Raw genomic sequence first — 41077 nt, 5'->3', positions numbered from 1 at the left:
CCCGCCGCCCCGCTGTCCGGGCGGCCCGCCGCCCCGCTGTCCGGGCGGCCCGCCGCCGTGCCGGGCCCGTTGCGGACGTCGATCTCCAGCAGGCCGGCGGAGGCGACGACGCGGGCCTCGACCGCGGCACCGGGCGCGTGCTGCGCGGCGTTGGCCAGGGACTGCTGGACGATCCGGAAGGTCGTCAGCCCGAGCGCGTCGGAGACCGGTGCGCCGGAGAACTCCCAGGTCAGCTCGGCACCCGCCGACCGGGCGTCGGCGAACAGCCGCTCGACGTCGGCGAGTCCCGGCTGCGGGGCCCGCTCCGGCCCGGTGTCGTCCACGCCGGTCCGCAGGACACCGAGCAGCGACTGCAGCTCCCCCAGCGCCTCCCGCGCGGCGGCCGCGACCTCCGCGAGCTCGGTCGTCGCGGCGGGCGGGAGATCGGGCAGCCGGTAGGGAGCGGTCTCGCAGCGGACGGCGATCATGGACATGTGGTGGGCGACGACGTCGTGCATCTCGCGGGCGATCCGGGCCCGCTCGGCCAGCGCGCCCCGCTCGGCCTGCGCCTGACCGCGCCGGACCTGCTCGGCCTCCAGCGCCCGCCGGGCGTCCCACCGGGCGCCCAGCGCGGCCCCCAGTCCCAGGGCCACGACGACCGTCAGCAGGCTCAGCGGCAGCGCGGACGCGGCGACCGGCCACGGCGTGAGCAGGCACAACACCGCCATGACCAGCGCCGACACGATCCCGGCGCCGAGCGTGGCCAGCCCCGGCGCGGCCCACGCGGCCAACAGCAGCACGGGCACCCAGAGCAGCCAGGCCCACCACTCCAGCGGCGGTGACCCGCCCGGCGCCGGCGCCGGCAGGACGAACGGGAGCACCAGCACCCACAGCGTGCCGAGCCGCCAGGCGTCGAGCGGGCGGGCCGTGACCAGGGCGAACGCGGCCACCCCGGGCAGCATGACCAGGAAGGCCGGCGTGGGCGAGACGCCGCGGTCGGGCGCGAACTCCGAGCCCGCCGCGGCCACCGCGATCCCCAGCCCCAGGACGAGCATCACCCAGGGCAGCGCCCGGCGCCGCCGATCGGCCCCGACCCACCGCCCCCTCCCCGAGCCGGCCCAGAGCGCGGAGGCCAGCGCGCGGCCGAGATGAGCACCACTGCTGTTCCGAGGGCCCGGAGCAGCAGTGGTGCTGATCGCCAGCCCGGCGTCCCGCGCCGCCGCAGCAGGCACCGCGGGGTCCGGAGTGCTCGGTCCGGAGCCTGCGCTCTGGCCGGCCGGGGCCTCACCGGTGCGCGTTTCGCCCGCCCCCGACTCCGACCCCGCGCCGAGATGAACGTGGGGCACGTTCTCCGTCGCCGGAAGGTGCCTGAGGTTCATCTCGGGCCGGTCGGGTGCGGCGGGAGCGTCCTGAGCGGAGCCCTGTGCGTCGTCGGAGGCAGAGTCGGAGGCAGAGTCGGAAGCGCCGCCGGGCTCGCCGCGGGACGCGCCGGCGGGGGCGTCATCGTCGTTCCTGCTGGTCACGGAGCCGAGCGTAGTGAGCGACGGGCGCCCGGTCGTCGTACTGCGGAGCTGTCCGGACCCCCTACCCCGGTACTGCCTCCCGGCCCCGGCGATACCCCGGGAGCAGGCCGGAAACGGCTCCGCAGCGTGACGATTCGTTGGCCCGGTCCGAGCAGCGTTCCGAGGCGTGAGAACACCTCGGCGGATCGCCCTCCTGATCGCATCCGCGCTGCTCAGCAGCCTGACCGTGCTGTCGGCGCCCGCGCCCGACGCGCCTGTGCCGCCCGTCGGGCTGGATCGCTCGTGCGCCGCCGATCTCGCCGACTCGCTGACCCGCAGTGACGTCGTGGTCCTGGGGTGCGAGCCCGGCGTGCGGGGACGGGCGGTGGTCGCGCTCGGCGATCCCGCGACCGCCGCCCACGTCGTCGTCCTCGTGCCCGGGGCCGGCATCGACCTCCACACGCTGAACGACCCGGACCACCCGCTGAAGCGGCCCTTCGGCTGGGCCGAGGACGTGCGCGACGCGAGCCCGGACACCGCGGTCGTCCTCTGGGTCGGCTACCCGACCCCCACCGGCGTCGACGTCGATGCCGCGACCGGCAGGCTCGCCCGCTCCGGGGTCCCCGCCCTGGTCCGCGAGGTGACGGACCTGCACGTGGCCAATCCCGCGGCGACGATGACGGTGGTCGGCCACAGCTACGGCACGGTGCTCGTCGGGCTCGCCGCGCCGGCCCTGCCCGCCGACGACCTGGTGTTCCTCGCCAGCCCCGGCGTCCGGGTCGACGACGTCGCCGGGCTGCGCACGAGCGCCCGGGTGTGGGCGGCGCGCGCGGCGGACGACTGGATCCGGTTCATGCCGCACCTGCGGATCGGGGACCTCGGCCACGGCGGCGACCCCGTCTCACCGGGGTTCGGCGCCCACCTGCTCCCGACGGACGGGGCGCACGGCCACGACGGCTATCTCGTCCCCGGCTCCGCGACCCTCGCCGCGCTGGCGGGCGTGATCACCGCGGGCGGCTCGACGACCCCGCGCGCCGCCTGACACCGGGGCCGCACCACAGCCCGACCCGCGCACAGCCCGACCCGCGCACAACCACAGCCCGACTCGCGTGGAGCGACAGCCCGGCTCGCGGGTCAGACGTTCTGGGAGGCCATCGCGTTCGCCACGGCGGAGTCCGCGAGGCGGATCCCGGTGAGCCGCGGGTCGGTGGCGAACCGCTCCCGCACCGCGCTCGTGTACTCCCACCACACCTCCTCGACCCGCCCCACCGGGCCGTCGCGCAGCGTCTCGTAGAGGCGGCGGCGGGCGCCCTGGAGGTCCAGGTCGGCGTCGGTCCACCAGCCCGGCGCCCGCCCCCCGTACGCGGCGAGCTGGAACTGCGCCGAGATCCGGAGCAGGAAGACCTCCAGCGTGGCGAGCAGCGGATTGCCCGAGGCGGCGGAGAGCGAGCCGAGGAAGTCGATCCCGGCGAGCGCGTACTCGTGGTCCGTGGTCGCGGCGTCGAGCGCGTCGAGGGCCTGCCGGATCCGCGCGAGGTCCGCCACGTCCCGGTTCCCGGCCGCCAACCGGACGGACTCGCGGCCGAGGACCACCCGGACGTCGAACACGTCCAGGATCTCCATCTGCTTGAGCTGCAGCAGCAGGCCGAGGTTGTTGGCGACGAGCGTGTGGACGTCGCTGGCGACGAACACCCCGCTGCCGTGCCGGCTGGTGACCAGGCCGAGCACCTCGAGGCCGCGCACGGCCTCGCGCGCGGTGGGCTGGCTGACCCGGTACTGCGCGGCGAAGTCGCGCTCGTTGGGCAGGCGGGCGCCCGGGGCGAGCTCGCCGGACGCCACCTTCTCCTTCACCGACCGGATGATCAGGTCGGACGCCTTCTCCCGGGCGACGCGGACCACCTCCGTGACCTCGGACGGACGCCCGACCGGCAGCGGGGGGCCGACCGGAAATTACCAGGGCGCCTGCTCACCGGACGGCCTGCGGGTTCCCGGCCTCCGCGGGGCTGCCGTGCCTCAGCTCTCCAGGGAGCGGCGGCGCTCTCGTTCGCGCAGGGCCTTCAGCCGGGCGTCGTGGTCGCGCATCCGCTGCGGATAGCCGACGAGCTGCACGTCGTACACCGGCATCCGCAGCGAGCGCGCCAGCCTGCGCGCGGCGTCCGGGCTCGCGATCCGCCGCCGGGTCCACTCCCCGTCCTGGGCGACCAACAGGAGGGTGGTCTCCGTCACGGTCGTCCGCGGCTCCACGAAGCCCTCGACCCCCTGCCGGGCCGTCGCCCACTCGCGGAGGTACTCGGCGTCGCCGGAGCGGACCTTGGCGTTCCCCCCGCGCTTCCTGCCGAACAAGCCCATCGCCGTCTCCTCGCCCCGGTCTCCTGCCCGCCCCAACGATCGACGTGTCCGATTTTCTCCCGGCGGGTCCGGTTCCACTGGAGGCAACCCGGTGTCCGCACAGTGTCACCTCCACCCGCGCGGATCCGGACCAGATGACAAGATGGGGCCGCCCGGGGCAGCCCGACCCCGTGCGCATCCGCGTGACGAGGAGACCGGACGTGCCCGAGCAGACTGCCGACCTGGTGATCCTCGGTGGCGGCTCCGGTGGATACGCCTGTGCGCTACGTGCCGCCGAGCTGGGCATGTCCGTGGTGCTCGTCGAGAAGGACAAGCTCGGCGGGACCTGCCTGCACCGCGGCTGCATCCCCACGAAGGCCCTGCTGCACGCCGGTGAGGTCGCCGACGCCGCCCGCGACGGGTCGAAGGTCGGGGTGCTGTCCCAGCTCATCGGCATCGACATGCCCGGCGTGAACTCCTACAAGGACGGCGTGGTCGGCCGCCTCTACAAGGGACTCCAGGGGCTCGTCGCCTCCCGCGGGATCGAGCTCGTGGCCGGCGCGGGGACCTTCGTCGGACCGCGCTCGGTCGAGGTGGACGGCACGACCTACACCGGCCGCAACGTCGTGCTGGCCACCGGCTCCTACTCCCGCACCCTGCCCGGCCTGGAGATCGGCGGCCGGGTCATCACCTCCGACCAGGCCCTGACCCTCGACACCGTGCCGCAGAAGGTCGTGGTGCTCGGCGGCGGCGTGATCGGCGTCGAGTTCGCGTCGGTGTGGCGCTCCTTCGGCGCCGAGGTCACCGTCGTCGAGGCCCTGCCCCGGCTCGTCCCCAACGAGGACGAGTTCGCGTCCAAGCTCGTCGAGCGCGCCTTCCGCCGCCGCAAGATCACCGCGAAGACCGGCGTGAGGTTCACCGGCGTCAAGCAGCACGACTCGCACGTCACCGTCTCCCTGGAGTCCGGTGAGGAGCTCGAGGCGGACCTGCTGCTCGTCGCCGTCGGCCGCGGCCCCAACACCACCGGGCACGGCTACGAGGAGGCCGGGCTCGCGATGGAACGCGGCTTCGTCACCGTCGACTCCCGGCTGCGCACCAACCTCGACGGCGTCTACGCCGTGGGCGACATCGTGCCCGGCCTGCAGCTGGCCCACCGCGGCTTCCAGCAGGGCATCTTCGTGGCCGAGGACATCGCCGGGCTCGCCCCGCGCGAGATCGACGAGGCCGGCATCCCGCGCGTCACCTACTGCGAGCCCGAGGTCGCCTCCGTCGGGCTCACCGAGGCGCAGGCACGCGAGAAGCACGGCGAGGTCGAGACCCTCACCTACGACCTCGGCGGCAACGGCAAGTCCCAGATCCTGCAGACCTCCGGCGCGATCAAGCTCGTCCGCGCCAAGGACGGTCCGGTGGTCGGGATCCACATGGTCGGCGCGCGCGTCGGCGAGCTCATCGGCGAGGCCCAGCTCGTCTACAACTGGGAAGCGGAGCCCGGCGACGTGGCCCCGTACGTCCACGCCCACCCCACCCAGAACGAGGCGTTCGGCGAAGCCTTCCTCGCCCTGGCCGGCAAACCCCTGCACACCCACGGCTGACGGTCCGACCAGACCGCGACCACGCACGTCGAAAGAGGATCCGAGCAGACATGGCCTTCTCCGTCCAGATGCCGGCCCTCGGTGAGAGCGTCACCGAAGGCACCGTCACCCGCTGGCTGAAGAACGAGGGTGACGCCGTCGAGGTCGACGAGCCGCTGCTCGAGGTCTCCACCGACAAGGTCGACACCGAGATCCCCTCCCCCGTCGCGGGCGTGCTGCAGCGGATCGTCGCCGGTGAGGACGAGACCGTGGAGGTCGGCGGCGAGCTGGCCGTGATCGGCGACGCGGGATCGGACGAGGGCTCCGCGGAGCCCGCCGCGGAGGCCACCCCGGAGCCCGAGCCGGAGCCCGAGGCGCCGACGCAGGAGGCGCCGAAGGAGGAGGCCCCCGCGGAGGCGCCGAAGGCGTCGACCGGGAAGCCCTCCGGCGGCGGCACCCCCGTGACCATGCCCGAGCTGGGCGAGAGCGTCACCGAGGGCACCGTGACCCGCTGGCTCAAGCAGGTCGGCGACACCGTCGAGGTCGACGAGCCGCTGCTCGAGGTCTCCACGGACAAGGTCGACACCGAGATCCCCTCGCCGATCGCCGGCACCGTCCTCGAGCTGTCGGTCGCCGAGGACGACACCGTCGAGGTCGGCGGCACCCTCGCCCTCATCGGCGACGGCTCCGCGGCCCCGCAGGAGAGCGCGCCCGAGCCGCCGAAGCAGGAGGCACCGGCACCGGAGGCCCCGAAGAAGGAGGCCCCCGCACCGGAGGCGCCGAAGGCGCAGGCCCCCCGGGAGCAGCCGACGCAGGCCGCCCCCGCCCAGGAGGCGCCGGCCGCTCCGTCCGAGAAGGCGGAGTCCTCGGAGAACGGTTCCTCGGCCCCCTACGTCACGCCGCTGGTGCGCAAGCTGGCGTCGGAGCACGGCGTGGACCTCGACTCGCTGCAGGGCTCGGGCGTCGGTGGCCGGATCCGCAAGCAGGACGTGCTGGCCGCCGCCGAGTCGGCGAAGGAGCCGGCCGCCGCCCCGGCCGCGTCCGCACCGTCCGCGCCGTCCGCCGCCCCCGCCGCCGCGGCCAAGGAGCCGGCGAAGGTCCCGGCCCGCTCCGCCGACGGCCCGCAGCCGGGCACCACGGTGAAGCTGCCGCGCCTGCGCCAGATCATCGCCCAGCGCATGACGGAGTCGCTGCAGATCTCGGCGCAGCTGACCACCGTGCAGGAGGTCGACGTCACCCGGATCGCGAACCTGCGGGCCCGGGCCAAGGACGCGTTCCTCGCGCGGGAGGGCGTCAGGCTCACCTACCTGCCGTTCTTCGCGAAGGCCACGGTCGAGGCGCTCAAGGCCTTCCCGGCCGTCAACTCCTCGATCTCCGAGGACGGCAAGCAGGTCGAGTACCACGGCGCCGTGCACCTCGCGATCGCCGTCGACACCCCCCGCGGCCTCCTCGTCCCGGTGATCAAGAACGCCGAGGACCTGTCGCTGGCCGGGCTCGCCCGCAAGATCGCGGACGTCGCCGACCGCACCCGCAACAACAAGATCGGCCCGGACGAGCTGTCCGGCGGCACCTTCACGATCACCAACATCGGCAGCGCCGGCGCGCTGTTCGACACCCCGATCATCAACCAGCCGCAGGTCGCGATCCTGGGCACCGGGGCGATCGTCAAGGAGCCGAAGGTCGTCGCCGGGCCGGACGGGGAGGACGTCATCGCCGTCCGCTCGGTCTGCTACCTGCCGCTGACCTACGACCACCGGATCGTCGACGGCGCCGACGCGGGCCGCTTCGTCTCCGCGGTCAAGGCGCGCCTCGAGGAAGGTGCCTTCGAGGCCGAGCTCGGCCTGTAGGAACGCGCTCCCGGCCACACCCTCCGGCGCCGCCGCCCACCTCGGGCGGCGGCGCCGCGGCGTCCGCACCCCCGGAGTGGCCCACGTGCCGGCCACTGGCACCTCGACCGCTCACGTTCTGCTGCTGCCGGCGGCGCCGCGCGAAGACTGTTGCTGCCGGCGGCGCAGCGCGAATGCTGCCGGCGGCGCAGCGCGAAGATCGACGGTGGTGTGCACTCACGCGGCTCGGCGGTGCGTCCGCGCACCCGAACGGCGATCGTGCGGCGGCGGCCCACGTGGTGATCGGCGTTGGCGTGCCCTCGCGCACGTCGAACGTGCTTCAGCGCACGGAGGCGGCGATCGCCGCTCCGCCGACGCGTCGACTCCCGAGCGTCATGGAGTGGTGCGCGGGGTGTCGGGCGATCACCGCTCCGCGGCGCGTGAGCTCCCCGAACGTCACCCGGTGGTGCGTGGGGAGCCCGAGTGCCGGCTGCCACCGTGCCCGGAGTCGCGGGCGGCGGGCGGGTTCGGGAGGATCACCGTCGTGCGCGTCGTCGTCGCCGGTTCGTCCGGCCTGATCGGAACCGCCCTGGTCGCCCGTCTGCGGGAGGCCGGGCACGAGGTGCTGCGGCTCGTCCGCCGCAGCCCGTCGGCCCCCGACGAGCGCGGCTGGGACCCGCCGTCCGGCCGGATCGACGGGGGCGCGCTCGACGGTGCGGACGCCGTCGTCAACCTCGGTGGGGCCGGGCTCGCGGACCGGCCGTGGAGCGGCGCGCGACGCCAGGCGATCCGCGACAGCCGGGTCGTGCCCACGGACGTGCTGGCCGGCGCGGTCGCGCGGGCCGGGGTCCCGGTGCTGGTCAGCGGCTCGGCGGTCGGCTACTACGGCGACGGCGGGGACCGCGAGCTCGACGAGTCCGCGCCCTCGGGCGAGGGCTTCCTGGCGGACGTGTGCCGGGACTGGGAGGCCGCCGCGGCCCCGGCGATCGACGCCGGCGCGCGGGTCGTGCTGGCCCGCACCGGGCTCGTGATGTCCCCCTCGGGCGGGCTGCTGGCGCCGATGAAGCTGGCGTGGAAGGCGTTCCTCGGGGCGCGCCTGGGCACCGGGCAGCAGTACATGTCGTGGGTCTCGCTCGACGACGAGGTCGGCGCGCTCACCTTCGCGGTGGAGCACGACGCGCTCCGCGGCCCCGTCAACATCACCGGCCCCGCACCCGTCACCAACAGGGTGCTGACCGCGCAGCTGGGCACCGCGCTCGGCAGGCCCGCCGTCCTGGCGATCCCGGCGCCGGTGATCTCGACGGTGCTGGGCGACATGGGCCGGGAGATGCTGCTCTTCGGGCAGCGGGCCGTGCCGAGGGCGTTGCTCGACGCGGGGTACACGTTCCGTCACCCCACGCTTGCGGACGCGCTGTCCGCGGCCACTCACTGACCGAAGTCATCAGATCTGACGACACGCCTGAACGGGCGTAACAGCCTCGTCCGAACAGCCGACGGTAAGGCAGGGAACGGGCCTGGTTGTCGGGGGCCGGCTCCCGCCACCACCCCACCGGGACCCTGCTGATCGGGCTGGTCCCCGTTCCTCATCGAGGTCGTCACATGCGTCTGCTCCGTCCGCTCGCCGCCCTGACCGCCGCCGCGGTCACCGGCGGTGCGCTGCTCCTCTCCGTCGGGACCGCCACCGCGGCCCCCGGCGACACGGTCGTCACCAACGACTCGCTCACGACCTGCGCGAGCCCCGCCACCCTGGAGCTGTGCGCCACCACCCTCGGTTCGGGGGACAAGCCCACCAACGGGAGCGCCTCGGTCGTCGACAGCGCGACCGCGCAGTCCGGCGCGAGCTTCCTGCGGATGTCGACGCCCACGGCCACCGACAAGGTGTTCGTGCGCGAGGCCTTCGCGGACATGACGCTCGGCAAGCTCCAGTCCCTCGGGCCGATCAGCTACCAGACGCTGGTCGAGCAGCCGTCCGGCACCGCGGCCCCGTCGCTGAACATCGAGGTCAAGTCCAAGAAGTACCCGTTCACGTCGGTGGTCTTCGAGCCGACCTACGCCGGCGCCGTGACGACCGGGACCTGGCAGAGCTGGACCCCCTCGACGCAGGGCGGCTGGTGGGCCAGCAAGGATCCGGCCACCCCGAGCGGGCAGACCAACCAGTTCGGCTTCCCGAACTACACGGGGACGTTCGCCCAGGTCGTCGACGCCCTCGGTGCCGACGCGCAGGTCTACTACGTGGGCGTCAACCAGGGTACGGGCCCGGCCGGCCTGGTCGCCGGTGTCGACCGGCTGACGTTCGGCGGCAAGACCTACGAGTTCGAGAACCCGGTCACGGCCACCACCCTCGCCGCGACCGCCGGCACCAACCAGACCGTCGACGTCCAGAAGCCGTTCGCGCCGCTGAAGGCCACGCTGACCGGGCTCAAGAACCTGCCGGTCCCCGGCGCGGACGTCACCTTCACCGTCACCTCCGGTAGCGCCGCGTTCGCCGGCAAGCCCTCGGCCACCGTGAAGACCGACGCCCAGGGCGTCGCCACCGCACCCACCCTGACCAGCGGGAACATCCCCGGTCCGGTCACCGTGACGGCCACCAGCGGTGCGCTGGGCACCACCTTCACCGAGAAGGTCGTGGCCTCCGGGCCGGTCCGCGCCGACGTCGTCACCACCCTGACGGTCCCGGCGACCGCCGCGCCCGGCACCACCTTCACCGCCACGCTGACGCTCACCAACAACGGTCCGTTCACCTCGACCGGGATCAGCACCGCGCTCACGTTCCAGGGCACCGGCCTGACCGTCCTGTCGGCGCCGGGCGGGATCAAGAGCACCACCAGCGTCGTCTACGTCGGCACGAAGCTCGACGCCGGCAGGTCCGTGAGCTTCCCGGTCACCGTCCAGGTCGCGAAGACCGCCAAGGGCACCGTCCCGGTGCAGGCGGCGAGCGCCGCGCAGGTGCAGGACCCGAACATGCTCAACAACATCGCGCGCACCTCGATCACCCTGAAGTGACCTCGGCCCGGCAGTGACCTCGGCCCGGCAGTGATCCCGGTCCCGGACGGGGGTCGTCACCACGGTGACGGCCCCCGTCCGGGCGTAGCCTGATCACGTGGCCAGCCAGGGAATCTCGTGCCGTCGTTCCGCCGATCCGGTCCGGGTGGAGCTGCTCGGCACCGTCGAGTACGTCGAGGCGTGGGAGCGGCAGCGGGCGACCGCCGAGGCGCGCCGCACGGACGCCGGGCCGGACGTCCTGATGCTGCTGGAGCACCCCTTCGTCTACACCGCCGGCAAGCGCACCCGGCCCGCCGACCGGCCCACGGACGGCAGCCCGGTGATCGACGTCGACCGCGGCGGGGCGATCACCTGGCACGGCCCCGGGCAGCTCATCGGCTACCCGATCGTCGGGCTGTCCGCGCCGCTCGACGTCGTGGACTACGTGCGCCGGCTCGAGGAAGCCCTGATCACGGTGTGCGCGGACCTCGGGCTGCCGACCGTCGGCCGGGTGGAGGGACGGACCGGGGTCTGGCTCCCGGCGGACGACCGGCCCGAGCGCAAGCTGGCCCAGATCGGCGTGCGCGTGCAGGGCGGGGTCACGCTGCACGGGCTCTCGCTCAACTGCGACCTCGATCTCGAGGCGTTCGACCGGATCGTCCCCTGCGGGATCTCCGACGCGGCCGTGACCACCCTGTCGGCCGAGCTCGGCCGCGAGGTGACGATCGACGAGGTGATCCCCGCCGTCCGTGACGCCGTGCTGGCCGCGCTCGACGGCACGCTGCCCGTGCGGGAGCACCGGGTCCGCCGCCCGGAGGCCGCCGGGCTGGACCTGCGGCTGCACCCGGCGATCCGCTAGAAGACCTCGCTGGCCACCAGCTCGATCTGGTCGAGGTCGCCGAGGTCGAGGAGCTGCAGGTAGACGCGGGTGATCCCGGTGCGTTCGGCCCAGGTGCCGAGGGTGTCGCGGACCTGCTCGGGGGTGCCGGCGAGGCCCTCGGCGCGCAGCTGGTCGAGATCGCGGCCGATCGCGTGGGCGCGCCGGGCCACCTCGGCGTCCGTGCGACCGACGGCGATCGTCGCGGCGACCGAGCGGACGATCTCCTCCGGGTCCCGGCCGGCTTCCCGGCAGGCCTCGTCGACCCGCCCGAACCGGGCGCGGGCGTCCTCGATCGGGGCGAAGGGGACGTTGAACTCGTCCGCGAACCGCGCGGCCAGGGCCGGGGTCCGCTTCGGGCCGCGGCCACCGACGATCACGGGTGGCGCCGGGTGCTGGACGGGCTTGGGCAGGGCCGGCGAGTCCGTGACGGTGTAGTGCTCCCCGGCGAAGGAGAAGCGGTCGCCGGGGGCGGTGCGCCACAGCCCGGTGATGATCTCCAGCTGCTCCTCGAGGCGGTCGAACCGCTCCCCCAGCGGCGGGAACGGGATCCCGTACGCCCGGTGCTCGGCCTCGTACCAGCCCGTGCCCAGTCCGAGCTCCACGCGCCCGCCGGACATCCGGTCCACCTGCGCGACGGCGACGGCGAGCGGGCCCGGCAGCCGGAAGGTCGCCGAGGTCACGAGCGTGCCGAGGCGGATCCGGGAGGTCTCGCGGGCGAGCCCGGCGAGGGTGATCCAGGCGTCCGAGGGGCCGGGCTCGCCCGACGCGTCGCCCATGACGAGGACGTGGTCGGAGCGGAAGAAGCCGTCGTAGCCGGCGTCCTCGCTCGTGCGGGCGACGCGCAGGAGATCGTCGTGGTCGGCGCCCTGCTGCGGTTCGGTGAAGATCCGGTAGTCCACGGGGCCGGAGCGTATCCCGGGGGCCGACGCCGGGCTCGGTGATCCACGGGCCGCGCTCTACCCTGCCCGTGATGACGCGATGGACCGCTTCGGACATGGGTGCGCTCGGCGGGCGGACCGTCCTGGTCACGGGCGCGACCTCGGGGTTGGGCCACGAGTCGGCCCGGCTGCTGGTCGGTGCCGGGGCCCGCGTGCTGGGCACGGGCCGGGATCCCTCCCGGGTTCCGCCGGGTGTCGAGCCCGTCGCGCTGGACCTCGCCGACCTGGACTCCGTGCGCGCGGTCGCGGCCGAGGTCCGCGAGCGCACCGGGGACCGGCTCGACGTGCTGATGAACAACGCCGGGGTGATGGGGGTGCCCCCGGCCGTCACGATCGACGGGTTCGAGCGGCAGATCGCCACCAACCACCTCGGGCACGCGGCGCTGACCTGGCTGCTCCTGCCGGCGCTGCGGAACGGGCCGGCGTCGCGGATCGTCGTCGTCTCCAGCCTGGCGCACCGGGGCGGCGGGCTGGACGTCGACGACCTGCACTTCCAGCGCCGCGCCTACCGGCCCGGCACGGCCTACTCGCAGTCCAAGCTGGCGAACCTGCTCTTCGCCGCGGAGCTCGACCGGCGCCTGCGCGGGGAGTCCACGATCGCCGTCGCCGCGCACCCGGGGATGACGGACACGGATCTGCTCGGGGCCTCGCTGCGGGCCCGCGGCGCCGGCTGGCTCGCGCGCCCGGTGAACCTGCTCACCACGCAGCGGATCGGGATCGGGGTGCTCCCCCAGCTCTTCGCGGCTGTCGGCCCGGTGGAGGGCGGCGCGTACGTCGGGCCGCGTTTCGAGGTCCGCGGCCACCCGGCTCCCGCCCGTCGCAGCGCCGCCGCGCGGGACCTCTCGCTGGCCGCGCGGCTGTGGGACGTGACGATCGCGGAGACGGGGATCAGGCCAGATCTGTAACCCGCGGGGTCGACCACGGGCAGCGAGACGGAGCCTGCGGAGTCGACCATCGGCACTCGGGAGGGAGCCTCCGGAGTCGACCATGGGCTCTCGCCCGGGGCGTACCCTGGTGGGCGTGACGATTGCTCCCGACGGCCGGAAGCTCCTGCGCCTGGAAGTCCGCAACGCGGAGACCCCGATCGAGCGCAAACCCGCGTGGATCCGCACCACGGCGAGGACCGGCCCCCAGTACACCGAGCTCAAGGGCCTGGTCCGCACCGGTGGCCTGCACACCGTGTGCGAGGAGGCCGGCTGCCCGAACATCTACGAGTGCTGGGAGGACCGCGAGGCCACCTTCCTCATCGGTGGCGAGCAGTGCACCCGGCGCTGCGACTTCTGCCAGATCGACACCGGCAAGCCCGCGGACCTGGACCGGGACGAGCCGCGTCGGGTCGCCGAGTCGGTGCAGCAGATGGGGCTGCGGTACTCCACCGTCACCGGCGTGGCCCGCGACGACCTGCCCGACGGTGGGGCGTGGCTCTACGCCGAGACCGTGCGGCAGATCCACGCGATGAACCCCGGCACCGGCGTCGAGCTGCTGATCCCGGACTTCAACTCGATCGACGCGCAGCTGGACGAGGTCTTCGCGACCCGGCCCGAGGTGCTGGCGCACAACCTGGAGACGGTGCCGCGGATCTTCAAGCGGATCCGCCCGGCCTTCCGCTACGAGCGCTCGCTCGAGGTCATCACCAAGGCCCGCGCCGCCGGGCTCGTCACCAAGTCGAACCTGATCCTGGGCATGGGTGAGACCCCGGACGAGGTCACCGCCGCGCTGCGGGACCTGCACGCGGCGGGCTGCGAGATCATCACGATCACCCAGTACCTGCGGCCGTCGAAGCGCCACCATCCGGTGGAGCGGTGGGTCAGGCCCGAGGAGTTCGTCGCCCACTCCGAGGCCGCCGAGGAGATGGGCTTCGCGGGCGTGATGGCGGGGCCGCTGGTGCGCTCCTCGTACCGGGCGGGACGGCTCTACGCCCAGACCGTCGCCCACCGCGGTGAGGAGCTCTCGCCGAACCTCGCCCACCTCGCGTCCGAGGGTGCCGCCGCCCAGGAGGCGCGCAGCCTGCTCGCCCGCAGCTGACCCGCACGGACGGCTCTCCCGGGCGGATCCGCCGCGCGGGGGGACCGTTCCTGCATCCGGTGCGGCGCGAGCGCGCTGCCAGCCCGTATCCTGTCGGGCATGGCCGGCAAGCCCGACAAGGAAACGCAGAAGCGCCTGAAGGCGGAGAAGCGCGCGGAATCGAAACAGCGCCGCTCGCAGATCTGGCAGGCGTTCCAGATGCAGCGGAAGCAGGACAAGCTCCTGCTCCCGATCATGATCGGCTGCCTCGTGCTCGGCGCCGCGGCCGGGTTCGGGATCGGCCTGATCTTCGGCTGGCAGTGGGTCGGCCTGGTGTTCGGCCTCGCGATCGGTGTGCTGGCCGCGATCAGCATCTTCGGCCGCCGCGTGCAGTCGTCCGTCTACTCGCAGGCGGACGGGCAGCCGGGCGCCGCGGGCTGGGCGCTGGACCAGATGCGCGGGCAGTGGCGGGTGACGCAGGGCGTCGCGGGCACCACGCACCTCGACGCGGTGCACCGGGTCGTGGGCCGTCCGGGCATCGTCTTCGTCGCCGAGGGCGCCCCGCACCGGGTGAAGTCGCTGCTCGCGCAGGAGAAGAAGCGCACCGCGCGGATCGCCGGCAAGGTCCCGATCTACGACGTCATCGTGGGCAACGAGGAGGGCCAGATCCCCCTCAAGCAGCTGCAGCGCTACATGATGAAGCTGCCCCGCAACATCAGCGCGAACGAGATGGACTCCCTCGAGACGCGCCTCGCCGCCCTCGGCAGCCGCGCCGCCGCCCTCCCGAAGGGCCCGATGCCCGCGGGAGCCAAGATGCGGAGCGTCCAGCGCACGGTCCGCCGCCGCTGACCCTTCCCCTCGGTGATCGCCGTTGTCGTGCTCTCCCGCAGCCTTGGCGTGCATGGGAGCACGGCACCGCCGATCACCGCGCGACGCGCTGCTGCGCGATCGTCGTCCGAGTGCCCTGGTGCACCGTCGGCGTGACTGCGGGCACGCAGTCGCTGATCACGGCAGGACCTGCCGGTGATCACCGTTCGGGAGCGCTGACGCAGCGTCGATCTGCGTGAGTGCACGGAAACGGTGACCTTCGCCGGAGTGTCGGGCCGCCGCAGTGTCGGGCCGCCGCAGTGTCAGGCGCGGGTGCGGACCACGATCGTCTGGGAGGCCCGATCGTGCCAGCCCCGGCCGTCGTCGTCCCGGATGACCGGGGGGACGACCAGGCCCAGCAGGACCGTGCGCAGGATCGCGCGGATCCCCACCGCCGCGGCCATGTCCACGCGGGCGACCCGGATGCCGACGGCGACCATGCCCGGTGTCATGCCGAACAGGGCCGTGGGCACCAGCGTGATGACGAACCACGCGAGCCACACCCACCAGCCGATGGAGGTCGAGCCGAGCGCGTCGAGGCCCAGGACTGCCAGGGTGATGACGTACCCGAGCAGCCAGTCGACCAGGACGCCGACGAACCGCCGTCCGAACCCGGCGGTGGAGCCGACCCCTGCCGCGGGCAGGCCGAATCGGGCACCCGGGTGATCACCCTGCTCCGAACGGACCCCACCGGACGACGAGCCGGACCTGACGGGTGATCCGTCACTCTCGGGGTCGAGGAACCGCGCCATGGCCCTTAGCCTAGTTGTCCCATGTGAGACTGGCCGCTGCACGGGCCCGTTAACGTCTGTGAAACCCACGAGTGATGAACGGGCAACACGGCCGCCCTAGCGTCGCGCCCACCTCCAGGAGTCGAGCGAAGGAGCCACAGAGCGTGTTCAGCAACGCCGAAGAGGTACTCAAGTACATCTCGGACGAGAAGGTCGAGTACGTCGACATCAGGTTCTGCGACCTGCCCGGCGTGATGCAGCACCTCACCGTCCCCGCCTCCACCGCAGGTGACCTGCTGGAGAACGGCGCCGCGTTCGACGGCTCGTCCGTCCGCGGTTTCCAGGCGATCAACGAGTCCGACATGGCGCTGCTGCCGGACACCACGACGGCGCGCGTCGACCCGTTCCGCAAGCACAAGACGCTCAACATGAACTTCTTCGTGCACGACCCGATCACGGGCGAGCCGTACTCCCGCGACCCGCGCAACATCGCGCGCAAGGCGGAGCAGTACCTGGCCGCGTCGGGCATCGCGGACACCGCGTACATGGCCCCCGAGGCCGAGTTCTACGTGTTCGACTCGATCCGCTTCGGCTCGAGCCCGCATGAGACGTTCCACCACATCGACTCCTCCGAGGGCTGGTGGAACACCGGCCGTGAGGAGGAGGGCGGCAACCTCGGCTACAAGGTCAACTACAAGGGCGGGTACTTCCCCGTCCCGCCGGTGGACCACTACGCCGACCTGCGCGCCGACATCGTCACGGCGATGCAGGAGTCCGGCTTCACCGTGGAGCGCGAGCACCACGAGGTCGGCACCGCCGGCCAGGCCGAGATCAACTACAAGTTCGACACCCTGCTCTCGGGTGCGGACGACCTGATGCTGTTCAAGTACATCGTCAAGAACGTGGCCTGGCAGCAGGGCAAGACCGCCACCTTCATGCCGAAGCCGCTCTTCGGCGACAACGGCTCGGGCATGCACGTGCACCAGTCGCTGTGGAAGGACGGCCAGCCCCTCTTCCACGACGAGTCCGGCTATGGCGGCCTCTCCGACATCGCGCGGTACTACATCGGCGGCCTGCTGCACCACGCGCCGTCGCTGCTGGCGTTCACCAACCCGACGGTGAACTCCTACCACCGCCTGGTCCCGGGCTTCGAGGCTCCGGTCAACCTGGTGTACTCGGCCCGCAACCGCTCGGCCTGCATCCGGATCCCGCTGTCCGGCGACTCGCCCAAGGCCAAGCGCATCGAGTTCCGCTGCCCCGACTCGTCGGGCAACCCGTACCTCGCCTTCTCGGCGATGCTGATGGCGGGCCTCGACGGCATCAAGAACAAGATCGAGCCGCCGGCCCCGATCGACAAGGACCTCTACGAGCTCCCGCCGGAGGAGGCCAAGGACATCGCCCAGGTCCCCGGCTCGCTCGGCGCCGTCATCGACAAGCTCGAGGAGGACCACGACTACCTCCTCGAGGGCGGCGTGTTCACCCCGGACCTGATCGAGACCTGGATCGCCTTCAAGCGGGAGAACGAGATCGACCCGCTGCGCCTGCGTCCGCACCCGTACGAGTTCGCCCTGTACTACGACGTCTGACCGCGCCAGAGCGACCTGACCTGCGTCGACGCGGTCGGGTCGCGGCGGTCGGACGAGACGTGGTGACGGCCCGTCCTCCCCTTCGGTGGGGAGGGCGGGCCGTCCCGTGTCAGGCGGGTCGGCGCAGCAGCAGGTCGAGGAAGAACGGCGAGCTCACCCAGTCGTGGTCGGAGGGATCGGCGGCCCGGATCTCCTCGGCGAGGGCGTCGATGCGGTCGACGGGGCCGCCGGCCGCCGCGACGCGCGCCCGGGCGGCGGCCACCGTGCCGGCGTGCAGCGCCAGCCCGGTCTCGGGCGACACCACCCCGAAGGACCCGCCCTGGTGGACGATCTCGAGTCCCGCCGCCACCGCCGAACGTGGCAGGTCCGCCGCGGCGTCGTGGGCGGCGCCGGCGGACTCCATCACGTCGTGCAGGAGCGCCCAGTAGGCGCCGAGCGCGGCCAGCGGCGGATGAGCGGCCGGGGGCACGGCCCGCACCGGCTCCTGCAGCACGAGCATCCCGCCCGGGCGGAGCAGGGCCCCGATCCGGCGCAGGGTCGCGACGGGGTCCGGCTGGTGCATCAGGAACAACCGGCTGAAGGCGACGTCGAAGGGGCCGCCGAGCCGGTCGGCGTCGAGCCGGTGGAGGTCCCCGTCGACGACCTCGACGGTGTCCAGGCCCAGCTCGGCGGTGACCTGCCGGGCCCGCGCGACGGTCGCCGGGGCGATGTCCACGCCCACGACACGCCCGGTGGGGCCCACCAGCTCGGCGAGGACGGCGAGCCCGCCGATCGGGCCGCAGCCGCAGTCCAGGGCACGCCAGCCCTCCGCCACCCCGGCGCGGCGGAACCCGTCGCGGGCCATGTCGGCCGAGACCTCGGCGATCCCGAGCAGCCGACGCAGGTCCGCGTCATCGCCGTCGAGGATGTAGCGGTGGACCCGTTCTGCGACGTCGGCCATGGCGGACCTCCTCCGGAAGCGGTGCTGCGGGGAGGAGCGACCGGGGCGCCGCGGTGATACCGGCGGGCGCCGGTCGGCGCTCAGTCCGTGGGCGCCGGCTCGCCGAGGGTGGCCGGCCGCGTCCGGGTCAGCGCCACGCCGACGAGGATCAGCGCCCCACCCACCAGCTGGATCGTGGCGGGCACCTCGCCCAGCAGCAGCCAGCTCAGGACCGCCGAGGCGACGACCTCCAACAGTGCCACGAGGGAGCCCCGGGCCGCGCCGATGCGCCGGATGGCGAGCACCCCGGTGAGGTACGCGACGACCGTGGAGACGACCACGAGCAGCGCCGCGGTGGCGACCCAGCCCACGTCCACGCCGCCCAGCACGACCCGCTCGGGCGTCGTGAGCACCACCGGCAGCAGCCCGACGAGCCCCAGCAGCGCGACGACGACGGTCCCGACCGCCATCCCCACCCCGGCCAGGACCAGCGGCGGGGTCGTCGCACCCGCGCGGTCGGCCAGCAGGAAGTAGCTGGCCTGACACACCGCGGCGGCCAGCCCCCACACCAGCCCGGCAGGCGCGATCGCGGTCCCGGACCACACCTGCACGACCAGCAGCAGCCCGACGATCGCGACCGCTCCCCCGGCCAGGGTCCGCCCGCCCGGCGGCTGCCGGCGCACCGCCCACACCCAGGCGATGACCAGCACCGGGCCGAGGTACTCGATCAGCAGGGCGATGCTCACGGGCATGTACCGGACGGCGTTGAAGAACGAGACCTGCACCATCGCGATCGCCAGCACCCCGTAGAGCAGCAGCGCCGGCCCGTCCGCCCGCAGCGCCGCGACGACGCCGGGCCGGGTGATCGCGAGCAGCACCAGCACGATCACCGCCGATCCCCCGATGCGGACGAGCGCGGCGCCGGTCGAGGACCAGCCCGCGTCGATCAGGGCCTTGGCGAAGGGTCCCGAGGTGCCGAACGACACCGCGGAGACCACCGCGAACACCAGCCCGAGGGAGGTGGCGCGGCGGACGGGATCGGGAGAGCTCACGGTCGAACGGGGACGGCCCGGCCGGGGCCGATCTCACCCAGCCGGACCGGGCCCGGCAGGAGCGCCGCGCGGGACGGGACGGCGGCGGACCGGCCGAGCGCGGCCCGGCCCGGGCTCACTGCTCCGCGCCGGTGACCGCGGTCAGGCCCGCAGCCTCGATGCCCGCGACGGCGGCGGCCTCGTCGTTGAGCGAGGCGTCGCCCGTCACGCCGACCGCCCCCAGCAGGGCCCCGGCGCCGTCCTTCACGAACACGCCGCCGGGCACGGAGAGGATCTTGCCGCCGGCCAGGTTCGCGACGGAGGTGAAGAACTCCGGGGAGTCCGCCGCGCGGGCGGCGATGGCGCGGTTGGTCATGCCCAGGGCCAGCACACCGCTGGCCTTGGCGACCGCCAGATCGGGCCGCAGGAAGCCCGAGCCGTCCTGGCGGGCGAGCGCGACGACCGCCCCGCCCGGGTCGAGCACGGCCACGGTCAGCGGGTTGAAGCCCTGCTCCGTGCCGTGCGCGAGGGCGGCGTCGACGATCGTGCGGGCCTGTTCGAGAGAGATGCTCACGAGTCGAACCCTGACACACCGGCGCCGCCCCTCGCTCCCCCGGTATCGGGCAGGGGAACGGTCGGACATCGACCGTTCCCCAGCCCGATCGCGCCGGTCCGTCAGCTGCGGTGGGGTTCGGGGACTCCCCCGAGCGTGACGTCGTGGCGGGTCGAGTCCGCGGTACCCGGGACCCAGCCCGCCAGCGGCTCACGACCGTCGCCGTGCACCACCAGCAGGTACTCGGCGGCGGCGGGCAGGCCGAGGGCGTAGCGGCCCTGCGCGTCGGCCACGGTCGCACCCAGCTGGGCGCCCTGCTGGTCGAACACCACGACGGTGGCCGCGGCGAGCGGCGACCCGTCCGGGTGCGCGACGATCCCGTGCAGCCCCGGCCCCTGGGGCACCGCAGGGGGAACCGCCGGTGCCCCACCGTCCGCCGGTTCCGCCGCCCCGACGCTGTTCGAGGCCCTGGACGCGGGGAGGCTCTCCGGCCCCGGCTCGCCCGCGAGGGCGGTGTCCGGCTCGCCCGCGACGGCGGTGTCCGACCCGCCCACGAGGGTGTCCGACTCGCCCGCGAGGGCGGCGCTCGGCTCGCCCGCAAGGGCGGGAGCCGGCTCACCCCGGCGCCCCCGCAGCCGCTCCCGCGCCCGCTCCACCAGCGAGTAGAGCACCGGGACCAGGACCAGGGTGAGCAGCGTGGAGCTGATGAGCCCGCCGATCACCACGATCGCGAGGGGCTGCGAGATGAACACCCCGCCCCCGGTGAGCCCCAGCGACATCGGGAGCAGCGCGAAGATCGTCGCCACGGCCGTCATCACGATCGGCCGCAGCCGCCGCGAGGCGCCCTCCAGCACCGCGTCGCGGATGCTGTGCCCGGCCCGCCGGTACTGGTTGACGAGGTCGATCAGCACGATCGCGTTGGTCACCACGATGCCCACGAGCATGAGCATCCCGATGAGCGCCGGCACGCCCAGCGGCGTGCCCGTGGACACGAGCAGCCCGATCGCGCCGGTGGCGGCGAAGGGCACCGAGACCAGCAGGATGAGGGGCTGCACGAGGCTGCGGAAGGTCACCACCATGACCAGGTAGACGACGGCGACGGCGGCCAGCAGGGCGAGGAAGAGCTGGGTGAACGCGTCCGACTGCTGCGTGCTCACCCCGCCGATCTCCGCCGTCGCGCCGGCCGGGAGCCGGAGGCCGTCGATCGTGGTCTGCAGGGTGGTCGAGGCGGCGCCGACGTCGTCGCCCGTCGGGCGCGCGGTGATCGACGCCGAGCGGGTGCCGTCCGTGTGCGAGATCGTCGGCGCCGAGCTCGTCTCGGTGACCGTCGCGAGCTCCGAGAGCGGCACGGGGCCGCGCAGGGTCGTGATCGGCAGCGAGCGCAGCGACGGCACGTCCGCCGGCGGGTCCCCGGCGCGCAGCACCACGGACTCGTCGACGCCGTCGATCGTCAGGGTCCCGATGGGCGTCCCGCGCAGCGCGGCGGCGACCGACTGGCCCACCTGCGCCTCGGTCAGCCCGGCCGCGGCGGCCTTCTGCCGGTCGACCTGGACGTCGACGCTCGGCTGGGCGGCGGCGAGGTCGTTGCGGACGTCCGTGACCCCGGCGATCCCCGCGACCGCCTTCTGCACCTGGTCGGCGGCCTGCGCGAGCGCCTGCGGGTCCGCGGCGTGCACGTCGACCTGCAGGTCGCTGCCGCCGAGCCCGCCCTGGCCCCCGGCGACCGTCAGCTCGCCGGCGTCGGTCAGGGCGGCCAGGCGGGTGCGCAGGTCGTCCTGGACGGCGGTGGCGTCGCTGCCGTCGGCGAGGGTGATCGAGAAGCGGGTCGGCGTGGTGCCGGCCGAACCCGGGCGGAACGTGCCCGCCGACGAACCGACGGTCACCTGGTAGCTCTGCACGCCCGCGGTGCCGCGCACGACGTCCTCGACCCGGCGCGCCGCCGCGTCCGCCCGGGGCAGCCCGGTGCCCGGCGGCATCTGCTGGGTGACGGAGACGGTGTTGCCGCCCGCGTCGCCCAGGAAGTTGGTGGTCAGGCGCGGGACCAGCGCGAACGTGCCGGCCAGGATGAGCAGGGCGACCAGGATCGTGACGACGGGCCGCCGGACGGCGCCGCGCACCACGGGCACGTAGGCGCGCTGCATGCGGGTGACCGGCTCGTCCTCCGCCGGGGCGACCGCCGGTGCCCCGGGAGCGGCCGCGCCGGCCACCTCGCGAGAGCCGGCCGCCGCGCGCTTCTTCCCCCGCAGCACCGCCGAGGCCAGCACCGGCACCAGCGTCAGCGACACGACGAGCGACGCCAGCAGCGCGGCGGTCACGGTCACGGCGAAGGGCCGGAACAGCTCCCCCACCTGCCCGCCGACCAGCCCGATCGGCGCGAACACGGCCACGGTGGTGATCGTCGACGCGGTGATCGCGCCGGCCACCTCCCGCACCGCGCCCACGACCACGTCCGGGGTCGGCCGGCCGCGCCCGACGTGCCGTTTGATGTTCTCGATGACGACGATCGAGTCGTCCACCACCCGCCCGATGGCGACGGTGAGCGCCCCGAGCGTGAGGATGTTGAGGGTGTAGCCGCCCAGGTCGAGCACGATCATCGCGATCAGCACGGACAGCGGGATGGACACCGCCGTGACGAGCGTGGCGCGCACGGACAGCAGGAACACGAGGATCACGATCACGGCGAAGGCGAGCCCGAGCAGGCCCTCGACGGTCAGGTCGTGCACGGACTGCTCGATGAACGGCGCCTGGTCGAACACCACCGTGACCTGGGCGTTCTGCGCGGAGCCGCCGAGCGCGTCGCTGATCCTGCCGATCGCGTCCCGCACCTCGTGGGACACGGTGACCGTGTTGGCGTCCGGCGTCTTCGTCACGCCGATGCCGATGCTGGGCGCGCCGTTGGTCCGCGTGTAGCCGGTCGCAGGGGCGGCCTGGGAGGTGACGGTCGCGATGTCCCCGAGCCGGACCGGCGCCGCCGCCCCGGACCCCGCGGCGCCGGATCCTGCCGCCCCGGACCCCGCGGCGCCGGGCCCGGGCGATCCGCCGCCCGCCCCGCCGGCCGCGACCCCGGGCGTCACGTACAGGTCGGCCAGCTGCGCCGCCGAGGTGATCGGGCTCCCCACCTGCACCGTCAGCGGGTTCGTGTCCGGCGAGAGCTGCCCCGCCGGCACCCGCACCCCGTTGGCCTGCAGCAACGACGAGATCGACGCCGCGGACACCCCGCGCGCCGCGGCGGCCGCGGGATCGAGGCGGACCACGACCTGCTGGTCCGCGAGCCCGGACAGGGTCACCGCGGACACCCCGTCGAGGCCCTGCAGCATCGGCTGGACGTCGTTGCGCAGGATCTCCGCGATGCGGTCGGCCGGAAGGGCCGAGGACACGGCGAGCTGGACGACCGGGATCGAGTCGATCCCACCCGTCACCACCTGCGGGGTGACGCCCGTGGGCAGGCTCACACCCTGGACGGCGCGCTGCAGCCGCGAGGTGACGTCGTCGAGATCGGTGCCGTACTCGAGGTCGAGCGTGACGACCGAGCTGCCGCCCGAGCTGGTCGAGCGGCTGCCGGTGACCCCGGCGAGGTTCCGCACCGCCTGCTCGATCGGCGTGGTGACCTGCTGCTCGACGACGTCCGCGGACGCGCCGGTGTACGGCGTGAGCACCGTGGCCACGGGCACGTCCAGCGACGGGAACAGCTCCTGCCGCAACGAGGTCGTGCTGATCACGCCGAAGGCGACCAGCAGGACCGTCACGAGGCCGACGAGGGCCCGGTTGCGCAGGCTGAGGCGGGCGAGCCAGGTCACGGGGGAGCCTTTCGGGGTCGGGAGGCCTCATTGGACCCGAACCGGGCGCCCCACCGTGACCCGGCAGCTGAGGGGAAGCTGAGGTCAGGCGGCCGTGAGGGCGAACACGGGGATGGTGCGGATGCCCTTCGCCTTCTCTTCGTAGTCGCCGAAGCCCGGTGCCTTCTCGACGATCTTCGTGTAGAGCGCGTCCCGCTCCGACCCGGTGATCTCCTCGGCGTGCACGGACAGCGGGAGGACCTCGCCCTTGCCGTCGGCGAGCTCGACGTCGATCTCCGGGTTGGCCTTGAGGTTGTGGTACCAGGCCGGGTGCTCCGGCGCGCCGCCCTTGGAGGCGACGATCAGGTAGCGGTCACCGTCGGCGAACCAGACCAGCGGGGTGGTGCGCACGGTGCCGGACTTCGCGCCCTTGTGGTGCACCAGGATCATCGTGGCGCCCTCGAACGGCGGGCCCACCTTGCCGTCGTTCTCGCGGAACTCACGGATCACGCGCTTGTTGAAGTCCTCGAACTCGTCGGCCACTGGGACGTTCCTCCTAGACGAACACGATCCAACCGGCGCCGAGCAGCGCCGCCGTCCCGATCAAAGCGAACAGGCCCGTCCACATTCCCCCCGGGACCCCCGTGATCGCGGCGAGCTGGTCCGCGTCCGAGGTCGAGGTCCGGCGCCGGCGCCGCGAGCGGGCGAGCTCGCGGACCGCCCGCAGGCCCCCGAACAGCAGGAACCAGCACAGCGCGGCCGCGAACCCGGCCTGCCAGTTCGCCGGCGCGAGGACCGCGACCCCGCCGAGCACCCCGCCCGTGACGAGCACCGCGAACGCCCCGAACAGGTTGCGGATGTACACGAGCGTGGCCACCAGGAGCCCGACGCCGAGCCAGAGCAGCACGGCCGTGTGCCCGGCCGCGACCAGCGCCGCGCCGCCCAGCCCGAGCAGGGGCGGGAAGACGTAGCCGGCGAGGAACATCAGCACCACGCCCGGACCGCGGCCGGCACCCGTCGAGTGGGTGACGCCGGAGGTGTCGGTGTGCAGCCGGATGCCGGTGAGCCCGCGCCCGACCAGCACCGCGACCACGGCGTGGCCGCCCTCGTGGGCGATGGTCACGACCGTGCGGGTGAGTCGCCAGGACAGCGTCCACGCCACGACGAGCAGGGCGGCGCCGGCCGCGGCGAGCTCGGCGGGACGGGCGGCCAGCGCGTCGTACACGTCCTGGAAGGCGGGAGGCACGGCGCCGAGTCTGGCAGTGCCTCCCGAACCCCCCGCGAGTCGGCACGTTCGGGAGGCCGAAACACACATCTACGACGTCGTCAGCGTGTGTTTCGGCCTCCCGAAAGTGCCGACTCGCGGGGGTGGGTGGGTCAGCAGAAGGTGAGGACGGAGCGGTCCAGGGGCATCTGGGCCTTGTGCTGCGCGGTGTCGTTCGACGCCGCGAAGGGCAGGACCGGGGTGGGCTGCTCGGGCAGCACGTCGTCCCAGATCCGCTCGGTGACCCGGCCGTCGAGGCGGAAGCAGTCGAAGGCGAACGGGGTGCTGTCGGTCGGGAAGAAGGTCGGCTCGGTCATCACCTGGAAGTGCAGGTGCGGGGCCGTGGAGTTCCCGGAGCTGCCGATGTGCCCGAGCACGTCGCCCTTCTTGACCTTCTGACCTCGCTCGACGGCGACCGTGCCCGGCTTGAAGTGCGCGTACAGCAGGTAGACGCCCGGGGCGATCATGAGCGTGACGTGGTTGCCGACGGTGTCCTTGATCGGGGGCAACGGCGGCGGCTTCGGCAGCGAGGTGGTGTCCGGCAGGCCGTCGACCGCGTCGACCACCACCCCGTCCGCCGAGGCGATCGCGGCCTGGTCGTAGGCCAGGAAGTTCGTGATCTTCGACGGGTCGTCGACCCAGGCGCGGTGCTGGTCGTCGAGCAGGTACCAGTCGATCGCGAAGCGCTGCGGGACCAGCAGCGTGCCGTTGATCGGGGCGAGGCCGCGGCGGTGGTGGCTGTCGTCGGCGCAGCAGCCGTCGGAGGCGTACCACTGCCCGCCGCCCGCCACCGGCGGGCCGAGCACGGGCGCGGTCTGCGTCGAGACGTCGACGCGGCCGACGGTCGAGGTGATCGCCGGGGACCCGCCGATGGAGCCGGTGATGCGGTGCACCAGCGCGGTGGGCGTCGGGCCCTGGGGCACGACGTCGAGCCACACGACGGCGGTGGCCGAGTTCGGGATGCTCTGCGCCTTCTGCTGCGGGTCCTCCGTGCCCTCGTCGCCGACCGGGCCGCCGATCAGGTTCGCGTCCGCGGCGAGCGCGGCGCCGTCGAGGGTGGTGATCGGCTTACGGTCCGTGGCGTCGAGGACCTCGACCTTGTCCAGCCGGTAGGGCGCGCCGGTCGCGTTGGTGACCAGCAGCTCGTACGCGAGATGGGTGCGGCCGTCGGAGGCGGTGACCGGCGACGGCGTGGTCATCGTGGTGACCGAGACCGGGGTGAACGTGGTGGCGGGGTCGATCCCGCCCTCGGGGACGACCGGGGCCGCCGGCGTGGCGGGCGTGATCGCCCGGTCCGGGGGCGCGGAGCAGGCCGCGAGCGCGAGGGGGACGGCGAGCAGGAGCACCAGGGCCCGTGCTGATCGGGCCCGGGATGATCGGGCGGTGCGTAGGCGGGACGCGGGCATGAGGCCTCCAGTCAGGCCCCGACCTGAACGGATCTTAACGCCGCTCCGTCCGGCGGGGACAGACCTTGATCGGGTCGCCCGGTCAGTCGCGCCGGCCGGTCACCGCGAGCCCCACACCCATCCCGATCAGCACCAACCCGCCCGCGCCGCCGAGCCGCCGCAGCCGCGCGGGGCTCGTGGCGAACCAGTCCCGCGCGGTGCCCGCGACGAGCCCCCAGGTGCTGTCCAGCACCGCCCCCGTCAGGCAGAAGAGCAGGCCGAAGACCAGCAGCTGCAGCCCCGGGTTCGGCGCGTTCTCCCCGACGAACTGCGGCAGCACGGCCACGAAGAAGACCAGCGGCTTCGGGTTGGTGAAGCCGACCACCACTCCCTGCAGGAACACCCGCCGGTCGGCCGGGGCGCCCGGCTCCCCCAGCGCGGCGACCAGGTCGCCGCGGTGCCGGAACGCCTGCACCCCCAGCCACACCAGGTAGGCGGCGCCGCCGAGCTTGATCACGGTGAACACGGTGGCCGACGCCGCCGCGATCGCCCCCAGCCCCGTCGCGACCAGGACCACGAGCACCGCGACGCCGGTCGTGTTGCCCGCGACGCTGGTCAGCGCGGCCCGCCGCCCGTACGCCAGGGCGCGCCCGACGATGAACAGCACGCTCGGCCCCGGGATGACCACGAGGACGAGCGCCGCGGCGAGGAAGGCGACGATGGCCCCGGTGCTCGGCATGGTCGGACGCTAACCGCGGCGCGGGCCTGCGCGCCAGACATATCCGCAGGACGCGACCGCCGCCGAGCCGCCGAGCCGCCGTTCCCGTGCGCACACGCACCCCCCGGACTGCGCCACCGCACCGCTTCGGTGATCACGGCGGGGCTCGGCACAGCGCCTTCGCGACCGGCCCGACACGCTGCCCGGGGTGATCTTCCGGACGATCGTTGCGACCCGCTACGATCCCGCTCGTGTTCGGCATGATCCGGCCCTGCCGGCACACCCTGACCCCCGCCCTGCGCTCCGAGTGGATGGGTCACCTCTGCGGCCTCTGCTACGCGTTGCGCGACGAGCACGGCCAGGCCGCGCGGGTCGCCACGAACTACGACGGCCTGCTGATCTCCGTCCTGCTCGACGCCCAGACCACCGGCGGGAAGGGCCGCCTCGCCGGGCCGTGCGCGCTGCGCGGGATGCGCACCCAGCGGGTCGCGACGGGCGACGGCGCCCGCCTCGCCGCCACCGTCTCGCTGATCCTCGCGTCGGCGCAGCTCTCCGACCACGCTGCGGACGGCGACTACGGCTCGAGGGCCGTCGCGGCGGTCGCCCGCAGGACGGCCGGGCGCTGGGCGCGCAAGGCGTCCGGCACCGCGGCCGACCTGGGTCTGGACGCCGGCGTGCTGCTCGACGCCGTGGCCCGCCAGCCCGCGCTGGAACACGCCGGCTCGACCCTGCTCACCGTCACCGAACCCACCGAGACGGCCACCGCCGCGGCCTTCACGCACACCGCCGTCCTCGCCGGCCACCCGGAGAACGCCGCGCCGCTCGCCGAGGCCGGCCGGCTGTTCGGCCGCCTGGCCCACCTGCTCGACGCCGTCGAGGACCTCCGCGAGGACACCACCACCGGCGCCTGGAACCCGTTGCGGGCCACCGGCACCGATCTCGTCGCCGCCCGCACCCTGGCCACCGACGCGGCGCTGGGCATCCGCCTCGCCCTCGACGAGGTGAGCTGGTCCCGGCGGAAGCTCGCCCACAAGCTGCTGGTCCACGAGCTCGACCGCTCCATCGGCCACGCGTTCGCGCACGCCGAGAACGAGGACACGAAGAAGCAGAAGCACGGCCCCCAGCGCTCGCTCGTCCCCGGCTGCGCCGCGGCCGCGGGCCTGTTCTGCACCTGCCAGGTGTGCTGCTCGGACAGCTACCCGCACCCCTGGACCGGGGAGCCCGTGCAGGGCTGGTGCCGCAACGAGACCTGCGACGGCGCGTGCGACTGCTGTGACTGCAGCTGCGACTGTTGTGACTGCTGCGACTGCAACTGCTGAGTCCCCCGCTCACCGCACCCTGCGAGTACTCACAGGTCAGGTCGACCAGCCGTAGAACACGCGCTCGACGACGGCCCGGGCCCGGCGGGTGGTGCGGCGGTAGTCGTCGAGGAAGGCGCCCGGGTCGCCGTCGTTCGGGTAGCCCGAGGCCACCGCGACGGCGGAGAGCTCGCGTCCCGAGCGCGGGAGCTGGTCCCCCGGCTTGCCCTTGACCAGCATGATCGCGTTGCGGGCGCGGGTCGCGGCCTCCCAGCCGGCGCGCAGCTCGTAGGCGTCGTCGGCGGTGATCAGGCCCGCCTCCGCGGCCTCGCGGAGCCCCTCCAGGGTCGACGTGGTGCGCAGCTCCGGGATGTCCCCCGCGTGCTGCAGCTGCAGCAGCTGCACGGTCCACTCGACGTCGGCCAGGCCGCCGTGGCCCAGCTTCGTGTGGGTGCCGCGGTCCGCGCCGCGGGGCAGCCGCTCGTCGTCCACCCGGGCCTTGATCCGCCGGATCTCGGTGACCTGGGCCGTGGTGAGCCCGTCGGCCGGGTAGCGGATCGGCTCGATGAGCTCCATGAACGCCCGGCCGAGCGGGGCGTCGCCGGCGACGGGGCGGGCGCGCAGCAGGGCCTGGGACTCCCAGACCTCCGACCAGCGTGCGTAGTACTCCCGGTAGGAGTGCAGGGTGCGCACCAGCGGGCCCGAGCGGCCCTCGGGGCGCAGGTCCGCGTCGACCTCCAGCGCCGGGTCCGGGCTGGGCGCGCCGAGCCTGCGGCGCACCCCCTCGACCACGCTCGTCGCGAACTTGACGGCCTCGCCGTCCGTGAACCCGTCGCCCGCCGGCTCGCACACGAACATGACGTCCGCGTCGGACGAGTAGCCCAGCTCCGCCCCGCCGAGGCGGCCCATCCCGATCACCGCGATGCGGGCCCTGACCTCCCCGCCCGCGGCGACGTCCTTGATCGTCGCGGCGAGGGTCGCGCGCAGCACCGCCACCCAGATCGTCGACAGGGCCTCGCAGACCTCCGCGACCGACAGCGACCCGAGCAGGTCCGCGCAGGCCACCCGCAGCATCTCGTGCCGGCGCAGGGACCGGGCGGAGGCGACCGCGGCGGTCAGGTCGTGCTGGCGGGCGACCGCGGCGATGAGCCCCTGCCCGACGGCGGCGGGATCGCGGGTCAGCTCGTCCGGCTGCCCGGCGACGGGCGTGGCCAGCACCCGGAGGATCTCCGGCGCGCGCACGAGCAGGTCCGGGACCAGCGCGGACGTCCCCAGCAGGTACATCAGCCGCTCGGCGACCTGCCCCTCGTCGCGCAGCAGCCGCAGGTACCACGGGGTGGTCGCGAGGGCCTCGGACACCTGCCGGTAGGCCAGCAGGCCGCGGTCCGGGTCCGGGGTCGCGGCGAGCTCCTCCAGCAGCACCGGCAGCAGCGTCTGCTGGATCGACGCCGCCCGCGAGACCCCGCCGGTGAGCGCGCGCAGGTGTCCCAGCGCGCCCTCGGGCGAGGCCCAGCCCAGGGCCTTGAACCGGGCCGCCGCGGCCTTCTCCGGCAGCCGGGTGTCGTCCGCGGCGAGCCGGGACACGGACTCCAGCAGGGGCCGGTAGAAGAGCTTCTCGTGCAGCCGGCGGACCCGGCGCGCGTTGCGCTGCCACTCGTTCATCAGGACGCCGACGACGTCGTGCTTGCCGTCCGCCCGCAGCCGCGAGGCCCGGGCGAGCCAGCGCAGCCCGTCGAGGTCGTCCTTGGCGGGGAGCAGGTGCGTGCGGCGCATCTTCTGCAGCTGCAGCCGGTGTTCGAGCAGCCTCAGGAACCGGTAGGAGGCCGCCAGGTTGGCGCCGTCGTCGCGGCCGACGTAGCCGCCCGCCGAGAGCGCGGCCAACGCGTCCAGAGTGGACGGCGAGCGCAGCGTCTCGTCGGTCCGGCCGTGCACGAGCTGCAGGAGCTGGACGGCGAACTCGACGTCCCGCAGCCCCCCGCGGCCCAGCTTGAGCTCGCGTTCGGCGTGGTCCGGGCGCACGTGCTCCTCGACGCGGCGGCGCATGGCCTGCACGTCGTGCACGAAGTCGTCCCGGCCCGCGGCGCTCCACACCATCGGCGCGACGGCCTCGGCGTAGGCCTGCCCGAGGGCGGCGTCCCCGGCGATCGGGCGGGCCTTGAGCAACGCCTGGAACTCCCAGGTCTTGGCCCACCGCCGGTAGTAGCTGACATGCCCCTCGAGGGTCCGGACGAGGGCGCCCTGGCGGCCCTCGGGGCGCAGGTTGGCGTCGACCTCGAAGCAGGCCTCGCCGGCGATCCGCATGACCTTGCTGGCGATCTTCGTCGCCACCTGGGTGTCGCCGGAGTGCACGAAGATCACGTCGACGTCCGACACGTAGTTCAGCTCGCGCCCGCCGCACTTGCCCATCCCGATGACGGCGAGCTTCACCTCCTCCGGCGGGTCCACCTCCTCGACCGCGACGGCCAGCGCGGCCCGGATCGCGGCGGACGCGAGGTCGGCCAGCTGGGCGGCGACCTCGTCGACCTCCATCACCGGCAGGGACTGCTCCCCCACCGCCGCGAGGTCGGCGCTCGCGAGCCCGAGCAGCTCGTCGCGGTAGGCGGTCCGCAGGGCGGTGACGGCAGCGGTGCCGGTCATCTGGGCCCGCGGCCGTTCCGCCGCGGGATCCGCCCCCACGGCGCGCAGGAGGTTCTCGGTGCGCCGCGCGAGGTCCGGCGGCGGATCCTGACGGGTGGGGCCGTCGGCGAGCAGCGGCCACCGGTCGGGGTGGACCACCAGGTGGTCGCCCAGCGCCGTCGAGGCCCCGAGCAGCGCGAACAGCCGCCCGCGCAGCCCGACGTCCGTGCGCAGCTCCGCGTCGATCGCCTTCCACTCGCCCGTGGCGCGCAGCCGCTCCACCTGGCGCAGCGCCAGATCGGGATCGGGGGCGCGGGCCAGCGCCCACATCACGACGTCGGCGCCGGGCGCGGGCGAGTCGCCCGACCACCAGCCGAGCTCGCGCAGCGTGTCCTCGGCCCGGGGCTCGGTCAGGCCGAGCCGGGCGAGCGAGGTCCTCGTGCGATCCGCCACGGCGACCCATCCTGCCCTATGGGTAGAGCTCCGGATCATCGAGCGGGGCGGCGAGCCAGCCCAGCAGTCCGGAGATCTCGCGATAGGCCGCGAGCCGGGCCTCGTCGGTCCCCGCCTCCTCCGCCCGCAGCACCGGCTCGCGCAGCCGGGACACCATGGCCGGGCCCAGTTCGAGCAGACCGGAGGACCCGGTCGTCGCGAACTTCGCGAGCACGTAGCGGGCCAGCGCGCCCACCGGGATGCCGGTGTGCGCGCTGAGCCCGCGCAGCGTGTGGAGCGGGTCGAGGCGGCCGTGGTCGGCCACCTCGGCCTTGAAGGTCGCGTCCGGGTCGTGAGCCTCCCACGCCCCGTCGAACCTCTCGAGGCGAATCCACTCCCCCTGCGTCATGGAACCATAATGCGAAATCGGGTGCCCGAAAATCGCATTATGGTTCCATGGTGCGGCATTTCAGAGGACGGGGAGGTAGGTGGCCAGCTCGTAGGGGGTGACGTTGCGGCGGTAGGCGTCCCACTCCGCGCGCTTGTTGCGCAGGAAGAAGTCGAAGACGTGCTCGCCGAGGATCTCCGCCACCAGCTCCGAGTGCTCCATCGCGTGCAGCGCCTCGGTGAGGTTCTGCGGGAGCGCCTCGTAGCCCAGGGCGCGGCGCTCGGTCTCGGTGAGCGACCAGACGTCGTCCTCCGTGGCCGCGGGGAGCTCGTAGCCCTTCTGCACGCCCTGCAGGCCGGCGCCGAGGATCACCGCGAACGCCAGGTACGGGTTGCAGGCCGAGTCGAGCGTGCGGATCTCCACCCGCCGGGTCGACGACTTGCCGGGCGAGTACATCGGCACCCGGACCAGGGCGGACCGGTTCGCGTGACCCCAGCTCACCGCTGTCGGCGCCTCGCCACCGGTGATCAGCCGCTTGTAGGAGTTGACCCACTGGTTGGTCACGGCGCTCATCTCGCGCGCGTGCCGCAGCACCCCGGCGACGAACGCCTTGCCCGTCTCGGAGAGCTCGTAGGGGTCGTCCGGGTCGTGGAAGGCGTTGCGGTCGCCCTCGAACAGCGAGAAGTGCGTGTGCATCGCCGAGCCGGGGTGGTGCGTGAAGGGCTTCGGCATGAAGCTCGCCCGCACGCCCTGGGTGAGCGCGACCTCCTTCACCACGTACCGGAAGGTCATGATGTTGTCGGCCATGGTGAGCGCGTCGGCGTAGCGCAGGTCGATCTCCTGCTGCCCCGGGCCGCCCTCGTGGTGGCTGAACTCGACCGAGATGCCCATCGACTCGAGCGTCTCGATGGCGTTGCGCCGGAAGTGCGGCGCGACGTCGTGGCTGGCCTGGTCGAAGTAGCCGCCGGAGTCCGCGGGGACCGGCGGGTTGCCGTCCGCGGGCAGGTCGCGGAGCAGGTAGAACTCGATCTCGGGATGCACGTAGCAGGTGAAGCCGGCCTCGCCGGCCTTGGACAGCGCCCGGCGCAGCACGTGCCGCGGGTCCGCCCAGGAGGGCGACCCGTCCGGCATCGCGATGTCGCAGAACATCCGCGCCGAGTAGTGCTCCCCGTTGCTCTCCCACGGCAGCACCTGGAAGGTCGACGGATCGGGGCGCGCGACCATGTCCGACTCGTACACCCGGGCGAAGCCCTCGATCGCGGAGCCGTCGAAGCCGATGCCCTCCGCGAAGGCTCCTTCGAGCTCCGCCGGGGCAACCGCCACCGACTTGAGATAGCCGAGCACGTCGGTGAACCAGAGCCGCACGAAGCGGATGTCGCGTTCCTCGAGAGTGCGCAGCACGAATTCCTGCTGGCGGTCCATGGGCGCCAGGCTAGGAACGGCGTGTTACGTGAATGTTTCGTGGCTGGTCGGGATGCGCGACGCGTTCGGGTGCTTCACGAGCCGGAGAGCACGCAGGAGGCGCCCTCGGCGGGCAGTGTGCCGTCCGTCAGGTAGGCCGTCAGCTTGTCGTCGACGCACTTCGTCCCCTGGTAGCCGGCGGTGTGCTGGGTCCCGTCGACCTTCAGCAGGCGCCCGTTCAGATCCTTCGCAAGATCCACACCGGCCTGGTACGGGGTCGCCGGATCCCCCGTGACGGAGACGACCACCACTGGCGGGATCCCGTCCGCCTTCGGCGTGTGCGGCGCCATCGTGGGCGGCACCGGCCAGTACGCGCAGGGGTCCTTGGCGTCGACCGGGCCCCGTCCGGTGTCCGTGAACGGGGCTGCCGCGTACTGGCCGTCGACCAGCTTCGCGACGTCGGCCGGTGCGGTCACCCGGGTGTTGTCCATGCACGAGATGGCCTGGAAGGCCTCCAGCATGTTCGAGTACTTCCCGTCGGCGCCGCGCGAGTAGTACAGGTCGGCGAGGGTGAGCAGCAGCGAGCCGTCCCCGCCCGCCAGCCGCGAGATGCCCACGGACAGCGCCGGCCACAGCGCCCGCAGGTAGAGCGCCTGCGAGACGCCGGTGATCGCGTCCTGGAAGCCGAGGGTGCGCGTCGGGTCCCCGGTGCGGACGGGCCGGTCGATCAGGGGCTGGACCAGCTTCTGGAAGGTCGCGGTCGCGGCCTTCGGGTCCCGGCCGAGCGGACAGTTCGCCTGGGTGGTGCACCAGGCCCCGTAGGCGTCGAAGGCCTGCTGGAAGCCGGCGCTCTGGTCGACGGTCCCGGTGATCGTGTCCTGGGTGGGGTCGACGGCGCCGTCGAGCACCATGGCGCGGACCCGGGAGGGGAACGCCTCGGCGTAGGTCGAGCCGATCGACGTCCCGTAGGAGTAGCCGTAGTAGGTGACCTTCTCGTCGCCGAGGACCTGCCGCAGGATGTCCATGTCCTTGACGACGTCCCGGGTCCCCACGTTGGCCAGGACGTCCGTGCCCACGCGCTGGGCGCAGAGGTCCGCGTACTGCTTGCTGTGCGCCTCGGCCGCGGCCACCCCGGCCGGGGACGGGTCGGCGAAGACCTGCGCGCGGTACCGGTCCTGCTCCGCGTCCGTCAGGCAGTCGAGCGAGGGCCTGCTCGCGCCGACCCCGCGCGGGTCGAACCCGACCAGGTCGAAACGGTTCGTGATCCCCGGCCCCACCTTGTCGACGAGCCCGGCCGCGGCCTCCGTACCCGGGGCGCCGGGCCCGCCGGGGTTGACCAGCAGGGAGCCGATCCGCTGCTGCGGGGTCCCGGTCGACCTCGCCCGCAGGACGGCGATCTGCGCGGTCTTCCCGTCCGGCTTCGCGTAGTCCAGCGGGACCTCGAGCTTCGCGCAGTCGAACCGCGGGTCGCCGAACGACCGCGCAGCGTCCGACGAGGTGGCGAACGGGGCGCAGGGGCCCCAGCTCAGGGTCTGCGAGTAGTAGCGGTTCAGGGCGTCGGGCGTCGGGGCGGGGGCCGCTGTCGGGGTCCCGGCGACGGTGGTGCAGCCGGCGAGCACTCCCACCAGCACCAGGACGAGCAGGAACGGGGAGCGACGGAGCGGGGACACCCCGTCAGCATGGCAGCGGCGGGCCGTGGTCACGGAACGGAGGGGTGGGGGCAGAGCCGGTGGTTCGTTCCGCACGCTCCCCCCACCGCCGTGTGAGGTGCGTCGCCGATCGATGCGGGGACCGGCCGCCGGGTGTCACGCTTCCGCATGTACCACCCCAGACGACCCGGGGACCTGCCGAGCAGGCCTCGAGGGAGGACGGACACCGATGTCCCAGCACGATTCCGTACAGGCCCCGTACCGGACCGCCACCCCCGCTTCGACGACACAGAAGCGGACGCGGATCCACCACCTGCGGGAGATGAAGGAGCGCGGCGAGCGCTGGCCGATGCTCACCGCGTACGACATCTACTCCGCCGAGATCTTCGACGAGGCCGGCATCCCGGTCCTGCTCGTCGGCGACTCCGCGGGCAACAACGTCTACGGCTACGAGAACACCCTGCCGGTGACGGTCGACGAGCTGATGCCGCTGGTCAAGGCGGTGGTCAAGGGCGCGAAGCACGCGCTCGTCGTCGCCGACCTGCCCTTCGGCAGCTACCAGATCTCCGCCGCCCAGGCCCTCGAGACCGGCTTCCGGTTCATGAAGGAGGGCGGCGCCCACGCCGTCAAGCTCGAGGGCGGCGCCCGGTTCGCGCCGCAGGTCGAGGCGCTCGCCGGATCGGGCATCCCGGTGATGGCGCACCTCGGCTTCACGCCCCAGAGCGAGCACGCCCTGGGCGGCTTCCGGATCCAGGGTCGCGGCACGTCCGCCGAGCAGCAGCTCGTCGACGACGCGCTGGCGTTGCAGGCCGCCGGCGCGTTCGCGGTGGTCCTCGAGATGGTCCCGGGAGATGTGGCGAAGCGGGTCACCGCCGAGCTCACGATCCCCACCATCGGCATCGGCGCCGGCCCGGAATGCGACGCCCAGGTGCTGGTCTGGTCGGACATGGCCAGCATGAACCGGGGCCGCAAGCCGAAGTTCGTGAAGCCCTACGCCGACCTCGGCAGCATCCTCCTGGACGCGGCGAAGTCCTACGCGAACGACGTCCGGGGCGGCACCTACCCGGACGAGGAGCACACCTACCACTGAGCCGCCACCGACCCGAAACCCGCGAGTCGGCACTTTTGGGAGGCCGAAACACACGCTGACGACGACGTCGTGAACGTGCAACTCAGGCTCCGGAATGTGCCGACTCGCGGGTGGTTCGGGCTCGTCCGCGGGGTTATGTGCGGGTGAGCATGGTGGTGGCGGGGCATTCGCGGCGGTCCCAGCGGGTGCGGAGGCTCGCGAGGCGGGTGAGGTCGGCCGGGCGGTCCGCGAGGGACTTCTCGGCGGCCGTGAGCAAGGTGCCCGTGGCCGCGTGGGTGTCGTCGTCGGTCAGGCCGGCGACCGCGACGTGCCGGTGGGCGGCGGCGTCGGGAGTGGTGCGGCGGCCCGGGAGGGTGTCGTCCAGGACCAGGCCGGTGAGCAGGCTCAGCAGCTCGCCGTAGAGGGCCGGGTCGGGGCAGGCGTCGCAGGCCTTGAACTCGATCCGGCCGATCTCGGCGGGCAGCCGCGCCGGCTGGGTCAGCGACGGGTCGCTCGCCAGCGCGTGCGGCGAGCCCGGCTCGAGGAACACCATCGCCGCAGGTCGCGCCCCCGTGCGCACGGCGGTGCGGGCCGAGAGCCCGCCCCACGGTGCCCCGTCGCGCAACGGTGACGAGAACGAGAACGGCACGATCCAGGGCGAGTAGTGGGTGAGCTTCGCGCCGGCGTCGACCAGCTCCGCTCCCCCGAGCCCCGCGACCGAGAGGTTGAGGTCCGGGCCGTGGGTGACCATGTGGAGGTGGGCGGTGCGCTCCTCGGGTGATCCGGTGCGGTGCCGCGCCTCCCACCCGTTCAGCGGCGGCACGATCGGGTAGGTCGAGCGCACCGGGTTGAAGCCCGTCACCCACGGGGTCAGGCCCCGGGTGGCCGCCTCCCGCTCCAGCGACGCGACGTCCGCGGCCAGGGCGGCGACGGCGGCGTCCACCGAGTCGTGGATCCGGGTGCGGATCTCGATGCCCTTGGGGTCGCAGCGCAGCAGCTCCCCGGCCTCGTCGAAGCGTTCGAAACCCTCGACGTACCAGCGCTTGCGCTTGATCCCCTGGTCGCCGATCCGCAGGTCGGGGTAGTCCGCGGGATCCTCGGGCAGAGCATCCACGATGGACTGGAGCTCCTCGAACGTCGTGTTCGTGAAGTCCGCGAACGCGCCGTCGCCGCGGCGGAACGCGATCTCGTGCTCGATGCCGTACCGGACCTGCGCCACTCGGGGCCCCCTTCCGTCCGGGCGACGACGCTAGTGGCCGGTCGGGCATCGCGGACAGTGTTCATCCGGACACTCGACGCACCCGGGTCAGCCTGGTAAGGCGAACCTCACCTTCCCCGTGGCGGGATCGGCTTCGGTGAGCCGCACCCGGGCCGTGGTGCCCGCCTTCAGGTCGCCGTCGCAGCGGGCGAGGACGGGCGGATCGGCCAGGAAGATCTCGCCGGGCTCGGCGCGCAGCACGGCGACCTCGAACTCCTCGCCCACCCGTCCCGCCAGCACGGCGGCCTCGGTCCGGTCGAGGCAGGCGCGGTCCACGGAGCCGGCGACCGAGTCCGAGGCGCTCATCAGCTCCGGCAGCGTGGGCAGCGCCTCCAGGATCCACTCCGGGACCTCGGCGCCGGCCGCGACGGCCAGCGCGACCTCACTGCCGAACCGGTCCACCAGGCGTCGCAGAGGGGCGGTGACGTGCGCGTACGGCGCGCCCACCCCGCCGTGCCCGGGATCCGCGGGAGCAGCCACCCCGTTCCCGAACGACGCGTAGCTCGCCCCGCGCAGCAGCGCCGTGGCCGCCCGGCGCACGGCCAGGGTGCGCGGCTCGGTGTCCCGCTTCAGCCCGGCGAGGATCTCCGCGGCGCTCGCCCCCTCCGGCCACGCCACGCCCAGGCCGAGGGCCACCCGGCGCAGCTCGACCACGGCGTCCGACTCGGGGGCGGGCAGCGTGCGCAGGATCCCGATCCCGGCGTCGAGCATCAGCCGGGCCGCGGACATGCCCGTGAGCAGGGAGATCTCCGCGTTCCAGTCCTCCACGGGGGTGCGCCGGCGGACCCGGACCGTCCAGCCGCCCGCGCCGTCGGGCACGACCTCCTGTTCGGGCAGCTCCAGCTCGATCGCCCCACGGGCCACGGCCAGGGCGCGGCGCAGCGGGCCGAGCTCGGCGAGGGCCGCGATCGCGGGATGCGGACGGCCGGCGTCGAAGTCCGCCTGGACGCCGGCGTAGTCGAGCCGGGCGACCGACCGCACGAGCGCCCGCCGGACGTCGACCGCGGTGCTCTCCCCGGACTCGTCGAGGGTGATCCGCCAGAGGACGGCGGGGCGCGGCCCGTCGGGGAGCAGGCTCGCCGCGTTCTCGGACAGGACCGGCGGATGCAGCGGCACCGACCCGTCCGGCAGGTACATCGTCTGCCCGCGGCGGCGGACCTCCGCGTCGAGCGCCCCACCCGGCGCGACGACGGCGCCGAGGTCGGCGATCGCGTAGTGGACCGTGAACCCGCCGGCCGTCCGGGTGATCCCGACGGCCTGGTCGAGGTCCTTCGAGCCCGGCGGGTCGATGGTGACGAGCGGGATCTCGGTGGCGTCCGCACGCTCGCCGGCGGGCGCGGCGGCGGCCCGCTCGGCCTCGGCCAGCACCTCGGGCGGGAAGCCGGACGGGAGCGCGAACTCGGTGCGGACGGCGGCGAAGTCGGGAGCCTGCACGACCGCACCCTAGTGCGACCGGGCGATCCCGCCCGGCCGAAACACGGTCGTCACTCCCCGCGCTGGACAACCGCGGCCGGAGGGATCACCCTCGTACCTGCACCGAGTCTCCGGGAGGCGTCATGAGGTTGGGCAGGAAGCTGGCGGAGGGCGTGGCGGTCGACCGCGAGGCGGAGCGCCTCGCCGAGACCCGGGAGCCGCACGAGAAGACGGTCGACGCCCCACCGGTCGTGATCGCCGCCGAGACACCGGTCGAGAAGCCCGCCCGGGTCTAGGAACCGGACCTCCACATGGGCGGACCGTTCGCCCGTGGTCCGCGCGAACAGTCGGACGAGCCCCTGCCGGGGTTCAAGCTCGCCTACCCCATGCTCGCGGCCGACGGCCGGAGCTGCGGGTTCAGCGGGGTGACCCTCGGCAGGGCGCACGTCTACCGCGCGGTCGACGACGCCATCTGCGCGCACGGCTCGCGGCACGCGTGCCCGTCGCGCTGGTGCGACTGCGGGTTCTACTGCTTCCACGAGATCGGCTCCGCGCGCGATCTCGCGTGCGAGCCGGACCACCGCAGCGCGGTGCTGCTGGAGATCGCCGCGTCCGGCCGCTACCGGCGCTACGAGCGCGGCCTGCGCTACGCCCGGCAGCGGGTGCGCACGGTCCGGATCGGCCGCTGCGAGTGCGGCCGGCCCGCCGAGCTGCTCGCGGACTCCGGGGCCGGCAGCGTGGGCTGGCGGCGGCTGCTGCCGGTGTGCCGCAGCTGCGCCGCGGACCGGCCGGTGCTCACCCCGGACCGCTTCGGCGAGCTGGCCGGACGGATCACCGTGGCGCTGGAGCCCGCGGCGACCGGGGCCGCGCCGGCGTCGGCGGTGCCGGCCGAGGACCCCGGCGCGGTCGCGCTGCTGCACGCCGAGGTCGCGGTGCTGCACGCCCGGCTGGACGAGACCCTCGCCCGCGTCGAACACCTGCAGACGACGATCGACGAGCTGACGAGGGGCCAGCCTTAGAGCCAGGCGGGCAGGGCGGGCAGCGGCACCCGCTCGCCCTGCGGCGTGGTGGCCCGCAGCGCCCGCGGGCGCCCGCGGCCGACCAGCCACGCGGCGAGGTCCGCGACGGGACCCTCGACGCCGGTCCGGTCCCCCTCGCCCGCCGGCCATGTCATCGACTTGTCGGAGGCGACGACCAGCAGCGCCGGCCCGTCCTCCCGCGCGTCGAGCGTCGCGACGACGTCCCGGACCAGCTCGCAGAGCATCGGCTGCGGGAAGTCCGCGAACCCGGCCCCCACGTCGAGGTCCACGGAGTGGATCCACATCTCGCGGGCCCGCATCCAGCCGATCTCCGTGGCGGGGACCTCACGGCCCTGCCGGTTGAGGATCCGCGCGGACCACGCCTCCTCGGGCATGGACTTGACCGTGAGCGCCAGCTTGTCCGAGGTCGCGACCACGTCGGCGCGGATCTCGGCGGGGGTGCGCGAGGCGCCCTCGTCGATCGCCGCGTCCCGGGCCTCGTCGCTCGCGTACGCCGGGGTCTGCTCGCCCGTGCGCGCCCAGTGCAGGAGGTTCAGCATCGCGTCCGCGTTGCGGGCGACGTGGGTGAGGACGTGGGCGCGGCTCCAGCCGGGCAGGGCCGACGGCGCGCGGAACGCGTCGTCGCCCATCCGGTCCATCAGACCCCGCAGGTGGGCCGCGCCGTCGCCCGCCCAGGCCAACGTCGTGGAGAGCGGGTGGCTCACGGTTTCTTGCGGCAGACGTTGCGGCACTCGCCGATCCCCGCGACGGCCGCGACGATCTCCGCGCCGTCCGTGAGGTAGCGCGGAGGCCTGCGCGCGTGGCCGACGCCGCCGGGCGTGCCCGTGGCGATCACGTCTCCCGGGGTGAGGGTGAGGATCGCCGAGATGTACTTGACGAGCTCCACGGCGCCGAAGACCAGCTGGTCCGTCGTCGAGCTCTGCATCGTCTCGCCGTCGAGGACGCTGGTGATCGCCCAGCCGCCGTCCGGCAGCTCGTCGGGCGTGACCAGCACGGGCCCGAGCGGGGTGGCGTGCTCGAACGTCTTGCCCTGCAGGAACTGCGAGGTGCGGTTCTGGAAGTCCCGCATGCTCACGTCGTTGAGCACCGAGTAGCCGGCGATCGCGGCCGCGGCCTGCGCGTCGTCCGCGTCCCGCACCGACTCGCCGATGACGACGACCAGCTCGGCCTCGTAGTCCACCGCGTCGGAGATCGCGGGCAGCTCGATCTCGTCGTACGCGCCGATCAGCGCGGGCGGGTACTTGGCGAACAGGGTCGGGTACGACGGGAGGTCGTGGCCCATCTCCTGCACGTGGTCCCGGTAGTTCAGGCCGACGCAGACGATCTTCTCCGGCGCGGGGACGAGCGGGGCGTAGTCCAGCCCCTCGACCGGGTGCGACGGGCCCGCCGCCGCGGCCGCGTGCGTCGCCCAGTCCGGGCGGGACAGCAGGGCCCGCAGGTCGGCGTCGCCGGTCTCGGTCGCCGTCCGCTCGTCGACCCGCACGGCCCGGGTGCCCGCCGCCGTGCGGATGGTGGCCAGCCTCATCGGATGCTCTCCACGCTCGCTCCTCGCCTCACGTCGTGCAGTCTGAGCCACGACGCGTTATCCGACACCCGGGGGTGGGGGCGATCACGCCCGGGCACCCGTGCATCGGGCCCCTGCGTCGGACCCGGCGTCGGACCCCGGCATCGGA

At 73.8% G+C, this 41077-nt stretch carries 35 protein-coding genes; 14 read left to right on the top strand and 21 right to left on the bottom strand.

The annotated features are described in order from the left end of the window. Positions 1–1211: sensor histidine kinase (locus tag ABD324_RS15820; protein WP_344417244.1), on the bottom strand; the 1211-nt coding region annotated here is incomplete at its 3' end. Positions 1212–1668: 457 nt separating this feature from the next. On the opposite strand from ABD324_RS15820, the gene ABD324_RS15815 reads away from it, so the two are divergent. Continuing rightward, a complete protein-coding gene (locus ABD324_RS15815; protein WP_344417242.1) occupies positions 1669–2523 on the top strand; it encodes an alpha/beta hydrolase in 855 nt (284 codons plus the stop codon). A 92-nt stretch (positions 2524–2615) separates the two neighbouring features. Here the strand turns inward: ABD324_RS15815 and ABD324_RS15810 are convergent, their stop codons facing one another. Together ABD324_RS15810 and ABD324_RS15805 are read right to left on the bottom strand one after the other, a co-directional pair. Then, positions 2616–3380 carry a FadR/GntR family transcriptional regulator gene (locus tag ABD324_RS15810; RefSeq protein ID WP_344417240.1) on the bottom strand — a complete coding sequence of 255 codons (765 nt, stop codon included), beginning with the start codon at positions 3378–3380 and terminating at the stop codon, positions 2616–2618. 114 nt (positions 3381–3494) lie between these two features. Continuing rightward, the gene (locus ABD324_RS15805) at positions 3495–3830 is read right to left on the bottom strand and encodes an oxidoreductase (protein WP_344417238.1); all 336 of its coding nucleotides are present in this window, start codon (positions 3828–3830) and stop codon (positions 3495–3497) included. A 200-nt stretch (positions 3831–4030) separates the two neighbouring features. On the opposite strand from ABD324_RS15805, the gene lpdA reads away from it, so the two are divergent. The 5 genes from lpdA to lipB all read left to right on the top strand — a co-directional run bounded on the left by lpdA (position 4031) and on the right by lipB (position 11047). Then, complete coding sequence (gene lpdA, locus ABD324_RS15800; RefSeq protein WP_344417236.1) at positions 4031–5401, top strand: dihydrolipoyl dehydrogenase; 1371 nt, start codon at positions 4031–4033, stop codon at positions 5399–5401. Between the two features lie 50 nt (positions 5402–5451). Continuing rightward, complete coding sequence (gene sucB / locus ABD324_RS15795) at positions 5452–7227, top strand: 2-oxoglutarate dehydrogenase, E2 component, dihydrolipoamide succinyltransferase (RefSeq protein WP_344417234.1); 1776 nt, start codon at positions 5452–5454, stop codon at positions 7225–7227. A gap of 523 nt (positions 7228–7750) precedes the next feature. Continuing rightward, the gene (locus tag ABD324_RS15790; RefSeq protein WP_344417232.1) at positions 7751–8638 is read left to right on the top strand and encodes a TIGR01777 family oxidoreductase; all 888 of its coding nucleotides are present in this window, start codon (positions 7751–7753) and stop codon (positions 8636–8638) included. 167 nt (positions 8639–8805) lie between these two features. Then, positions 8806–10209 (top strand): CARDB domain-containing protein, encoded by a 1404-nt coding sequence (locus ABD324_RS15785; protein ID WP_344417230.1) that lies wholly within the window; start codon positions 8806–8808, stop codon positions 10207–10209. 97 nt (positions 10210–10306) lie between these two features. After that, complete coding sequence (gene lipB, locus ABD324_RS15780) at positions 10307–11047, top strand: lipoyl(octanoyl) transferase LipB (protein ID WP_344417228.1); 741 nt, start codon at positions 10307–10309, stop codon at positions 11045–11047. Here lipB and ABD324_RS15775 read toward each other — a convergent pair. After that, the gene (locus ABD324_RS15775; RefSeq protein WP_344417226.1) at positions 11044–11967 is read right to left on the bottom strand and encodes a TIGR03560 family F420-dependent LLM class oxidoreductase; all 924 of its coding nucleotides are present in this window, start codon (positions 11965–11967) and stop codon (positions 11044–11046) included. The two genes, lipB and ABD324_RS15775, sit on opposite strands and share 4 nt — an antisense overlap. A 71-nt stretch (positions 11968–12038) precedes the next feature. On the opposite strand from ABD324_RS15775, the gene ABD324_RS15770 reads away from it, so the two are divergent. From ABD324_RS15770 to ABD324_RS15760, 3 genes are all read left to right on the top strand, one after another. Continuing rightward, positions 12039–12911, top strand: coding sequence for an SDR family NAD(P)-dependent oxidoreductase (locus ABD324_RS15770; RefSeq protein ID WP_344417224.1), 873 nt, complete (start codon positions 12039–12041; stop codon positions 12909–12911). A gap of 115 nt (positions 12912–13026) precedes the next feature. Then, on the top strand, positions 13027–14031 hold the full coding sequence (gene lipA / locus ABD324_RS15765; protein WP_344417222.1) for a lipoyl synthase: 1005 nt from the start codon (positions 13027–13029) through the stop codon (positions 14029–14031). A 99-nt stretch (positions 14032–14130) separates the two neighbouring features. Further along, positions 14131–14859, top strand: coding sequence for a DUF4191 domain-containing protein (locus ABD324_RS15760; RefSeq protein ID WP_344417220.1), 729 nt, complete (start codon positions 14131–14133; stop codon positions 14857–14859). A gap of 281 nt (positions 14860–15140) precedes the next feature. On the opposite strand, the gene ABD324_RS15755 is transcribed toward ABD324_RS15760, so the two are convergent. After that, positions 15141–15629, bottom strand: coding sequence for an RDD family protein (locus tag ABD324_RS15755; protein WP_344417218.1), 489 nt, complete (start codon positions 15627–15629; stop codon positions 15141–15143). Between the two features lie 143 nt (positions 15630–15772). Here ABD324_RS15755 and glnA (ABD324_RS15750) point away from each other — a divergent pair, with 143 nt between their 5' ends. Next, positions 15773–17194, top strand: a complete 1422-nt coding sequence (gene glnA, locus ABD324_RS15750) for a type I glutamate--ammonia ligase (protein ID WP_344417216.1) — start codon at positions 15773–15775, stop codon at positions 17192–17194. A gap of 109 nt (positions 17195–17303) precedes the next feature. Here the strand turns inward: glnA (ABD324_RS15750) and ABD324_RS15745 are convergent, their stop codons facing one another. From ABD324_RS15745 to ABD324_RS15710, 8 genes are all read right to left on the bottom strand, one after another. Beyond that, complete coding sequence (locus tag ABD324_RS15745; RefSeq protein WP_344417213.1) at positions 17304–18134, bottom strand: class I SAM-dependent methyltransferase; 831 nt, start codon at positions 18132–18134, stop codon at positions 17304–17306. Between the two features lie 80 nt (positions 18135–18214). After that, on the bottom strand, positions 18215–19165 hold the full coding sequence (locus tag ABD324_RS15740; protein WP_344417210.1) for an EamA family transporter: 951 nt from the start codon (positions 19163–19165) through the stop codon (positions 18215–18217). Positions 19166–19280: 115 nt separating this feature from the next. After that, the gene (locus ABD324_RS15735; protein WP_344417207.1) at positions 19281–19718 is read right to left on the bottom strand and encodes a GlcG/HbpS family heme-binding protein; all 438 of its coding nucleotides are present in this window, start codon (positions 19716–19718) and stop codon (positions 19281–19283) included. A gap of 101 nt (positions 19719–19819) precedes the next feature. Further along, positions 19820–23494, bottom strand: coding sequence for an efflux RND transporter permease subunit (locus ABD324_RS15730; protein WP_344417204.1), 3675 nt, complete (start codon positions 23492–23494; stop codon positions 19820–19822). Between the two features lie 84 nt (positions 23495–23578). Beyond that, positions 23579–24016, bottom strand: a complete 438-nt coding sequence (locus tag ABD324_RS15725) for a nitroreductase family deazaflavin-dependent oxidoreductase (RefSeq protein WP_344417201.1) — start codon at positions 24014–24016, stop codon at positions 23579–23581. Positions 24017–24029: 13 nt separating this feature from the next. Beyond that, on the bottom strand, positions 24030–24719 hold the full coding sequence (locus ABD324_RS15720) for a M50 family metallopeptidase (RefSeq protein ID WP_344417198.1): 690 nt from the start codon (positions 24717–24719) through the stop codon (positions 24030–24032). A gap of 131 nt (positions 24720–24850) precedes the next feature. Further along, complete coding sequence (locus tag ABD324_RS15715; protein ID WP_344417196.1) at positions 24851–26083, bottom strand: M23 family metallopeptidase; 1233 nt, start codon at positions 26081–26083, stop codon at positions 24851–24853. Positions 26084–26225: 142 nt separating this feature from the next. Continuing rightward, positions 26226–26861 carry a LysE family translocator gene (locus tag ABD324_RS15710; protein WP_344417193.1) on the bottom strand — a complete coding sequence of 212 codons (636 nt, stop codon included), beginning with the start codon at positions 26859–26861 and terminating at the stop codon, positions 26226–26228. A gap of 230 nt (positions 26862–27091) precedes the next feature. Between ABD324_RS15710 and ABD324_RS15705 the strand changes: the two genes are divergently transcribed. After that, positions 27092–28159 carry a DUF5685 family protein gene (locus tag ABD324_RS15705; protein ID WP_344417190.1) on the top strand — a complete coding sequence of 356 codons (1068 nt, stop codon included), beginning with the start codon at positions 27092–27094 and terminating at the stop codon, positions 28157–28159. Between the two features lie 36 nt (positions 28160–28195). Here ABD324_RS15705 and ABD324_RS15700 read toward each other — a convergent pair whose 3' ends face one another. The 4 genes from ABD324_RS15700 to ABD324_RS15685 form a co-directional block, all read right to left on the bottom strand. After that, positions 28196–31207: a bifunctional [glutamine synthetase] adenylyltransferase/[glutamine synthetase]-adenylyl-L-tyrosine phosphorylase gene (locus ABD324_RS15700; protein WP_344417187.1), complete on the bottom strand. Its 3012-nt coding sequence runs from the start codon at positions 31205–31207 to the stop codon at positions 28196–28198. Between the two features lie 16 nt (positions 31208–31223). Continuing rightward, on the bottom strand, positions 31224–31595 hold the full coding sequence (locus ABD324_RS15695) for a DUF6027 family protein (protein WP_344417184.1): 372 nt from the start codon (positions 31593–31595) through the stop codon (positions 31224–31226). 60 nt (positions 31596–31655) lie between these two features. Continuing rightward, positions 31656–32996: a type I glutamate--ammonia ligase gene (gene glnA, locus ABD324_RS15690; protein WP_344417182.1), complete on the bottom strand. Its 1341-nt coding sequence runs from the start codon at positions 32994–32996 to the stop codon at positions 31656–31658. A gap of 74 nt (positions 32997–33070) precedes the next feature. Beyond that, a complete protein-coding gene (locus tag ABD324_RS15685) occupies positions 33071–34645 on the bottom strand; it encodes an alpha/beta hydrolase (RefSeq protein ID WP_344417179.1) in 1575 nt (524 codons plus the stop codon). Positions 34646–34853: 208 nt separating this feature from the next. Between ABD324_RS15685 and panB the strand changes: the two genes are divergently transcribed. After that, positions 34854–35714, top strand: coding sequence for a 3-methyl-2-oxobutanoate hydroxymethyltransferase (gene panB, locus ABD324_RS15680; RefSeq protein ID WP_344417176.1), 861 nt, complete (start codon positions 34854–34856; stop codon positions 35712–35714). A gap of 133 nt (positions 35715–35847) precedes the next feature. Here the strand turns inward: panB and ABD324_RS15675 are convergent, their stop codons facing one another. Then, entirely contained in the window at positions 35848–36912 is a 1065-nt protein-coding gene (locus tag ABD324_RS15675) for a glutamate--cysteine ligase (protein ID WP_344417174.1), read from the bottom strand. Between the two features lie 87 nt (positions 36913–36999). Continuing rightward, entirely contained in the window at positions 37000–38385 is a 1386-nt protein-coding gene (locus ABD324_RS15670) for an RNB domain-containing ribonuclease (protein ID WP_344417172.1), read from the bottom strand. 122 nt (positions 38386–38507) lie between these two features. Between ABD324_RS15670 and ABD324_RS15665 the strand changes: the two genes are divergently transcribed. Both ABD324_RS15665 and ABD324_RS15660 read left to right on the top strand, forming a co-directional pair. Continuing rightward, entirely contained in the window at positions 38508–38660 is a 153-nt protein-coding gene (locus ABD324_RS15665) for a hypothetical protein (RefSeq protein WP_344417170.1), read from the top strand. A gap of 15 nt (positions 38661–38675) precedes the next feature. After that, a complete protein-coding gene (locus ABD324_RS15660; protein ID WP_344417168.1) occupies positions 38676–39383 on the top strand; it encodes a hypothetical protein in 708 nt (235 codons plus the stop codon). Here the strand turns inward: ABD324_RS15660 and ABD324_RS15655 are convergent. Both ABD324_RS15655 and ABD324_RS15650 read right to left on the bottom strand, forming a co-directional pair. Then, entirely contained in the window at positions 39380–40108 is a 729-nt protein-coding gene (locus tag ABD324_RS15655) for a maleylpyruvate isomerase family mycothiol-dependent enzyme (RefSeq protein ID WP_344417165.1), read from the bottom strand. The two genes, ABD324_RS15660 and ABD324_RS15655, sit on opposite strands and share 4 nt — an antisense overlap. After that, positions 40105–40929, bottom strand: coding sequence for a fumarylacetoacetate hydrolase family protein (locus ABD324_RS15650; RefSeq protein ID WP_344417163.1), 825 nt, complete (start codon positions 40927–40929; stop codon positions 40105–40107). The genes ABD324_RS15655 and ABD324_RS15650 overlap by 4 nt, the downstream gene beginning before the upstream one ends. Between the last annotated feature and the right edge of the window lie 148 nt (positions 40930–41077).

Source organism: Pseudonocardia ailaonensis (assembly GCF_039531635.1).
In the GTDB taxonomy this organism is placed as follows: Bacteria; Actinomycetota; Actinomycetes; order Mycobacteriales; family Pseudonocardiaceae; genus Pseudonocardia; species Pseudonocardia ailaonensis.
Note: the sequence above shows the minus strand (reverse complement) of the source record. Positions and strands in the feature narration are given on the sequence as shown.

Bases quoted from the DNA above. Each gene is read 5' to 3' on its own strand.
- ABD324_RS15660 (WP_344417168.1), top strand. From the start codon at position 38,676: ATGGGCGGACCGTTCGCCCGTGGTCCGCGCGAACAGTCGGACGAGCCC.
- ABD324_RS15760 (WP_344417220.1), top strand. From the start codon at position 14,131: ATGGCCGGCAAGCCCGACAAGGAAACGCAGAAGCGCCTGAAGGCGGAG.
- panB (WP_344417176.1), top strand. From the start codon at position 34,854: ATGTCCCAGCACGATTCCGTACAGGCCCCGTACCGGACCGCCACCCCC.
- ABD324_RS15710 (WP_344417193.1), bottom strand. From the start codon at position 26,861: ATGCCGAGCACCGGGGCCATCGTCGCCTTCCTCGCCGCGGCGCTCGTC.
- ABD324_RS15770 (WP_344417224.1), top strand. From the start codon at position 12,039: ATGACGCGATGGACCGCTTCGGACATGGGTGCGCTCGGCGGGCGGACC.
- ABD324_RS15695 (WP_344417184.1), bottom strand. From the start codon at position 31,595: ATGACGCAGGGGGAGTGGATTCGCCTCGAGAGGTTCGACGGGGCGTGG.
- sucB (WP_344417234.1), top strand. From the start codon at position 5,452: ATGGCCTTCTCCGTCCAGATGCCGGCCCTCGGTGAGAGCGTCACCGAA.
- ABD324_RS15755 (WP_344417218.1), bottom strand. From the start codon at position 15,629: ATGGCGCGGTTCCTCGACCCCGAGAGTGACGGATCACCCGTCAGGTCC.
- ABD324_RS15650 (WP_344417163.1), bottom strand. From the start codon at position 40,929: ATGAGGCTGGCCACCATCCGCACGGCGGCGGGCACCCGGGCCGTGCGG.
- ABD324_RS15805 (WP_344417238.1), bottom strand. From the start codon at position 3,830: ATGGGCTTGTTCGGCAGGAAGCGCGGGGGGAACGCCAAGGTCCGCTCC.
- ABD324_RS15785 (WP_344417230.1), top strand. From the start codon at position 8,806: ATGCGTCTGCTCCGTCCGCTCGCCGCCCTGACCGCCGCCGCGGTCACC.
- ABD324_RS15745 (WP_344417213.1), bottom strand. From the start codon at position 18,134: ATGGCCGACGTCGCAGAACGGGTCCACCGCTACATCCTCGACGGCGAT.
- glnA (WP_344417182.1), bottom strand. From the start codon at position 32,996: ATGGACCGCCAGCAGGAATTCGTGCTGCGCACTCTCGAGGAACGCGAC.
- ABD324_RS15665 (WP_344417170.1), top strand. From the start codon at position 38,508: ATGAGGTTGGGCAGGAAGCTGGCGGAGGGCGTGGCGGTCGACCGCGAG.